The sequence below is a fragment of the Pseudomonas sp. 1912-s genome (genome assembly GCF_029269205.1).
GTDB lineage: Bacteria > Pseudomonadota > Gammaproteobacteria > Pseudomonadales > Pseudomonadaceae > Aquipseudomonas.
In genome coordinates, this window is the sequence record NZ_JARIXR010000005.1 from 1 (window position 1) to 55,113 (window position 55,113).

The window sequence follows — 55,113 nt, forward strand, 5'->3', positions numbered from 1 at the left end:
TCGTTTGTTTATTGCTGCCGGGCTGCCGGGCAAAGGCAACGAACTCTTTTTTCAGGCTCATGGCGTCTCTCGTATTCCAGGGCATGATGGTTTTCCGGCGAAGTTAGCTCGCCGAAAAGTGTCCACCATGTCCCCGCACACCCGTCAACCATGTGTCCGGTCCGTACAAAAAGCGGCAAAGTAACCAAAACGCTCTGCCCCGCCTGTCGGCACCTCGCCTAGGCTCGGTGTTCCCTCACTCCGGCATTGCTCCGCGGGCCGCCGCGACGGGGCGTCCCTGCCCCGTCGCGGCTAAACCGGCGTCCTGCCGGTTTACCCGCTCCTCAATCCCTGCGTTCGGCCTCGGGCTTATTGGGGCAGTCAGAGCCAGATCAAAATCAAAATCTACAGCACAGCGGCCTACAGGCCGGCTTGAGTGGTAGAAGCCAGAGCAAAAGCCAAAGCGAAAACAGAGCTGCTTTTCTGTGGGAGCTGGCTTGCCTGCGATGCAGACACCTCGGTTTTTCAGGTACACCCAGTTGATGCCATCGCAGGCAAGCCAGCTCCCACACTTGACCGTGCCCGCTGTAGATTTTGATCTTGATGTTGCCTTTGCTTCACACCACTCAAGCCGGCCTGTAGGCCGCTGTGTTCTTGATCTGCTTTTGATCTTGATCTTAGGCGCCCCGTTAAACCACGCTGGCCGAACGCAGGTAGTACGGAGCGGGTAAACCGGCAGGACGCCGGTTTAGCCGCGACGGGGCAGGGACGCCCCGTCGCGGCGGCCCGCGGAGTAATGCCGGAGTGAGGGCACACCGAGCCTAGGCGAGGTGCCGAGTGGTGGGGCAAGAGCCTTTTGGTTACTTTTGGGCTCCTTTCAAAAGTGACCCGCTGTAAGAGCGGAACCAATAGAGGCCATCACCGAAAAAATGGATATGCCCCCAATCACCGCACCCGCCCCAAAAACCCCTCAATCAACCCATTCACCTCCTCGGGATTCTCCAGCGCTGCGAGATGCGCAGTCCGCGCCATCACCACAAACTCCGCCCCGGGAATCACCTGTGCCATGGCACGGGTTTCCACCACGGCAAACGTGCGATCCTCTTCACCCGCCACCACCAGTACCGGCGCACGAATCGCCGCCAGCAAGGCCCTCTGATCCGGCCGCTTGGGCACCACACTGTCCACCGCCCAAGCGATCGAATCGACATCGCACACAGCCAATGCCTGATGAATCCGGGCGATCGCCTCAGGCCGTTCCCGCTCGGTAGTCGGCCCCACAAACGCACGGGTCGCCGTCCCCACCATGCCCAACCTGAACCCACCCAACAGCCGAATCACCAGCGCCAGCAGCGGAAACTCCAGCCGATGCCGCAACCCCGCCGGCGAGGCCGTACAGTTCATCAACACCGCCGCCTCGACCCGCGTCGGATGCATGGCCGCAAACGTCCCGCCAATCATCCCGCCCCAGGAATTCCCCACGAAGGTACAGCGCTCAATCCCCAACCCATCCAACACCTCACTCACACACTGCGCACACTCGGCAAAGGTAAACCCGCGGCTCAGCGCCTCACTGTCACCATGCCCCGGCGGGTTGATCAGCACCACCCGATAGCGCGGGCTGAAATGTCGCGCCTGGGCCATCCACATGCGCGCATCCATCAACAGGCTGGACCAGAACACCATCGCCGGGCCCTCGCCGACACTGCGCACGCGCAAGCGGCCGAGGCAGGTGGGAATGTCCTGCACCTGAAGATCGTGATATTCAAGCAGCGCCATGACGGCCTCGCGCACAAGGGAGATGAACGCCTTAGCCTATACCTGCCAGGCTGCAGGCGGCGTTATCAGCCCATATCAGCCGCGGTGATAAATCGACGGGCCAGAAACCCATACAGCAGATAACCAAACGCAAGCACCAGCGTCGCGCCAAACACGGCCTCTTCACCGCAGGCATAAATCGCATAAAGCGAGTACCCCACGGCGATCAGCAGCACCGTGGTGTTGCGCGCGTAAACCGCCGCTGTCACCCGCGCCTTGTGCATCATCACCAGCAACCCGGTGAGTGCCGTGACGTAGGGGATCAGATTGGTCACCACCGCCAGGTTCACCAGCTTGCTGAACTGGGCGCTGGCAGTGGGCGAGATGGTCGACAAGGCAATCAGGCTCTGCAACGCCGCACAGGCAACCATTCCCACTACCGGCGCATGGGCGCGGGTGACCCGGCTGAAGAAGCGCGGAAACAGGCGTTGGTCTGCCGACATCTTGGCCGTTTGCGCCAGGGTGAATTGCCAGCCCAGCAGCGAACCGATGCATGCCACCACCGCCAGGGCCATGATGATGTCGCCCACCAGCGGCGTGAAGATCTGCGCGTACACCAGGGCAAACGGCGCTGAAGACTCGGCCAGTTCGGCGTTGGGCACGATGCCCTGGATCACGCTGGTGGACAGCACATACACCAGCGCCGCACCGAGGGTGCCCAACAGGCAGGCGAGCGGCACGGTGCGCTTGGGGTCTTCCACGGCGTCATAGCCCTGGGCGGCGGACTCCATGCCAAGGAACGCCCAGAGCGTCAGCGGGATGCTCGCGCCAATGGCGTCCCACAGTTGCAGTTGGTTGGGGTTCCAGGCGTCGCTGAACACCTCGGCCTTGAAATAGAACCAGCCGATCACACTCAGCCCCGCCACGGGAATGATCACGCCCCACACCGTGATCACACCGATCCGGCCAGTCAGGCGCGGGCCGCCGAAGTTGGCCACGGTGGTCAGCCAGATCAGCCCCAGGGTGCCGATAAACAACGGGATCGGCCCGCTGCCCAGCCACGGGATAAAGGACGACAGGTAGCCCACCGCCGAAATTGCAATCGCCACATTGGCGATGATCAGCGACAGGAAGTACAGAAACGAACAGAGGAAGAACCCCGACTTGCCGTGGGCCTCTTCGGTGTAGGCCGACATGCCGCCCGTGCGTGTACAGAAGAGGCCGCATTGGGCGAAGCAATACGCGATCGCCATCGAGCCCACGGCGGTGATCACCCACGACAGCAACGAAATCGCGCCCAATTGCGCCATGCTGGAAGGCAGCATGATGATGCCCGAGCCCATCATATTGATCGCCACCAGGGTGGTCAGGCCCATCAGGCTCATCTTCTTGCTTGGCTCGGCCATCGGCAACTCCTTGTCTTGGGGCGTGCGATGGCAGGCTAGCACGTTGTGCTCACTTCGCCTTCGGGGTCCGGCTTTCTCCCAGGATCCGCGCCGCATCCCGTGCCGGTGGCAGGCCGAATACCCGGGCGTAATCGCGGCTGAACTGGGTCGGGCTTTCATAGCCGACTTCAAAGGCGGCGCTGGTGACGTTTTTGGCGCTGGCCACCATCAGGGTGCGGGCCTGCAGCAAGCGCACGCGCTTCTGGTACTGCAACGGGCTCAGGTTGGTGACGGCCTTGAAGTGCCGGTGAAAGGCCGACACGCTCATCGCGGCTTTCTGCGCCAGGGCTTCCACCCGGATCGGTTCGGCGAAGTCCCGGCGGATCCACTGGATGGCCTGGCTTACTCGGGCCATGGCCGTGTCGGGCGCTGCTATTTCCCGCAGCATCCAGCCGTGGGGCCCTTGCAGCACGCGATAGAGAATCTCGCGTTCGTACACCGGCGCGAGGGCCGTTATGGCCTCAGGGTTGCCCATCAGCCGCAGCAGGCGCAGCCAGGCATCCATCAGTTCAGGGGTCACGGCGGCCACTGAAAACCCCGCCTCCCGGTCGTAGCGTCCGGCAGGTTTGGGCAAGTCGCCGAGCAGCGTCGCAAGTACCGTCGGGTCCAGTGTCAGGCTGACCGCCAGGTACGGTTCACCGGAGGCCGCCGGGTGCACAGTGCCCACGGCGGGCAGCTCGATGGACATCACAAAATACGTCGCCGGGTCGTAGCGCAGTGTGCGATCACCCACGGTCATGGATTTGCTGCCCTGCAGGATCAGGTTGATCATCGGCTCATACACCGCGGCCAGCATGTGCTCGGGAATCGCCCCCTGAACCATGGCCACGCGCGGGATACCCGTTTCAGTGCGGCGGTTTTCGGCCTTGGCGGCCAGGGTGCGCAGTTCGATCAGTTGTGTGTTCATGCCGGGCATGCTGAGCGTCCGGGTGTGACTTGTGCAAGCGAAAAGCAGAAACAGGCAGGTTTCGAGTACGAACAGCTGCGTCGGCGCAGGCGCACACGCCTACTGTGGTCACTTCTTTGAACAAGCAATGGAGTCCCACATGGGCGTTATCCTCATCACCGGCGGCAGCCGTGGCATTGGTGCCAGCACTGCAGAGTTGTGTGCCCGTAAAGGCATGGGTGTGATCCTGACCTACAACAGTCATCCAGACGCCGCCCAGGCGGTGGTGCAGCGGATCGAGTCGGCGGGCGGCCAGGTGGTTGCGCTGCCACTGGATGTGGCTGACGTCCGCTCGTTTGAGGGGTTTGGCGAGACGGTAAAACGGACGTTATCGGCAACCTGGGGCGTGGGCGGTTTGAGTGGCCTGGTGAATAACGCAGGTTTCGGCCTATTCAATCCCCTGGCCTCGGTCACCGAGGCGCAGTTCGACGGGCTGTTGAATGTGCACCTCAAAGGCCCGTTCTTCCTGACGCAAGCCTTGCTGCCGTTGCTGCAAGCCCATGCCTGCATCGTCAACCTGACCAGCGCGACCACCCGCGTGGCCACCGCCGGCGTAGCGCCTTACGCGGCCTTCAAGGGCGCACTGGATGTGCTCACCCGCTACATGGCCAAGGAGTTCGGCGAGCTTCAGATCCGTGCGAACGCCGTGTCTCCGGGCGCTATTCGCACCGAGCTGGGCGGCGGGCTCAATGATGAGTTCGAAGCGCTGCTGGCTTCACAAACCGCCCTCGGCCGAGTGGGCGAACCTGAGGATGTGGCACGTGTGATCGCCCTGTTGCTCTCGGAAGAAGGCCGCTGGATCAATGCCCAGACGATCGAGGTCGCGGGCGGTTACATCATCTGAAAAGCGAGGCTGAACCATGCTGGATCATCTGTTTTTGTCGGTCAGCGACCTACAACGCTCGATTGATTTCTACCGCGCCGCACTGACACCGCTGGGCATCACCACGCGCCATGACTACGACGGCAAGGACGGCCCGCCGGGCCATCCGGACCTCAAGGGTTTTGGCGCCAACGGGCGGATATTCTTCTGGCTGCGCGAGGGCGTGGTTGAGGGCAGGGCGGTGCATGTGGGTTTCGTCGCCAGTAGCCGCGCCGAGGTTGATGCGGCCTACCAGGCGGCGATGAATGCCGGCGCCGTCGACAACGGCGCCCCGGGCGCGCGTTTGCACTACGACCCCAACTACTACGCCGCCAATGTGCTGGACCCGGACGGCTACAGCCTGGAATTCGTCTACAAGAACTGGCAGCACGCCCAGTCGTAGCAGCTGTCGGAGAGGGTGGCGATCAGCCCGCGGCCTGCGGCTGCATCCGCCACTCACCGTCCACATCCTTGACCAACCCACTGGCCACAAACAGCGGCGCCAGGCGTTTGTGCAACTGCGGCTCGACAAACTCTTTCACCGTGTCCAGGGCCAGCGCGCCGCTCAGCGGCAGCTCGGCCTTGGTGTAGGACAGCCAGGCCTTTTTCAGCATCAACAGCACGTCGCTGCCGGCGGTGGAGGCGAAGCGGCGGTGGACTTTCCTGCCGTCGAAATCGAAGGTGTGCTGGAACTCGTAACCCGCCTCGTTGCCTTCGCTGGCGACGCAGCGGATGCAGGTGCAGGGGCCATCGCCGAAAGCGCTGCGCAGGTAGGTGTTGAAGTCCACCACGGGCTTGAGTGACAGGCGCTTGTCCACCTCGAACAGGTCGCCGGTCATTTTTTCGTCAGTGTTCAAGGTCCATTTCCTCGCAGCGGTTTTTTCAAGGGCGGCACGATACCAGCCGAAGGGCATGGGCGGGTAGTTTTTGGTCGCTTCAGTGGGGACGTCCATTCGCCAATGCCCTTGTTAGAGTTTCCTTAAATCACCCTCGGAGGAAACCGGCATGAGCAGCACACCCACGATCTACAACCACGGCGTTTCATGGGAAGAGGGCAACAGCGTCAGCCAGGGCTACCGCGTCAACGGCACGATCTATATTGCCGGGCAGTTTTCTCACACCCTCGACGGCGAGTTCGTCGACGGTGATGCGGCCGTCCAGACACGCCAGGCCCTGGAGAATCTTGATCACGTGTTGGCAGGCTTTGGCGTCAGCCGGTCGAACATTGCGGCGGTGGATTTCTTCCTGGTGCACGCCAAGCGCGACTTTGAGGCGGTGGTCAAGGTGTGGAAGGAATACATCGGCGACCATCGCCCGGCGGCGACCCTGGTCGGCGTGAATTACCTGGCGTCGGACGCGCAGATCGTCGAGATCAAGGTGATTGCCCACGCCCACTGATCAGCCCGCCAGTTCATCCACCATCAGGTCGATAAAGCGCCGTACCCGGGGCTCCAGGAAGCGTTTGCTCGGGTACATCGCCAGAATCTCCACGTCTCCCGCGTCCAGGTTGGGCAACACGGTCACCAGGCGCCCGGCGGCCAGGTCCTCGGCCACCAAGAAATCCGGCAGCAAGGCGATGCCCAGCCCGGACACGGCGGCGTCACGCAGCGCTTCGCCGCTGTCCAGGCGCAGGCGGCTGCGCCCGTAAGCCTTGACCCAGGTACCGTCCGCCTCGCGAAAACGCCAGCTTTGTTTGCGCGTGCGGCTGCTGAAGTACAGGCAGTCGTGGTGGGCGAGGGCGTCCATGTCCCGGGGCATGCCGTGCTCGGCGAGGTAGCCCGGCGCGGCGCAGAGCAGCGCCTGATAACGGGCGACCACGCGGGAAACCAGCTGGCGGTCGGTGTTCGCGCTGCCGATGCGGATGGCCAGGTCGAAGCCGTCCTCGACGATATCAGCGGTGCGGTCGCTGAAGCTGACTTCCGCCTGCACCTCGGGCCACGCCTGCAGGTACTTTTTCAACAATGGCAGCAGCACCTTGCGCCCGAAGGCGTCCGGCACGGTGAGCCGCAGCAACCCGCGTGGCACGCCGGTGGGCTGGCCGATACGGCTTTGGGCGTTGTCCACCGCCGCGAGGATCTCCAGCCCCTGGTCATACAACGCGCGGCCCTCATCGGTGAGGCTCAAGGTGCGGGTGGTGCGGTTCAGCAGGCGCACGCCCAGGCTGTCTTCCAGGCGCGCCACGGCTTTGCCGGCGGCCGAGCGCGTCAGGCCCATCGCCTGGCCGCCGGCGACGAAGCTGGCGCCATCGACCACCGCCATGAAAATCAGCATCTCGTTGAGGTTGGTGCGCAGCATGCACAGAGCTCCGGACACAGGGAAAGGGGCAGGGCGGGCAATATAACAGTGCGGCTACTGGAAGGCGTGGCGCATCCGGCTACATCCCGGCAGGCGCGTCTTTGATCAGCTTTTTTCGAATATCAATAGATCCCGATATTCTTTTCCGGACTTAGAAATCACCGCTACGCTCGCTGCCATTCCCCCACATGGCAGCACCCTCCACAGGTCGACCCCTCATGACAGTGTTCTCTTTCGCTCACGCAGGCCGCAAGCCTGGTCATGGACGTTCCTTGCGCATGGCTTTGGCGCTCACCACTCTTCTGGCCCCGTTGCTGACGCACGCGGCGACCCTGGATGAGGTCAAGCAACGCGGTTACCTGTCGGTGGCCACTGAAGATGAATTCCGCCCTTTCGAGTTCGTCGACGACGGCAAGCCCAGCGGTTTCGATAACGAGCTGGTACAGAAGCTCAAGGCTGCCGGCCCGCTGGATGTGCGCCAGCAAATCATGCCGTTCACCGGGCTTCTGGCGGGTGTGGTCAGTGGCAAGTACGACGCGGCCATTACCGGTTTGCTGATCACCCGTGAGCGCCAGCAGTCGCTGGATTTCACCACGCCGATTGCCGAGGCCACGGTGTTTTACCTCAAGCGCCAGGGCGATGACCGGATCAAAAGCGTGGCCGATCTCAACGGCCTGACCCTGGGTATTCAGGCGGGCAGTGCGATGTATCAGCGCTTGCCGGAGCTTGAGAAGTTGCTGGCTGCCAGCGGCGGCAAACTCGGCAAGATCGTCCAGTACACCTCCTACCCCGAGGCCTATCAGGACCTGGCGCTTGGCCGCACCGATTACGTGGTCAATAACATCGTCGGGCTGAACGCCCTGCTCAAGGAAAAACCGGGTGTGTTTGAACTGGGCCAGGCAGTGTCGAGCAAGACGTATGTCGCCTGGGGCGTGGCCAAGGGTAACCAAAGCGTGCTGGATTACCTGAACAACTTCCTCGCCCAGGAACGCAAGAGCGGCGATATCGCGCAACTCCAGCAAAAATGGTTTGGCACGGTATTCCCCGAGCCACCGGCGCATTTCGTCTCCGAATATTGATTGAACCCACATGAACTTCACTCAATGGGGCCTCGAACCGGGCCCCTTGTTGCTGGGCGCGCTGGTGACGCTTGGGTTGACGGCAATCTCGATTGCCCTGGGCCAGGTGGTCGGCCTTGGGCTGGCATTGTTGCGGCGCCAGCAGTGGCCGTTGCTGGGCCCGCTGTTGGCGGCGTACATCAGCGTGATCCGCGCTACGCCATTGCTGACCCTGGCCCTGGCGGTGTTCTTTATCACGCCTGCGTTGGGGTATGACATCTCGGCGCCGGCGGCAGCCATCCTGGCCATGACTATCAACACCTCGGCGTTCAATTGCGAAATCTGGCGCGGTGGTTTTGCGCAATTTCCCCGGGATCAGCTCGATGCGGCGAAGGCGGGCGGCATGGGGGCGACGTTGCGGCTGCGGCGCATCGTGCTGCCTCAGGTCGGCCGCCAGGTGTTGCCGTTACTGGTGAATGAAATGACCATCCTGATCAAGAACAGCCCGGCCGTGGCGGTGATCGGCATTGTGGAGCTGACCCGCACCGCTGTGCGTATCGGCGCAAATACCTATCGGCCCTTGCCGCCGCTGATCGCGGCACTGGTGCTGTACATCCTGATTATCTGGCTGGTGGTGGCGGCGCAGCGTTATCTCGAACGTCACTACAAGGCGCGCCTCGCATGATCGCCCATGAACTGGCAGTGGCCTGGGAGCATATCGGTGACCTGCTTGATGGCGCCGCGCTGACGGTGGTGTTGTCGGTGGCGGCGGGCGTCTCGTCATTGCTGCTGGGCTGCGGCCTGACCCTGGTGCTGATGAGTCGCCAGCGCCGCCTGGCATCGGTGCTGCGCGGCTTTATCGAGCTGATGCGCTGCACGCCGTTCCTTTTACTGGCCTACCTGGTGTACTACGGCCTGCCGTCCTTCGGGCTGCGCCTGAGCAATATCCAGTCCGGGTTGCTGGCGTTGCTGCTGTACCACGGCGCGTATGTCGCGGAGATCCTGCGAGCCGGTTGGCTGGCGCGGCCCCGTGAGGAAATCGAGGCCGGCTTGGCGTTCGGGTTCCGCGGTGTGTTGCTGGCGCGGCGGCTGATCCTGCCGAACCTGTGGACCAGCTGCGCGCCGGCCCTGGGCAACCAGATGATCCAGGTGGTCAAGGACACCTCGTTCCTGACCATCATCGCGGTGCCCGAGCTGACCTCGGCGGCCAACAGTCTGCAATCGAACTATTACATTCCCTTCGCCGCGTTGTTCTCGGCGGTGTTTTTCTACTGGCTGATTTGCGTTGTCATCGAGCTTGGCGTGTCGATGCTGCGGCGCAAGGCGGAGCGTTTCCAATGACTTCCCTGAGTAGCCCGACCCCGGTTGCCCTGCAGGTGGCAGGGCTGAACAAAAGCTTCGCCGGGCGCCCGGTGTTGCATGGCGTTGACCTGCACGTGGCAGTGGGTGAGACCGTGTGTTTGCTCGGCCCTTCGGGTGCCGGTAAATCGACCCTGTTGCGCTGCCTGAACTGGCTGGAAGTGCCCGACAGCGGCAGCATCCACATCGCGGGGCAGCGCATCGGTTTGAATGCCGACGGCAGCAAAATGTCGGAGCGCAGCATCGCCACTATCCGCACGCAAACCGGCATGGTGTTCCAGAACTTCGCCTTGTGGCCGCACTTGACGGTGTTGCAAAACATCATGGAAGCCCCGCTGCATGTGCAGCGCCGGCCCAAACTCGAAGTGCAGGCCGAAGCCCTGGAATTGCTGGCGAAGGTCGGTTTGAGCGACAAGGCGGACGTGTACCCGGCGACCTTGTCCGGCGGGCAAAAACAACGGGTGGGCATTGCCCGGGCGCTGGCCAGCCGCCCTCAACTGCTGTTGTTCGACGAGCCCACCAGCGCCCTCGACCCGGAGCGCGTCAGCGAGGTGCTGTCGATCATGCAATCCCTCGCCCAGGCGGGCATGACCATGGTCGTGGTCACTCACGAGATGGAGTTCGCCCGGCGCAGCGCCGACCGCATTGTGTTCATGGACCATGGGCGGATCGTCGAGACGGCTAGCCCGGCGGCGTTTTTCAGCGCCCCGCAAACCCGTCGGGCCCAGGAATTTCTTTCCCATCGCCACCCGGAGGCGGTCGCCCAACATGTCTGAAGGTCATCCCAATACGCTGGCGGTGGAGCGCATTCTCGCCACCGAGCCGATGCTGGTCGGTGCGCAAACGGCGTCTTCGGCTCTCGGGCTTGAGGCCGGGCACTTGGGGCATGCCGGCCCTCCGTTCGCTCATGCCGGCGAGATCCCGGGCGTGGTGCTCAACGCCCTGGCGGGGGCGGCCTTGCACGAAGGCTGGGCGGGCGATCTTGACGGTGCCCGACGGCTGATTCTCGATGGCGAAATCACCCTGCACGCCAACCATGACCTCGGCACCGTTTCACCCATGGCAGGTGTGGTACGCCCCGGGCAGTTGCTGATGCGCATCGAGAACCGTGCGGGCAATGAAGTGGTGCACGCTACGCTCGCTGAATCCGGACGCCGGGCGCTGCGCTTCGGCTGTTACGACGGATCGATCGCCGAGCAGCTCGACTACCTGGACCGGGTGATCGGCCCGAGCATCGTCAAGGCACTGCCCGCCGCCGGTGTGCCGCTATTGCCGCTGATTGCCCAAGGCGTGGCGTTGGGGGATGACACCCACCAGCGCAATGTCGGCGGGATGTACGCGTTTACGCGGCAGTTGCCGGCCCTTGAAACCGAGGTACGCCAGTGGCTGCTGGGCAACCCGCAGCACTTTCTGAACTACGCCATGGCCGCCGCCAAGCTGGCTTTGGACCGCGCCAGTGGTGTGAAAGGCTCGTCGATCATCACCGCGATTGCGCGCAACGGCGTGCACTGCGGCGTGCGGATTGCCGGGGCAGGGCAGCGCTGGTTTACCCACGCGGCCACTGCGCCACAGGGCTACTTTTTCCCACCTCACCTGCCCAGCGATGGCCAGGCAGACCTGGGTGACAGCGCCATCGTTGAAGCCTACGGCCTGGGCGGCACGGTCGCGCATGCGGCGCCTGAGCTGGCGCAACTGATGGTTCAGGATTGGTCGCAGGCCAGGGCTGCCGGGCGGCGCATGCGTGAATTGTTTGTGGCGCAGCACCCGTTGATTGCCCCGGCCCTTGCGGGTGCCCGTGGGGTTGGCGCGGGGCTGGATGCTCGCGCGGTGGTGGCAGCTGGCGAGCCGGTCCGGATTCACACCGGCATTGCCCACCGCGATGGTGTGACCGGCTGGGTCGGCATCGGCGTAGCCCTGGCGCCGGTGGAATGTTTCCAGAAGGCGCTCGCAGCGCTCTAATTTTCTGTTCGAGGATTTTCCCGATGTCCCAAGACACCGTGCATCACTTTGTGCCGAATGCCAGCCCGCCGCCGCCTTCGGCCATGTATTCCCATGCGGTCCAGGCCGATGGCTGGCTGTACGTCACCGGGCAACTGCCCACCGACCCGGATGCGCCCACCGCCGAGCTGCGCGAGGGCATCGAGGCTCAGGCCCGACTGTGCTTCGAGAACCTGCGGCGCATCGTCGACCACGCCGGTTACAGCCTGGATGACACGCTGTTCGTGCGCATCTACCTGAGCGACTACGACAACGATTTCGCCGCGTTCAATAGCGTGTACGTGCAGCACTTCAACAACCCGAAAAAGCTTCCGTCACGCACCACCGTCGGCGTTACCCGCTTGGGTCGCCAGGCATTGGTGGAGATAGACCTGGTGTGTTTCAACCCCCGGCACAAGACGCTTTAACCCCATCCACAAGGAGGTATCTTCATGCGCATTCGTCCCTCGTTCACCGTGCTCGCCGCATCTCTGGCGGCCGCCACTGCACTGCTCAGCCCAGGCGCCCAGGCCGAAGGCAAGATCAGCATTGCCCAGCAATTCGGCATCGGCTACTTGATCCTCGACGTGGTTCGCGACCAGCACCTGATCGAGAAACACGGCAAGGAGCAGGGCCTGGACATCAAGGTGGAGTGGAACAGCATTTCCGGCGCCACCGCGATGAACGAGTCGTTGCTGGCCGGTGCGCTGGACGTGGTGTCGGCGGGTGTGCCGCCCATGCTCACGCTGTGGGACCGCACCAAGGGCAAGCAGAACGTCAAGGCCATCGCCTCGCTGGGGTCGATGCCCAACTATTTGCTGACCAATAACCCGGACGTGAAGACCCTCAAGGACTTCAGCGAAAAAGACCGCATCGCCGTACCGGCCGCAGGTGTGGGTTTCCAGTCGCGCACCTTGCAGATTGAAACCGCCAAGCAATTCGGAAACGACAACTACAAGAAGTTCGATGACATCTCCATCAGCCTGGCTCACCCGGACGCCACTGCGGCGCTGATTGCCGGCGGTTCGGAGATCAACGCGCACTTTTCCAGCCCGCCGTTCCAGTACCAGGAGCTGTTGAATCCCAAGGTGCACAAGGTGCTGAGTTCCTACGACATTCTCGGTGGCCCGGCCACGTTCAACGTGCTGTACACCACCGAGAAATTCCACGACGAAAACCCCAGGACCTACAAGGCGTTCTATGACGCGTTGGCCGAGGCCGAGAAAATCATCAAGGCCGACAAGCCGGCAGCGGCCCAGGCTTATATTCGTGTAGAGCAGTCGAAGCTACCGCTGGCGCTGGTGGAGAAGATCGTCCAGGACCCGGAAATCGACTTCACCATCGTGCCCCAGCGTACGTACATCTATGCCGAGAAACTGCAGGAGTTGGGCGTGCTGAAAAACAAGGCGGGGAGCTGGAAGGATTACTTCTTTGAAGAGGCGCATGGCGGTGACGGGAGCTGACACCGTTTCGAATTGAAATGAGTACAAAATGTGGGAGCAGGCAAGCCCGCTCCCACATTGGATCTGCGGTGTTTTCAAGTCCCCGCAAGACTGGTTTTGATCCAGTCATACAAGTGATTCCCCTCACTCGACAACTCGCTGTTGGCCCGCCGGCACAGGTAGTACTGGCGGCCATCGTCGACCTGTAGATCAAACAGTTTCACCAATTCCCCGTTCGCCACATGCGGCGCCACCAGTGGCTCGCGCAGCAGTGAGCAGCCCAGCCCGGTCAGCGTCGCCGTCAGCGCCAACTGACCATCCTCCAGCAGCAAACCATTCAGCGCCGTGCCGTGATGCACGTCGGCAGCCTGGAACCATTGGCTCCAGGTGCCGCGCTCTTCGTCGTGCAGCAACGGCAACTCGCTCAGGGCCTCGGGTGTGTCGATCGGGCCGTGTTGCTCCAGGAATGCCCGGCTGCAATAGGGCGTTACCGCCCCGGAGATCAACGGCTCGCTGTGATACCCCGGCCAGTGCCCGGTGCCAAAGCGGATCGACAGGTCGGCCGCGTCGCTGGGGTAGCTGCGGTGGTTGGCGTAGGTGACGTTGATGTCCAGCGCCGGATGGTCCTTGAGGAACTGCGCCAGGCGCGGGATGAACAGGTTGATGCCGAACAGCGGGATCAGGCTGATGGTGACCTGGCGCGTGGCGCTTTTTTCCCGCACGTGTTCGGTGGCGCTGCGCAGCACGGCGAAGGCCGAGCGAATCGCGCGGTAGTACTCGCGGCCTTCTTCGGTGAGCACCAGGTTGCGGCCCTGGCGCAAGGTCAGCGGTTGCTGCAGGAAGCTTTCCAGCAGGTGCAGTTGATGGCTGACGGCGGAGGGCGACACATCCAGCTCGCGGGCGGCGGAATTTACCCCGCCGTGGCGGGCAAACGCTTCGAAGGTGCGCACGGCACGCAGCGGCGGGTCATTGGCTAACTGTTCTAAATTATTCATGTGTTGAATTAAATACTAAGTGAGATGGCAAATAAAGAGCCATAAGTGCCGTATTTATGGCGGTTATAGCGCTTTATGCGTTTGGCATAACCATATGAATTTCTGATATTTGATAAAAATAGAATAGATGCTTAGTGTGCCGCCCTCGTAAGTAGTGAGGTCGATGGTGTTCATGGATGCGTTTATCCAGCAACTGCTCAATGGCTTGATGACGGGCAGTCTCTACGCGCTAGTGGCCTTGGGTTACACCATGGTCTACGGCATTTTGCGGATCATCAACTTCGCCCATGGCGACGTGTTGATGATTGGCGCCCTGGTGGGCCTCTCGGTGATTCGCCTGTTGCAGGCGACATGGCCGGCAATGCCGCCGGTGCTGGTGCTGCTGGTGGCCACCGTGATCGCCATGGCGTTCTGCGCGGCACTCGCGGTGCTGATTGAGCGGGTCGCTTATCGACGCCTGCGCAATGCGCCGCGCCTGGCACCCTTGATCAGCGGCATCGGGGTGTCGTTGTTGCTGCAAACCGTCGCGATGCTGGTGTGGACACGCAACCCGCAGATGTTCCCGCAACTGCTGCCACTGGAGCCGATTGAAGTGCTCGCCGGCGCTTCGGCCCATCCGGCGATCACCAACGCCACCGCCCTGACCACCATTGCCGTCGCGCTGTCGGTGATGGTCGCGCTGCTGGTGCTGGTGGAACGCACCCGCTTTGGCCGGGCCATGCGCGCCGTGGCCGAGAACCCGCAAGTGGCGAGCCTGATGGGCATCAACCCGAATCGCATCATCGTGCTGACCTTCGCCATCGGCGGCGCCCTGGCGGCACTGGCCGGGATCATGATGGCGAGCAACTACGGCAGTGCGCATTTCTACATGGGCTTCCTGCCGGGCATCAAAGCCTTTACCGCGGCGGTGCTGGGCGGCATCGGCAACCTCAAGGGCGCGATGCTGGGCGGCCTGCTGCTGGGGCTGATCGAAGCCCTGGGCACCGGTTACCTGGGCGCGGCCACTAACGGTGTGTTCGGCAGCAATTACCAGGATGTGTTTGCCTTTATCGTGTTGATCGCGGTGCTGGTGTTTCGTCCTTCGGGGCTGTTGGGCGAACGACTGGCGACCCGCGCATGACTTTCTTGAACGCTTCCAGCCAGCGCGCCAGTCTCGGCCTTGTGCTGTTTGCCGTGGCGCTGGTGTTGGCGCCGTGGATTGTCGGGCACGCCGGTGGCAATACCTGGGTGCGCACCCTCGACTTTGCCTTGCTGTACATCATGCTGGCCCTGGGCCTGAACATTGTCGTGGGCTACGCCGGCTTGCTGGACATGGGCTTTATCGCGTTCTACGCGGTGGGCGCCTACCTCGCGGCGTTGCTGTCTTCACCGCACCTGCTGCAGCAATTCCCGGCGCTGATGGCGCTGCTGCCGGCGGGCATGCACACCTCGATCTGGTTGATTTTGCCGTTGGCTGCGCTGCTGGCGGCAGGCTTTGGGGTGTTGCTGGGGGCGCCGACCTTGCGCCTGCGCGGCGACTACCTGGCCATCGTCACCCTGGGCTTCGGCGAAATCATCCGCATCCTGCTGCGCAATCTCGATCGCCCGGTGAACATCACCAACGGCCCCAAAGGCATTGCCCAGGTCGATCCGGTCAACCTGCTGGGGATCAACCTCGGGCGCACCCAGGAGCTGTTTGGCCTGCGCCTGCCTTCGGTCTATCTGTATTACTACCTGTTCGCCGCGCTGGTGGTGCTGATCCTGTTTGCCTGCATCCGCCTGGAGCGCTCGCGCATCGGCCGGGCCTGGGTGGCGATCCGCGAGGACGAAGAAGCGGCCCGGGCGATGGGCGTCAACACCTTGCGTCTGAAGCTGCTGGCGTTTGCCATCGGTGCCGGGTTTGGCGGGGTGAGCGGGGCGTTGTTCGCTTCGTTCCAGGGCTTTGTCTCGCCGGAGTCCTTCACCCTCAACGAGTCCATTGCCGTATTGGCGATGGTGGTGCTCGGCGGCATGGGCCATATCCCGGGGGTGATTCTCGGCTGCGTATTGCTGGCCGCGTTGCCGGAGGCACTGCGCGCAAGCATGGGCCCGTTGCAGCAGGCGCTGTTTGGCCAGGTGCTGGTGGACCCGGAAATCATTCGTCAGTTGTTTTACGGGCTCGCGCTGATCCTGGCGATGCTCTATCGCCCGGCAGGCCTGTGGCCAAAAGGAGTGGCGCGATGAACCAGCCGTTGTTGCAGATCGACCAGGTGAACAAGCACTTCGGCGGCGTGGCGGCGCTCACCGACGTGAGCCTGAGTATCCAACCCGGGGAAATCTATGGATTGATCGGCCCGAATGGCGCCGGTAAAACCACCTTCTTTAACGTGATGACCGGCCTCTACACCCCGGATTCCGGGCGCTTCCAGCTCGACGGCCAGGACTACAAACCGGCCAGCGTGCACCAGGTGGCCCAGGCCGGCATTGCCCGGACCTTCCAGAATATCCGCCTGTTCAACGCCATGAGTGCCCTGGAAAACGTCATGGTCGGCCGCCATGTGCGCACCCGCAATGGCTTATGGGCCGCCTTGAGTCGCCATCGCCGGGCGCAGGAAGAGGAAGCGCAAACCCGCGCCCATGCCCATCGCCTGCTGGCGTATGTGGGGCTGGCGGGGTTCGCCAATTACCGCGCCGACAGCCTGTCTTACGGCCATCAACGCCGCCTGGAAATCGCCCGCGCCCTGGCCACCGAACCACGCTTGCTCGCCCTCGACGAGCCCGCAGCCGGGATGAACGCCAGCGAGAAAGTGCAGTTGCGCGGCCTGCTGGAAAAGATCCGCGATGACGGCCACACGCTGTTGCTGATCGAGCACGACGTAAAGCTGGTGATGGGCGTTTGCGACCGCATCAGCGTGCTCGATTACGGGCAAGTGATCGCCGTGGGCGCGCCCGCTGAGGTGCGCCGCGACCCGGCCGTGATCCAGGCCTATCTGGGAGCCAGCGCCCATGTCTGAACCGCTATTGAAAGTCGACGGCTTGCAGGTGCGCTACGGCGCCATCGAAGCGGTCAAGTCCCTGGATTTGCACATCGGTGAAGGCGAGCGCGTGACCTTGATCGGCGCCAACGGTGCCGGCAAGACCTCCAGCCTCAAGGCCTTGACCGGATTGCTGCCGGCCGCGGCGGGGCAGATCCGCTTTGCCGGGCGCTCGATCCTCGGCCAGGCGCCGGACCAACTGCTGCGCCAGGGCATTGCGATGGTGCCGGAAGGGCGCGGCATTTTTGCGCGCATGAGCGTGCTGGAAAACCTCCAGGCCGGGGCCTTTTTGCGCCGCGACACCGAACAGGTCAACCGCGAGATCCGCCAGTTGTTCGAGCACTTCCCGCGCCTTGAAGAGCGCCTGCAACAGTCCGCCGGCCTGCTGTCCGGTGGCGAGCAACAAATGCTCGCCCTGACCCGGGCACTGCTGTCCAAACCGCGCTTGCTGGTGCTGGACGAACCGTCCATGGGCCTGGCGCCGATCATGGTGGAGAAGATCTTCCAGGTGATCGACGACGTGTGCCGCCAGGGCATGACCCTGCTGCTGGTGGAGCAGAACGCCCGGCTCGCGCTGCAGGTCACCGACCGCGCCTATGTGATGGACACCGGGCGCATCAGCCTCAGCGGCCCGTCCCATGAATTGCTCGACCACCCCGAGGTGCGCAGTGCCTACCTCGGTGAATGAATTAACCCTGACGCTACCGGACGCCCGGCGTGTTCCGACCCGCCCGTAAACAAGCAGGAACTACTGATGAAGACTTTCAAACACACCCTAGTGATCGGCCTGGCCCTGAGCAGCCTGGCGAGTGCCGTGGCCCAGGCCGACCAGACCGTACTGATCGGCCTGGCCGGCCCTCTGACCGGCCCGTCGGCGCGTATCGGCAAAGACCTGGAAAACGGCGCGCAACTGGCCATCGAGGCGGCCAACGCCAAGCACCCGAAAATCAACGGCGAGGCGGTGACGTTCAAGCTGCTGTCCGAGGATGACCAGTCCGACCCGCGCACCGCCGTGACCGTGGCCCAGCGCCTGGTGGACGAAGGCGTGGTGGGGGTGGTCGGCCACTGGAACACGGGCACCAGCATTCCTGCCGCCCGGGTTTACCACGACGCAGGTATCGCCCAGGTCGCACCGGTGGCCACCGGGCACGCCTACACCCAGCAGGGTTTCGACACCAGCTTCCGGATCATGGGCCATGACGACGATGGCGGCCAGGTGGCCGGCGACTATGCTTTGAACACCCTCAAGGCCCGGCGCATTGCGGTGATCGACGACCGTACCGCGTTCGGCCAGGGCCTGGCGGACCAGTTCGTCAAATCCATCGAGGCCGGTGGCGCCAAGGTGGTGTCTCGTGAATACGTCGACGACAAGACCATCGACTTCAGCGCGGTGCTGACCAACATCCGTAGTCAGAACCCGGACCTGATTTTCTTCGGCGGCGTTGATTCCCAGGCGGCACCGTTGGCGCGGCGCATCAAACAGTTGGGGATCAAGGCGCCGTTGATGGGCGCGGGCGGGTTTGTCAGCCAGACCTTCCTGCAACTGGCGCAGAACGAAGGCGAGGGCGTGATTGCCCTGGAGCCGGGCCTGGCGGTGGCGCAGATGCCCGGTGGCAAGGCGTTTGAACAGGCTTACAAGGATCGCTACAAGGCGCCGATCGAACTGCACGCGCCGTTCGCCTATGACGGTGTCGGGGTGTTGGTGGCGGCGATCGAGAAAGCCGACTCGGTGGACCCGCAAAAGTACCTGCCGGTGCTGCGCTCCATCAGCTATCAGGGTGTGACCGGGACTATCGCGTTTGATGCCGAGGGCAATCTGAAGAAGCCGTCGTTCACGGTGTATCAGGTCAAGGGCAATCAGTGGCAGCCAGTGAGTGTGGCGGGCGGCAAGTAAACGAATTATGTGGAGCTGACGGAGGCACACAATGAGCAAGCTGGAAGGTGAACTGGGCATCCTGGCCCGGCGGCGGATCGAGGCCGAAATCATCAAGCCGATCTACGAGATCCTGGTGCGCGAGCAGGGCAAGGAGTTTGCGGCGGCGGTGATCGGCGAGGCGGTGGGCAATGCGGCGATCCAGGCCGGCAAGCACTTTGCCGAACTGGAAGAGCAGGGTGCCGACCTCAAGAGTTTCGTCGAGCTGCAAGTGCTCTGGGAAAAGGACGATGCGCTCAAGGTCGAGATCATCGCCAGCGACGCCGAGCACTATGACTACGACGTGAAGCGCTGCCGCTACGCCGAGATGTACCAGGAGATGGGCCTGGGCGAGATCGGCCACTTGCTGTCCTGCAACCGCGACGAACTGTTTATCGTCGGCTACAACCCGGACATCAAGCTGACCCGCACCCAAACCATCATGGGCGGCGCCCATCACTGTGACTTCCGCTACCGGGCCAAGCCTCAGGAGCCCCGCTCATGAGTGACTTGGCACGGGTCAACGGCGAGCGCCTGTGGGGCTCGCTGATGGAAATGGCGCAGATCGGCGGCACGCAAAAGGGTGGGGTTTCACGCCTGGCCCTCACCGATGAGGACCGCCGCGGTCGTGACCTGTTTGTGCGCTGGTGCGAGGCGGCGGGTTGCAGCATCCGGGTGGATGCCATGGGCAATATCTTTGCCCGTCGCGCCGGGCGCCAGGATCACCTGGCACCGGTGCTGACCGGTTCCCACGGCGACTCCCAGCCGGCGGGCGGCAAGTACGATGGCATCTATGGGGTGCTGGCGGGGCTGGAAGTGGTGCGCACCTTGAATGACCTCGGGATCGAGACCGAGCGGCCTATAGAAGTGGTCAACTGGACCAACGAAGAAGGCTCGCGGTTTGCCCCGGCGATGATTTCTTCCGGGGTGTTTGCCGGGGTGTTTGACCTGGAGTACGGCCTGTCCCGGGAAGACAAGGCTGGCGTCACCATCGGCCAGGCGTTGCAGCAGATTGGTTATGCCGGTGCGCACCCGGTGGGTGGCCAGGCGGTGCATGCCGCGTTTGAGCTGCACATCGAACAGGGGCCGATTCTTGAAGCCCAGGACTTGACCATCGGCGTGGTGACTGGCGCCCAGGGTCAGCGCTGGTATGAAGTGGAACTGAGCGGGCGCAGCGCACATGCCGGTACCACGCCGATGGATCACCGCCTGGATGCGCTGCTCGGGTTTGCCCGGGTGGTGGAGGCGGTCAACCAGATTGGCCTGGAGCAGGGCGCCGAAGGGCGGGCGACGGTGGGCATGGCGAATATCTTCCCCAACTCACGCAACGTGGTGCCGGGGCGGGTGTTTTTCAGTGTCGAGTTCCGGCACCCGGATGAAGCGGTGCTGGCGCATCAGGACCAGCAGTTGCAGGCGGCGGTGGCGCGGATTGCCGAGGGGATTGGCCTGCAACACAGCGTGAAGCAGATCTTCCAGTACGCGCCGATTGCCTTCGACAGCGGGTGTGTGGACGTGGTGCGGGCTTCGGCGCAAGCGTTGGGGTACAGCCATCGCGACATGATTTCCGGGGCCGGGCATGACGCCTGCTACCTGAACCGGGTGGCGCCGACGGCGATGATTTTTGTGCCGTGTGTGGATGGGCTGAGCCATAACGAGGCGGAGGAGATTTATCCGCAATGGTCGACGGCGGGGGCGGATGTGTTGTTGCAGGCGGTGCTGGCCAAGGCGCAGGAGTGAGCGAGGTGTAACTGTTCAACTGGATTCCCACAGGGGGCCGAGTTCCCGCTCTGGAGCTTCGTTGTCTGGGGATCAGCGGAAGAATTCGCCGGGTGTGGCGTCGAATTGCTGGCGGAAGGCGTTGATGAAGGCCGAGGTGGATTCGTAGCCGCAGGCCAGCGCCACATCGGTCACCCGTTCGCCTTGCTCCAGCGCGGGCAGGGCGCTCAGCAGGCGCAAGCGCTGGCGCCAGGCGCGGAAGGTCAGGCCGGTGTCGCTCAGGAACAGCCGGCTGAGGGTTTTTTCGCTCACCGCCAGTTTCTGGCTCCACTGCCCCAGGGTGGTCTGCTGCTCGGGGTGCAGGTTCAGGCTGCGGTAAATCTGGCGCAAGCGGCTGTCGGCGGGTAGTGGCAGCATCAAATCGACCTGGGGCGCGGCGGCCAACTGGTCCAGCACCACCTGGGCCAGTCGCCCGTCCGGGCCGTCCTCGGCATATTCCACCGGCAATTCACTGAAGCTGCGGATCAACTCCCGCAACAGGCTGCTCACCGCGAGCACCTGGCAGCGGTCGGCCGCCCAGCCGGTGACGCTGCAATCCAGGTACAGGCTGCGCATCTCGGTATGGGGCGAACTGAACACTCGGTGCGGCATGCCGGCCGGAATCCACACCGCGCGCTGGGGTGGCGCGACGAAGCGTCCTGCGCTGGTCTGGATCTCCAGCACCCCGGAAATCGCATAGGACAACTGCACCCACGGGTGACTGTGGCGACGGGTCAGCGCGCGGTTGGGCAGGGATTCGGTACGGCCATACACCGGCCTCGGCAGGCTGGAAAGCCCGGGCACGCTGCGGCGCACGGTTTTGTCATGTCCTTTAGGCGGCATTTACTGGCTCATTGGCGTTAGTCGGTAACAAGCCGTTACGTTAGAGTCGCGAGGATGCTCTTGGCAACCCCTGGAAGATTGGCCTATGACCCGCCCACGTTTTTTACCTGACAACTTCACCCTGACCCTGGTCGCGACGGTGATCCTCGCGTCCCTGCTGCCCGCCAGCGGCCAGACCGCCGTGGCCTTCGGCTGGGTGACCAACCTGGCCATCGCGCTGCTGTTTTTCCTGCACGGCGCCAAACTGTCGCGCCAGGCCATCGTCGCCGGTGCCGGCCACTGGCGCCTGCACCTGCTGGTGTTCAGCCTGACCTTCGTGCTGTTTCCGTTGCTGGGCCTGGCGCTCAAGCCGGTGCTGTCGCCGCTGATCGGCAAAGACCTGTACATGGGCATGCTCTATCTGTGTGCATTGCCTGCCACGGTGCAGTCGGCGATTGCCTTTACGTCCCTGGCCCGGGGCAACATCCCGGCGGCGATCTGCAGTGCGGCGGCATCGAGCCTGTTCGGGATCTTCCTCACGCCGTTGCTGGTGACCTTGTTGCTTAACGTGCACGGCGACGGCGGTTCGACGGTCGACGCGATTCTGAAGATCAGCGTGCAACTGCTGCTGCCGTTCGTCGCCGGGCAAATCGCCCGCCGCTGGATCGGCGAGTGGGTAGGGCGCAACAAATCCTGGCTGAAGTTCGTCGACCAGGGCTCGATCCTGCTGGTGGTCTACGGCGCGTTCAGCGAAGCGGTCAACGAAGGCATCTGGCACCAGATTCCGCTGTGGGAGCTGGGTGGCCTCGTGGTGGCCTGCTGTGTGTTGCTGGGGCTGGTGCTGGTGGCGTCCACCGTGCTGGGCAAGGCGTTCGGGTTCAGCCAGGAAGATCGCATCACCATTTTGTTCTGCGGCTCCAAGAAGAGCCTGGCCACCGGTGTACCCATGGCCCAGGTGCTGTTCGCCGGGGCGACCATGGGCGTGCTGATCCTGCCGCTGATGCTGTTTCACCAGATCCAGTTGATGGTGTGTGCCGCCTTGGCCCAGCGTTATGCCAAGCGTCCGGAATCGATTCCGGAGCTGATGGGGCAGGTCGATCCCTGAACCGTCGTGTTACTATTTTTTGCGCGCGGCTCAAGGGCCGGCATCGGGCCGGCTTGATCTGCGCGCAAACGAGTACGACGACCTGTAAATGAGCATTTCCGCCGCAACACCTCAAGCCAACTGGCAACCGGTCTTCGCCCTCGCGTTGGCCGCCTTCGTTTTCAATACCACCGAATTTGTGCCGGTCGGCCTGCTGAGTGCCATCGGCGCGAGCTTCGACATGCCCATCGCCAGCGTCGGCCTGATGCTCACCATCTATGCGTGGATCGTGTCCCTGACCTCGCTGCCGGTGATGCTGCTGACCCGCAACGTCGAGCGGCGCAAGCTGCTGATCGTGCTGTTCGGCATGTTTATCGCCAGCCATATCCTGTCCAGTGTGGCCACCAGTTTTGGCATTTTGATGCTCAGCCGGGTGGGTATTGCGTTGTCCCATGCGCTGTTCTGGTCGATCACGGCGTCCCTCGCGGTGCGCCTGGCGCCGGAGGGCAAGCAGGTGCAGGCCCTTGGGCTGCTGGCTACTGGTACTTCGCTGGCGATGGTGCTGGGTATCCCGCTCGGCCGCTTGCTGGGCGAAGCCATGGGCTGGCGCACCACGTTTCTGGTGATCGGCGCGTTTGCGGCCGGGCTGGTGTTCTGGCTGGCGCGGACCTTGCCGCTGCTGCCGAGCCAGAACTCCGGTTCGTTGCGCAGCCTGCCGCTGCTGTTCAAGCGCCCGGCGCTGGTGGCGTTGTATGTGTTGACGGCGATGGTGGTGACGGCGCAGTTCACCGCCTACAGCTATGTCGAACCCTTCGTTGAAGGCGTTGCCGGTATGAGTGGCAACACCGTGACCCTGATCCTGCTGGTGTTTGGCGGCGCGGGGATCATTGGTTCGTTGTTGTTCAGCCTGGTGCACCGCTTTAACCCCCATCGTTTCCTGATCAGCGCCGTGACCATCCTCGCGCTGTGCCTGGCGTTGTTGCTGCCGTTGAGTGGCGAGGTGTCGTACCTGGTGACCCTGAGCGTGTTCTGGGGCATGGCCATCATGGGCTTTGGCCTGGCGCTGCAATCCAAAGTATTGGTGCTGGCGCCGGATGCGACGGATGTGGCGATGGCGATGTTTTCCGGGATCTACAACATCGGCATTGGCGGTGGGGCGCTGATGGGCAGTTGGGTGGGCAGCCACTTTGGGTTTGCCTGGATAGGTGCGGCGGGCGGGTTGTTGGCGGCAGTGGCGTTGATTGGGTATTGCCTGGCGATTTATCGATTTGGGCAGGGTGTGGCTCGCGGCCCTCTTTAGGCGCGACATTCTTGATGCAGTGATTTTTTCTAGGGATTTAGTATGAAAGCAGGGTTGCTGATCGTTGTTTTATTGATGCTGGGTGGTTGCGTCACCAACCAGTTGCACTTCGCTTCTTATACCTCTGACGCGGAGTTGGCCAGCATTAAGAACAGTGCTGTTCAGTCGGATATTGTCGGGGTTTCAGGCTACGAGCGTTGTGGGCCCTGTACTGAACGAAGCAAGATTGTATGGCATGCCGCGAACCACGAAATCGTCAGCCTCTACGAGGGGATGGCCAATGTCCCTGTTGATGATTGGGTTGACTTTACCAGGCGGGCTATAGGGTCTGATTCGGCATCGTCCATTAAAGCCCGGGTCGAGATTGATCGGGTTTTCGTAAAAACCTGGAGTGATCCCGAATACTATGCAACTGATGTAGAACTTTCGGTCTATATCGGCGGTGTCAAATATGCCGGGCATTCACGAATCAAGATAAAAGGCGCAGGCCAGACGCTTATTCAGCGGGATAAAGTGGCTTTCAATTCAGCTACCCTCGATGCCGTCAGTGTGGGGTTGAAGGCGGCTTATCTGGATGCGTTTGCAAAGTTTAAAACCTCAACTCACTGATGGCGCCGCTTACTGCTTGCTCCTACAGGAGGTATTTCCATGGTAGTTCGTTTGATTAAACCGGCGGTATTTGCAGTGCTCGCCGGGTTTTCCGTGTTGTGGCTCAGCCCTGCAAGCCTGGCGGCCAGTTTTGACTGTGACCGGGCGAAGGCGCCTGACGAGAAAACCATCTGTGCCACGCGCTCCCTCAATGATCAGGACGTGACCATGGCGCTGCTTTATGACCTCAACCGGCACTTCATGGCCATGGGCGGGCGCGGTTCGTTGATGGATGATCAGGCTGCGTGGCTCAAGCAACGGCATACGTGCGGCGCCCAAGTCAGTTGCCTGAGCAAAGCCTATACGCAGCGTATTGCGATGTTGCGTAGCTTTATTGATGAGCGGGTGATGACGAAGGGGCCGTTCTGAACGGCCGCTTACTGTAGGGGCGAGCTTGCTCGCGAAAAACCTGAGAGCGTCGTTGAGTGTCAGGCTTCCCGAGTTATCGTTGACGTCCATCGCGAGCAAGCTTGCTCCTACAGAAGCAGGGTGTGCTTTGTTCAGGCGTCGCTAGGTTGGATCCGGCGGCCTATTACATCCATCAGGTCACAGCCATCGCGTAGCGGAATGGCGAGCAGGCGTGCAAAGTCGTGAAGCACGACGGCGTCGCTGCTGATTTCTTCGCGGAAGGCGATATTTTCCAGCAGTTGGGTCACGGCGTTGATGCGGTAAGCGGCAGCCAAGGCAATCGTCGACACGCTATCTATTACAGATCTTGTAATAATTTTAGATTGTAGGAAATTACCGTTTCGCCTGTACGATTCAAGTACTTTTTCCATAACAGGACCTACATGAACACCCTCTCGGAGCCTCCCAGTCGTCTTTCCCCAAGACATTCACTGCCGCCGTTCCCGCTGATCGCCTGCCTCAACGCCAAGCACCCCTTATTCCGATTGCCTACCCTTACCCGGTCCCTCGACCGTGCGTTGCCGTGCCCGGCATTCTGAAAAACTTGAAGAGATACTGAAAAATGGAATGGTTAGCGGATCCAACGGCCTGGCTCGGCCTGTTGACTTTGATTGTGCTGGAGCTGGTGCTGGGCATCGACAACCTGGTGTTTATCGCGATCCTGGCGGACAAGCTGCCGCCGGAGCAGCGTGACCGTGCGCGTCTGATCGGTTTGTCCCTGGCATTGCTGATGCGCCTGGGCCTGTTGGCAAGTATTTCGTGGTTGGTGACCCTGACCCAACCGCTGTTCGAGGTGTTCGACAAGAGTTTCTCGGGCCGTGACCTGATCATGCTGTTTGGTGGTGTGTTCCTGTTGTTCAAGGCCACCATGGAATTGCATGAGCGGCTTGAGGGGCATGTCGCCCAACGTACCGGCAACGTGGCTTATGCGATGTTCTGGCCGATCGTTGCGCAGATTGTGGTGCTGGATGCGGTGTTCTCCCTGGATGCGGTGATTACCGCCGTGGGCATGGTGGATGAGCTGGCAGTGATGATGATCGCGGTGATCATTTCCATCGGCCTGATGATCATTGCCAGCAAGCCGCTGACCCGTTTCGTCAACGCCCACCCGACGGTGATCATGCTGTGCCTGGGCTTTTTGATGATGATCGGTTTTGCTCTGACGGCCGAAGGCCTGGGCTTCCACATCCCCAAAGGCTATCTGTACGCGGCCATCGGCTTCTCGATCCTGATCGAGCTGTTCAACCAGATCGCCCGGTCGCGCCGCAAGAAGTCGGCCCAGGGCACGCTGCCGAGGCGTGAGCGTACGGCCCATGCGGTGATGCGTTTGCTCGGCGGGCGTAATTTGGCAGTGGAGGAGGTAGACGAAGAGGTCGCCGACCTGCTGGACAACCCCGATGCCAGCGGCGGGCCGCTGTTTGACCGGCGTGAGCGGGTGATGATCAGCGGGGTGCTGCAACTGGCTGAACGCCCGATCCGTACGCTGATGACGCCCCGGGCCAAGGTGGACTCTATAGATCTGTCGGACGATCCCGACACTATCCGCCTGAAACTGATGCATTCGTCTTACTCGCGTCTGCCCTTGATCCGCAACGGTAATATCGACGAGCCATTGGGTTTTGTGCACAAGAAGGAGTTGCTCAAGGAATACCTGGCCGGTAACGAGCCGAACCTGGAGCACCTGGCACGCCGGGCGATCAACCTGCTGGAGAGTTTTTCGATCCTCAACGCCCTGGAGCAGATGCGCCAGGAGTCGACCCACATTGCCTTCGTGATCAACGAATTCGGCGATTTTATCGGGGTGTTGAGCATGACCGACATCCTGGAATCCATCGCCGGTGAGTTGCCGGATGCGAGTGAAGTCGAAGGGCCGGATATCGTCGAGGAGGAGGGTGGTTTCCGGGTCAACGGTGCCTTGAACCTCAACCTGATCCGCCAGCGTACCGGTTTCAAGGCCGTGGCCACGGAGGATTACCAGACCCTGGCCGGGCTGGTGATGAGCCTGCTGGATCGCCTGCCGGTGGTGGGCGATAGCCTGGAACACGAGGGCTGGCGCCTGACCGTGGCCGCAGTGGAGGAACGGCGAGTTACGCAGGTGCTGCTGGCACCGCTGTAGCGGGTGGATTTCATTCGACGCTGGGCTGGCCTTTGGATAGCATCGCCGCTCACTGAACCGTTAAGGAAGGGTTACCCGAATGACTTTGGACGTGCTTAAGATTTCTGCATTCTGTGATGGCAACCAGGGCGGTAACCCGGCCGGCGTATGGATCGGTGACAACTTGCCGGAAGCCGCAGAGATGCAGCGTATCGCTCACGAAGTCGGGTTTTCGGAAACCGTATTCGCCTGTCCGCAGGACGATGGCTGGCGCGTGCGGTACTTCGCGCCGCAGGCCGAAGTCGCCTTCTGCGGGCACGCCACCATCGCCCTTGGCGCGGCCTTGAGCCTGGCGCTGGGCGATGGCGAATTCCACCTGACGTTGAACAACGGCGATATTTCCGTCAGCGGCCGCAGCGAAGGCGACCTGATCGAAGCCGCGCTGCAATCCCCGCCAACCCGCAGTGCACCGGCAAACGATGCGCTGGTGGACGCGGGCCTGAGGTTGTTCGGCTACACCCGCAATGACCTGGACCCGAGCATCCCACCGGCAATCATCCATGGCGGTATCGACCACCTGGTGCTGGCCCTCGACAGCCGCGCGAAGCTCAGCCAGATGCACTATGAACTGGAGGCCGGTCGCCGCTACATGACAGAGGGCCGCCTGGGCACTGTGGTACTGGTGTTTGCCGAAAGCCCGACACTGTTCCACACCCGTAACCCGTTCGCGGTGGGCGGTGTGTACGAAGACCCGGCCACGGGCTCCGCTGCCGCCGCATTTGCCGGCTACCTGCGGGACCTGGGCTGGCCGCACAACGGCCGTATCGACATCATCCAGGGCGAGGACATGGGCAGTCGCTCACGCTTGCAAGCGCAGATCACCGATGAGAAGGGTGCTTCGATTCGTGTTTCCGGCACGGCGCGGTTGATGCTGGAGGACTGAACCTGGCGTAGCGGCTGAACGTCTCCATGACGGTGTGCTCCTGTTCCTCCCAGCGCCCAAACCCTTTCAGCTTCTCGACCATCTGGCCGTTTTGGAATATCAGCAGGGTAGGTGTGCCAGTCACCTCCGGATGCCTGGGGGTTTGAGCTGTGTCGAGTACCAGGCTTTTTACCCGGTTGGCGAATTTCCCGGCAATCCGCTCAAACAGTGGCCCGGCTTCCCCGCAGGCCGGGCAACGCTGCGAGACAAACAACATGAACACCGTCTCATGCGACGCGAGCACTTGCTGATATTCCTCGGCATTGGCAATCACCGCCGTTGCAATTCCCATGATGATCTCCTAGGCAAAAGGGCATGCCCCACGCTAAGCCCGGCGATCAAAACGGTCTACTGTCAAAACTAACAGGTACCCTGCAGCAAGCCGCTTTTGTGGTGAGGGGGCTTGTCCCCCGTTGGGCTGCGCAGCAGCCCCAAGGCTTTCAACGCTGCGCCCGTTCCCGAGCCTTCTTCGCCAACCCCACGCACTGCTTGTAGTCGCCCTGTTCCTTGGCGTCCTTCGCCCGGCGATAACCATGATGATTCTGGGTGGTGTAGTTCGTACTGAACGCCGCCTTGAGCTTGACCAGTTCGGCCTTGCATTCGCGCCGGTCATCCTTGGCAAACACCTGGCTGGCAAACACCAGCGACAACACCATAAGCACAAGACTGATCTTCATCTGAGCGCATTCCTTGGGGGCGGATCACCTGCAAAGGCTAGCCCAGCCACGGGATATTTCCATTCGGCCATCGCACCGCTTTCGTGCACGGTAACGCGCTGCTCCCGCACCCAAATGTGGCCTGTCACCCCGGTGTGTAGCCAACGGTAGCAATCTGATTGCAACGACGGGTCTGACGCCTCATCGCCGATACAAATTTATCTAGTTGATTTTAAAGGAAATTAATCCCGCAATATTTTTCTGTTACTGCGTGTGGCACACTTTCTGCTGTCTATTCCGTTGTTACATACTAAGTTCCGGTATAGCGGAATACACAACTCCTGGAGTGCTTGTCATGCATCACCGACCTTCCGTGTTTAAAGCGTGTGTTTTTCTCTTCGCCGCATCGGCTTCCCTCGCAAGCGTAGTGCAAGCGGCGGACAGCAAGCTCGATACGGTGCTCAAGCGTGGGCACCTGATCGTGGGTACAGGCAGTACCAATGCGCCGTGGCACTTCCAGGGAGCGGATGGCAAGTTGCAGGGTTTTGATATCGACATCGGCCACATCGTCGCCAAGGGGCTGTTCAACGACCCGAGCAAAGTCGAGTACGTGGTGCAGTCCTCCGACGCCCGGATTCCCAACCTGTTGACCGACAAGGTCGACATGAGCTGCCAGTTCATCACCGTCACCGCCAGCCGTGCGCAGCAAGTGGCCTTCACCCTGCCGTACTACCGCGAAGGCGTGGGCCTGTTGCTGCCGGCCAACAGCAAGTACAAGGAAATCGAAGACCTGCAAGCCGCAGGCAGCGACGTCACCGTGGCCGTGCTGCAGAACGTCTACGCCGAAGAGCTGGTGCACCAGGCATTGCCTAAAGCCAAGGTCGACCAGTACGACAGCGTCGACCTGATGTACCAGGCCGTGAACTCCGGCCGTGCCGACACCGCCGCCACCGACCAGTCCTCGGTCAAGTACCTGATGGTGCAAAACCCGGGTCGCTACCGCAGCCCGAGCTACGCCTGGAGCCCGCAGACCTACGCGTGCGCCGTCAAGCGTGGCGACCAGGACTGGCTGAACTTCGTCAACACCGCGCTGCATGAAGCCATGACCGGCGTGGAATTCCCGATGTACAAGGCCTCGTTCAAGCAATGGTTCGGTGTGGATCTGCCAGAGCCTGCGATCGGTTTCCCGGTTGAGTTCAAGTAATTCGTAAACACTGGGGCGTCGCTGACGGCGCCCCAATCAGGTACTGCCGACCATGAACTATCAGTTGAACTTTGCCGCTGTGTGGCGCGACTTCCCCAGCTTGCTGGCGGGGCTCGGCCTCGGCCTTGAACTGGCACTGCTGTCCATCGCCATCGGTTGCGTGATCGGCCTGTTGATGGCGTTTGCCATGTTGTCCAAACACCGTGCGTTGCGCATCGTGGCCTCGGTGTATGTGACGGTGATCCGCAACACCCCGATCCTGGTGCTGATCCTGTTGATCTACTTCGCCTTGCCGAGCCTCGGTATCCGGCTGGACAAGATCCCCTCGTTCATCATCACGCTGTCGCTGTACGCCGGTGCCTACCTCACCGAAGTATTCCGCGCAGGCCTCTTGAATATTCCCAAGGGGTTGCGTGAAGCGGGCCTGGCCATCGGCCTGGGCGAATGGCGCATCCGCGTGTACATCACCGTGCCGGTGATGCTGCGCAACGTGCTGCCGGCGCTGTCGAACAACTTCATCTCGCTGTTCAAGGACACCTCCCTGGCGGCTGCGATCGCGGTGCCGGAGCTGACCTATTACGCCCGCAAGATCAACGTCGAAAGCTACCGGGTGATTGAAACCTGGATGGTCACGACCGCGCTCTACGTGGCTGCCTGTTACCTCATTGCCATGCTGCTCCGTTACCTGGAACAGCGTTTGGCGATTCGCCGCTAAGGAGCGCCCATGTACGAATCCCCCAGCTGGCTGCATGAGTTGTGGATCGCCCGGGAAACCCTCTGGGCGGGGTTCCAGACCAGCGTCTATTGCTCGGCCCTGGCGATTATCTTCGGCACCCTGATCGGCATCGTTGCCGGGTTGATCCTGACCTACGGCAAATTCTGGATGCGTGCACCGTTTCGCCTGTACGTCGACCTGATCCGCGGTACGCCGGTGTTTGTGCTGGTGTTGGCATGCTTCTACATGCTGCCGGCGCTTGGCTGGCAGATCAGCGCGTTCCAGGCCGGTGCCGTGGGCCTGACGCTGTTCTGCGGCTCTCACGTTTCGGAAATCGTGCGCGGTGCGTTGCAAGCCATTCCCAAAGGGCAACTGGAAGCGGGCAAGGCCATCGGCCTGACGTTCTACCAGTCCCTGGGCTATGTGCTGCTGCCTCAGGCGTTGCGGCAGATCCTGCCGACCTGGGTCAACTCGTCCACGGAAATCGTCAAGGCGTCCACCTTGCTGTCGGTGATCGGCGTGGCCGAATTGCTGCTCAGCACCCAACAGGTCATCGCCCGGACGTTCATGACCCTGGAGTTCTACCTGTTCGCAGGCTTTATGTTTTTTGTCATCAACTACGCCATCGAATTGTTGGGGCGTTACATTGAAAAGCGGGTGGCATTGCCATGAACCAACTCTCAAAAGAAAGCCAGCCACTGCTGAACATTCGCGGCCTGCGTAAACAGTACGGCCCGGTGGAAGTGCTCAAGGGCGTCGATCTGACCCTGCAGCGCGGCAACGTCGTGACGTTGATCGGCTCCAGCGGTTCGGGCAAGACCACGCTGCTGCGCTGCGTCAACCTGCTGGAAGAATTCCAGGGCGGCCAGATCACCCTCGACGGCGAATCCATCGGCTACAGCGACGTCGGCGGCAAGCGCGTGCGCCATCCGGAACGGGTGATTTCCCAGCATCGCGCGATGACGGGCATGGCGTTCCAGCAGTTCAACCTGTTCCCGCATTTGACCGCGTTGCAGAACGTCACCCTGGGCCTGCTCAAGGTCAAGAAGATGGGCAAGGACGAGGCGGTTGCACTGGCGGAAAAATGGCTGGACCGTGTCGGCCTGCTGGAGCGGCGCAATCACTTCCCGGGCCAATTGTCGGGCGGCCAGCAACAGCGTGTGGCGATTGCCCGGGCGATTGCGATGAACCCGAGCCTGATGCTGTTCGACGAAGTCACCTCGGCCCTCGACCCGGAACTGGTGGGTGAAGTGCTCAGCGTGATCAAGGGGTTGGCAGAAGAGGGCATGACCATGTTGCTGGTCACCCACGAAATGCGCTTTGCCTATGAAGTCTCGGACAAGATCGTCTTCATGAACCAGGGCCGCATTGAAGAACAGGGGCCGCCGAAAGACATCTTCGAACGCCCGCAATCGCCGCGACTGGCGGAATTTCTCAAGAACATTCGTTTTTAATTCACTCGTTTCAGGAGATCCATTATGAGCATTACTCGTTACGGCACCGGCGCCACCGCAGGCGGTGGCCAGCCTCGTCCTTTCGCCCGCGCGGTGGAAGCGGACGGCTGGTTGTACGTGTCGGGCCAGGTGCCGGCGGTGGACGGTGAAATCATCACCGGCGGGATCGTCGAGCAGACGCACCAGACCATGAAGAACGTGGTGGCGATCCTCGAAGAGGCCGGCTATGCGCTCGAAGATGTGGTGCGTGTAGGTGTGTGGCTGGAAGACCCACGGGACTTCTGGAGCTTCAACAAAGTGTTCGGCGAATACTTCAACCCGGAACATGCCCCGGCGCGGGCGTGTGTGCAGGCGAACATGATGGTCGACTGCAAGGTGGAGATCGATTGCGTGGCCTACAAGAAAAAAGGCTAAATGCCCGACCGCAACTTGCAGTGATGAAACTCGTTGTGGCGAGGGAGCTTGCTCCCGCTGGAGTGCGAAGCGCTCCCGTTTTTTTGGGGCCGCTTCGCAGCCCAGCGGGAGCAAGCTCCCTCGCCACAGAGGACTCATCTGCTGCGATTTTAAGCCTTTGACGGGACCCGAAACTGCCATGACCGAAGACACCATCAAACGCCGCGCCAAGGGCCTCGACCGGGCGTTCGATATCCTCGATTTCCTCAAGGAAATCGGCCAGCCCCTGCGCCCGAATGATATCGCCAGCGGCATTGGCAGCCCCAAGTCCACGGTCTACGAACTGGTGGCCTCGCTGCTGGAGCGGCGCATCCTCGAAACCGTGGGCAAGGACGGTCACGTCTACCTCGGCCGTCAGCTGTACTTCCTCGGCCAGGCCCACCTGCGTCATTTCGACCTGACCCGCGAAGCCGACCACGCCCTGCAGGAAATCGTCAGCCAGACCCACGAAACCGCCCAGATGTGCCTGCTCAACGGGCGCAAATACACCGTGGCGCTGATGCGCGAAGGCGAGCGGCATTTCCGCATTTCCTCCGACATCGGCGAGAACGCCCCAATCCCCTGGACCGCCTCCGGCCGCCTGCTGTTGGGCCACCTGAGCGACCAGCAAATCATCGACCTGATCGACTACGACGATTTCATCCTCCCGGACGGTCAGCGTCTGCCTCTGGAAACCTTCCTCGGGCAAATTCGTCAGGCCACCCTCGACGGATTTTTCTCCTTCGACAGCGTTGCCGACACCTTTACCCATTGCTTTGCCGCCCCGGTGCGGGACGCCCAAGGCATCAGTATTGCGACCCTGTGCATCGTGGCCCCACGGGCCGATGCCATCAAAAACTACAACGACTATCGCCGGGTGCTGATCGACAGCGCGAACAACCTGGCCCGTCGCATCAACGAATAGGAAACCCTTATGTCTGCCTTCAATGCCGTTGAAAAAGGCGCCGCCGAAGTCGGTGCGCATCTGGTGCGTGACGTCAGCCTGCCGGCCCTGGTGCTGCACCGTGATGCCCTGGAACACAACATCCGCTGGATGCAGGCATTCGTCAGCAACAGCGGCGCGCAACTGGCGCCCCATGGCAAGACCAGCATGATGCCGGCACTGTTCCAGCGTCAGATCGAACAGGGCGCCTGGGGCATCACCCTGGCCAATGCCGTGCAGACCCGCGCCGCGTATGCCGGTGGTGTTCGCCGGGTATTGATGGCCAACCAGCTGGTGGGCGCGCCGAACATGGCGCTGATTGCCGACCTGCTGGCCGACCCGGAATTCGACTTTCACTGCATGGTCGATCACCCGGACAACGTCGCCGACCTGGGCGCATTCTTCGCCGCCCGTGGCCTGCGCCTGAACGTGATGATCGAATACGGTGTGGTCGGCGGGCGTTGCGGTTGCCGGAGCGAACAGGAGGTGCTCGACCTGGCCAGGGCGATCAAGGCCCAGCCTGCGCTGGCCCTCACCGGCATTGAAGGTTACGAAGGGGTGATCCACGGCGATCACGCCATCAGTGGCATCCGCGAATTCGCCGCTTCCCTGGTGCGCCTGGCCGTCGACCTGCAAAACAGCGGCGCCTTCGACCTCGGCAAGCCGATCATCACCGCTTCGGGCTCGGCCTGGTACGACCTGATCGCCGAGTCCTTCGAAGCCCAGAACGCCGCCGGCCGCTTCCTCAGCGTATTGCGCCCGGGCAGCTACGTGGCCCACGACCACGGTATCTACAAAGAAGCGCAATGCTGCGTACTCGACCGTCGCAGCGACCTCAACGAAGGCCTGCGCCCCGCGCTGGAAGTCTGGGCCCATGTGCAATCCTTACCGGAGCCAGGCTTCGCGGTGATCGCCCTGGGCAAGCGCGACGTCGCCTACGACGCCGGCCTGCCGGTGCCGCTCAAGCGCTACAAGGCTGGCGTGCTGCCAGCCGAGGGTGATGACGTGACCGCGTGCAAGGTCACCGCCGTGATGGACCAGCATGCGTTCATGGTCGTCGCACCGGGGGTTGAGCTGCGCATTGGCGACATCATCTCCTTCGGCACATCCCACCCGTGCCTGACGTTCGACAAGTGGCAAGTGGGTAATTTGGTGGATGAGCAACTGCAAGTGATCGAAAGCCTGCATACCTGCTTCTAGACCGAGTCGCGCCCATCGCGAGCAAACCCGCTCCCACATCGACCGTGTTCCTTCAGGTACAACACGGTCAACTGTGGGAGCCGGGCTTGCCCGCGATGAGGCCCTCAAGTACATCGAGAGACCCCAGGCATGAACACAAAACCCCGCATCGCCCTCATCGGCGAATGCATGATCGAACTGCAACACCGCGCCGACGGCAGCCTGCAACAAAGCTTCGGCGGCGACACCCTGAACGCCGCCGTCTACCTGCGCCGCGAACTGGGTGAGCCGAGCACCGTCGACTACGTCACCGCCCTGGGCGATGACAGCTTCAGCGACGCCATGTGCAAGCACTGGGCTGAGGAAGGCCTGGGCCTGGGTATGGTCCAGCGCTTGCCCGGGCGCTTGCCGGGTTTGTACTGCATCCAGACCGACGCCAAGGGCGAGCGCAAATTCCTCTACTGGCGCAACGAAGCGGCGGTACGCGACTGCTTCACCACACCGGCGGCCGAGCCGATTCTGGCGGCGTTGCCGGGGTATGACGTGGTGTATTTCAGCGGCATCACCCTGGCGGTGTTGGGAGAAGTGGGCCGTGAGCGGTTGCTGAAAACCCTGATCGAAACCCGTAGGCGCGGCGGCAAAGTGGTGTTCGACAACAACTACCGACCGCGCTTGTGGGCCAGTGTAGAAGCGGCGCGTGCGGCGTATCACACGGTGTTGGCCGAGGTGGATATCGCCCTGTTGACCGAAGATGACGAGCGGGCGTTGTTTGGCTACGAGGACAGCGAACAGGTATTTGCGGCGTACCCGACGATTGCCGAGGTGGTGCTCAAGCGGGGCGCGGATGTTTGCCTGATTCGTTGTGAAGATGAGCGATTCGAGGTGCCGGCGCTGGTGGTGGAGAAGGTGGTCGACACCACGGCGGCGGGGGATTCATTCAGTGCGGCGTACCTGGCCAGCCGGCTCAAGGGCGGCTCGCCGCAGGATGCAGCCTTGGCCGGGCATCGCCTGGCGAGCCGGGTCATTCAAGTACCGGGTGCACTGATCCCCCGAGACTAACGCCACAACCAGCCCCTCAATCCCGGTAAAACACCTGCACCAGGTGATACCCGAACTTGCTCTTGATCGGCCCGTGAACCACCTTCACGGGCTTTTTGAAGATCACCGCATCAATCACCCCCACCATCTGCCCCGGCCGCACTTCACCCAGATCACCGCCGCGCTTGGCGGAAGGGCAGGTGGAATACTTCTTGGCCAACACATCAAACGCTTCGCCCTTGGCAATACGCTGCTTGAGCTGTTCGGCTTCCTCGCTGGTTTTCACCAGAATGTGACGGGCTTGGGCTTTCATTGATCGGTCCTGATGTGAAACGGCGCGCGATTATGCCTGAAGTCAGGCCTCTGAGCTGATCATGCTGCGGATTTTGTTAGCCAGCAGGTCAATCGAAAACGGCTTGGCCACCATGTCCATGCCTTCCTCCAGGAACCCTTGGCGCTCGGCGGCTTTCTCGGCGTAACCGGTCATGAACAGCACTTTGAGTTCGGGCCGGTGCTGCCGTGCAATCTCCGCCAGTTGCCGGCCATTCATCCCGGGCAGGCCCACGTCGGTCACCAGCAAGTCCACGCGCAGATCGGATTCCAGTAACGGCAATGCCGCCCGTGCATCCGCCGCCTGATGGGCGGTGTAGCCCAGTTCATCCAGTACATTCACCACCAGCATCCGCACTGCCGGGTCGTCCTCGACCACCACCACCGCTTCACCCGCCAGCGCCACCGGGGCTTCGGCCTGGCTGGCGGGCGCGGTTCTTTCCAGCGCGGTGCCATGCAGGCGCGGCAGGTACAGGCGCACGCAGGTGCCCTGGCCAGGCTGGCTTTCAATCGTGACGTGCCCGCCGGACTGCTGGGCAAAGCCATAGATCATCGACAACCCAAGGCCGGTGCCCTGGCCGATGGGCTTGGTGGTGAAGAACGGGTCGAAGGCCTTGGCGAGGATCTTGGCGGTCATGCCGGCGCCGTTGTCGCTCACGCCGAGCATCACATAGTCGCCGGCCTTGACCGGCTCCAGGGTGGTGATGTCGGTGCCGTCGAGGTAGCTGTTGGCGGTCTCGATGCACAATTGCCCGCCGTCGGGCATCGCATCGCGGGCGTTGATCACCAGGTTGAGCAGGGCGTTTTCCAGCTGGCTGGCGTCGGTGTTCACCGGCCACACGTCGGCGCCCAGGTTCACCTTGAGTTCGATGTGCGCGCCCTTGGTGCGGCGGAACAGGTCTTCCAGGGACGCCACCAATTGGTTCGGGTCCACCGGCTTGCGGTCCAGCGACTGGCGGCGCGAGAAGGCCAGCAGGCGGTGGGTCAGCGCGGCGGCGCGATGGGCCGAGGACACGGCGGCGTCGGTGAAGCGGCCGATCTCGTCGCTGCGCCCGGCGGCGATGTAGCGTTGCATCAGGTCCAGGCTGCCGATGATCCCGGTGAGCATGTTGTTGAAGTCATGGGCGATGCCGCCGGTGAGCTGGCCGACCGCTTCCATCTTCTGGGCATGGCGCAGGGCGTCTTCGGCACGCTCGCGCTCGAACATCTCGTTTTGCAGGCGCTGGTTGGCTTCGGCCAGGGCCTGGGTGCGCTGGCTGACGCGCTCTTCGAGGTTTTCGTTCAGCTGACGCAGGGCTTCTTCGGTGAGCTTGCGCTCGGTCTCGTCGATCACAAAAATGTAGAAACCGTTGACCGAACCGTCGGCGCTGAAACGCGGCAGGTATTTCATCAGCGCGTGGCGCGGCCGCCCGTCATGGTGCGGCGTGACGGTGACAAAACTGCAGGCCTTGCCCTTCAGCGCCGCTTCGATTTTGTCGACGCGCCCGGCATAGACTTCATCCCCCAGCACCTCGCGGATGGACTTGCCGTACAGCTCCTGCGGGGTCATGCCGTACCAGTCCAGGTAGGCGCTGTTGTTCAGGCGAAAGCGTTGCTCATGGTCGACATAGCCGATCAGCACCGGCATGGCGTTGATGATCAACTGCAGCTCGGTCTGGCTTTGGCGCAGGGCCTGTTCGGTGTGCTTGCGTTCGGTCAGGTCGAGGGCGGCGCCGAGAAAGCGCGCCGGGCGGCCATGGTGGTCCTTGTAGCAGCGACCCCGGGCAAACACCCAGCGCACTTCGCCACCGGCTTGCAGCAGGCGGTATTCCTCGGCGTATTCGGTGCCGTGGGTGATGCAATGCTTGATGCTGCGGGCCACCATGCCACGGTCTTCGGGGTGCACGCCTTGCAGGTAATCGCTGATGGGCAGCAGGCCGGCATCGCAAGGATCAACGCCGTGCAACTGGGCGAAATGCGCGTCGGCGATAAACCGGTCTTCGCCGATGTCCCAGTCCCAGGTGCCCACGGCGTCGGTGGCGGCCAGGGCCAGTTGCAGGCGCTGCTCGGTGTTGCGCTGGGCCTTGAGGCTGTTTTCGGTACGCTGCTGGAGTTCCAGGGCGATGCGCCGGCGCTCGTTGGTTTCGATCGCGGTGATCAGGATCCCGGCGACCTGGCCGCGTTCGTCACGAATCGGGCTGTAGGTCAGGTCGAGCCAGATCTCGGTGTCACGGTGGTTGCGTTGCAGCACGAAACGCTGTTCGGTGAAGGTGCGCACCTGGCCCGTGAGGACGGCGCTGTAGATCGGGTCGGTGAACGGCTTGAGTTCCGGCCAGATCAGGTCGGCGGGCTGGCCGAAGGCAGCCGGGTGCTTGTTGCCGGCCAGCAGGGCGAAGCCGTCGTTGTAAATCTGGGTGAGTTCGGCGCCCCACAGCAACAGCATCGGCATCGGCGAATGAATCACGATGTCGACGGCTGTACGGAGGCTTTGCGGCCAATCAATGGCGTCACCGAGGGGGCTTCGTGCCCAGTCCAGCCGCGCAATCAGTGCCGCGGCCTCGCTGCCGGTGGGTGATACGTTCATGTAAATGCCCTGCGCGTAACGCTTGAAGAATGACAAAAGCCGATTATCCCGCGAGCGGGGATCGGCTTTCCACCCTCGAAAAATAGCATGCTTGAGGGCTTTGTCTTCAAATGAGTGCTTAAGGGCTAAAACGTTTCATCTTTCTGCCAGCTCCCGACGGTCACGGAATTGCTCCAGCGCTTCGGGGTTGGCCAGTGCGTCGGTGTTCTTGACCGCCTCGCCGTGCACCACATTGCGCACCGCCAATTCAACGATCTTGCCGCTGATGGTGCGCGGGATATCCGTCACCGCCAGAATCTTCGCCGGCACATGGCGTGGCGTTGTGTTGGCGCGGATCACCTGGCGGATCTGTTGCTCGAGGGCGTCGTCCAGTTCGATGCCGTCGTTGAGACGCACAAACAACACCACTCGCACGTCGTCCTGCCAGCGTTGGCCGATGGCCAGGCTTTCCAGGACCTGGGGTACCTTTTCCACCTGGCGATAAATCTCCGCAGTGCCGATGCGCACACCGCCGGGGTTGAGCACGGCGTCTGAACGACCATGGATCAGCAGGCTGCCATTGGGCCGTTGTTCGGCGTAGTCGCCCTGGGCCCACACGCCGGGGAACTGGCTGAAATACGAGGCCCGCAGTTTTTTCTGATCAGGGTCATTCCACAGGCCGATGGGCATCGCCGGGAAGTGTCGGGTGCACACCAACTCGCCTTTTTCGCCCACCAGCGGGTGGCCCTGGTCGTCCCACACTTCGATGGCCATTGCCAGGCTCTTGCACTGCATCTCGCCACGGCGCACCGGCAGCACCGGGTTGCCGATCACAAAGCAGGAGACGATGTCGGTACCGCCCGACATCGACGACAGGCACAGTTCGGGCTTGATCTCGCGGTACACGTAATCGTAGCTCTGGGGCGACAGCGGCGAACCCGTGGAGATCAAGCCCTTGAGGCTGCCCAGGTCATGGCTCAGGCGCGGTTGCAGCCCGGCTTTTTCCAGGGTCGCGAGGAATTTCGGGCTGGTGCCGAATACGCTGATTTTCTCCTGATCGATCAGGTCCATCAGGCGTTCCGGCCCGGGGTGAAACGGTGAACCGTCATAGAGCACCGCCGTGGCACCGATGGCCAACACCGACACCAGCCAGTTCCACATCATCCAGCCGCAGGTGGTGTAGTAGAACAGGCAGTCGTCCCGGGACAGGTCGGCGTGCAGGCCGTGTTCCTTGAGGTGGGTGAGCAGCACGCCGCCGGTGCCGTGGATGATGCACTTGGGCACGCCGGTGGTGCCGCTGGAATACAGGATGTACAGCGGGTGGTCGAAAGGCACGGCGACGAAGTCGGGCTCGCCGCCAGGGGTGTAGAAGTCGCTCCAGAGTGCAACGCTGGCTTGGGTTTGATAGTCCTCGGGGCGCGCTTGCGGGCGGGCATACGGCACGATAATCAGCTGTTGCAGGGACGGCAGGCGTTCGAGGATTTCATTGAGCTTGCTGCTTTGGTCGATGACCTTGCCGGCGTAGCGGTAGCCGGCGCAGGTGATCAGCACCTTGGGTTCGATCTGGCCGAAGCGGTCGATCACGCCCTGGGTGCCGAAATCCGGCGACGAGCACGACCAGATGGCCCCGAGGCTGGTGGTGGCGAGCATGCCCACCAGGGTTTGCCAGGTGTTGGGCATGCACGCGGCCACCCGGTCACCCACGCCCACACCGGCGGCCCGCAGGCTGCGTTGCAGGCCGGCGACGTGGCGGGCCAGTTCGGCGTAGGTCAGTTGCTCGCGCTGGCCGTCTTCGCCGAGGGCGACCACGGCGGTGTGATCATCGCGGCGGCGCAGCAAGTGTTCGGCAAAGTTCAGGGTGGCGCCGGGAAACCACTGGGCGCTGGGCATCTCGGCGTCTTCGATCAGCACCGCGCTGGGCGGTGTACGGAACTGCACATCGAAGAACTCGACAATCGCCCGCCAGAAGTCCGGACGCTGCTCGATGCTCCACTGGTGCAGGGCCGGGTAATCGCTGATCTGCAAGGCATGGCGATCATTGATGAAACGCCGGAACTGGTCCATCCGGGTGGCGTGGATGCGTTCGGGGGAGGGTTGCCAGAGTATTTCGGACATAAGGAAATCTCTTGTTCTTGTGTCAAATCTGCCAAACAACACAGGTCAAAATGTGGGAGCAGGCAAGCCAGCTCCCACATTTGATCTCCGGTGTCTTGGGGATCGTCGTTTATTGGGCCAGCCAGCCGCCGTCGATATTCCACGCCGCGCCGCGCACCTGGCTGCCGGCTTCGCTGCACAGGAACAGTACCAGTTCCCCCAGTTGCGGCGGTGTCACGAATTCCAGCGACGGCTGCTTCTCCGCCAGCAAATCATGCTGCGCCTGTTGCGGGTCCACCCCGGTCGCGATGCGATCATCAATCTGCTTCTGCACCAGCGGCGTCAACACCCAGCCCGGGCAAATGGCGTTGCAGGTGACATTACTCTGGGCCGTTTCCAGGCCCACCACTTTGGTCAGGCCGATCACCCCGTGCTTGGCCGCCACATAAGCCGCCTTACCCACCGAACCCACCAGACCATGCACCGAAGCGATATTCACGATCCGTCCCCAGCCCCTGGCCTTCATGCCCGGCAGGCTCAGGCGCGTGCTGTGGAACACCGACGACAGGTTGATCGCAATGATCGAGTCCCAGCGCTCCACCGGAAACTCATCCACTGGCGCCACGTGCTGGATCCCGGCGTTGTTCACCAGGATGTCGATGCCGCCAAACTCGCGCTCGGCGTAGGCGATCATCTCGGCGATCTGCGCCGGGTCGCTGACGTCGGCAGGGTGATGCCCGACCTTGCCGCCGAAGGCCTGCACCTGGGCGATCACCGCGCTGGCGTCGCCGAAACCGTTGAGGATCAGGTTGGCGCCGGCCTTGGCCAGGCTCAGGGCAATGCCCAGGCCGATGCCGCTGGTGGAGCCGGTGACCAGGGCGGTCTTGCCGTTCAATGTCGTCATATCAACCTCACACAATGCCGGTGGCGTAGAAAGTACCAATCACCACGAACACCGCGAGGGTCTTGATGATCGTGATGCCGAAAATATCTTTATAGGCTTCGCGGTGGGTCAGCCCGGTCACCGCCAGCAGCGTGATCACCGCGCCGTTGTGGGGCAGGGTGTCCATGCCGCCGCTGGCCATGGCCGCGACCCGGTGCAGTACTTCAAGGGGGATATTGGCCGCATGGGCCGCTGAAATAAAGCTCTCCGACATGGCCGCCAGCGCGATGCTCATACCGCCCGAGGCTGAACCGGTGATACCGGCCAGCAGGGTCACGGTAATCGCTTCGTTGACCAGCGGGTTGGGGATGCCCTTGAGCCAGTCCGCCAGCACCAGGAAGCCCGGCAAGGAAGCGATCACTGCACCAAACCCATATTCCGACGCGGTGTTCATCGCCGCCAGCAGGGCACCGCTGACCGCGCTCTTGCTGCCCTCGGCAAGCTTGCTGCGAATCGCCGAGAAACCGAACACCAGCACTACGATGATCCCCACCAGCAAGGCCGCCTGCACCGCCCAGATCGCCGTCAGCTTGGCGACTTCGGTTTGTACCGGCGCGCTCATGCCCGGCAGGCTGAGGGTGTGGGTCTTGCCGTACCACAGCGGAATCCAGTGGGTGAACAGCAGGTTCATGATACCCACCAGCAACAGCGGCGACAGGGCGATCCACGGGTTGGGCAGCTTGATGTCTTCGGCGGTTTCCGGCTCGTTGCGCAGGTTGGTGCCATAGCCTTCACCGGCGCGCTGGGCCTTGTTGCGCTGGCGGGCCAGGTACAGCATGCCGACGCAGAACACGAAGATCGTGCCGATCAATCCCAGCCACGGCGCGGCCCAGGCGGTGGTGTTGAAGAAGGTGCTGGGGATGATGTTCTGGATCTGCGGCGTGCCGGGCAGGGCGTCCATGGTGAACGAGAACGCACCGAGGGCGATGGTCGCCGGCAACAGGCGCTTGGGGATATTGCTCTGGCGGAACATCTCGGCGGCAAACGGGTACACCGCGAATACCACCACGAACAGCGACACGCCGCCGTAGGTCAGCAGGGCGCACACCAGCACGATCACCAGCATCGCCTGGCGGGTGCCGAGCAACTGGATCGCCGCGGCGACGATGGAGCGCGAGAAGCCGGAAATCTCGATCAGCTTGCCGAACACCGCGCCGAGCAGGAACACCGGGAAATACAGTTTGAGGAAGCCGACCATTTTCTCCATGAACACCCCGGTAAAAGCGGGAGCGACGGCGGAAGGGTCGGTGAGCAGCACGGCGCCGAGGGCGGCGATGGGGGCAAACAGGATGACGCTGTAGCCACGGTAAGCGGCCAGCATCAGCAACGCCAGGGCTGCGAGGGCAATGATCACACTCATGGTGTGTCTCCATCTGATTGTTATTTTTGTGGGGGTGAGGCTGTGGGGAGGGGCCATAGCGAGATGTGTGCCAAGTGGTTAACTTGTTGAAATGTAAGGGTAATATTGTCTTTGGATGCTTGGATTCCGGAATTTGTCTCTGAATTGAGACTGGCGGTGATCAAATGTGGGAGCTGGCTTGCTGTGGTGAGGGGGCTTGTCCCCCGTCGGGTTCACCACAGATTGATGGGGCTGCTTCGCAGCCCAGCGCGGGGCAAGCCCGCTCGCCACAGCAAGCCCGCTCCCACATTGGATTTTCTCTGTATTTGGAATTGTGTCTCTGTTTGGAGACTAGGCGATGCCCAAGGCAACCATCTTCTTGTACAAGGTCGACCGGCCCAGCCCCAGTCGCTTCGCCGCCTCCACCACATTCCCCTCACAGGCCTTCAACGCCGCCCCAATCACCTGCCGATCAAACCGCTCCCGGGCCGCGCTGAAACGCTCGCCCTCAACCGTCTCTACCGAACTGTGCTCCACCGGGCTGAACGTCCCGATGGCTGCGCGAATTTCGCTGGCATTCAACACCAGGTCATCACTCAACAACGCCGCCCGTTCCAGCACATTGCGCAGTTCGCGGATATTCCCCGGCCATGCATGCTGTGCCAATAACGCCAGGGCCTCGCGATCCAGCTCATGCTGGCTGCGCAACTCCTCCAGAATCGCCTCGCTCAGCGCCGGCAAATCATCCAGCCGCGCGCGCAATGGCGGCACCTGGATCGGCAGCACATTCAGCCGGTAATACAGGTCCGCCCGAAATTCGCCGCGCTTGATCGCCGCTTCCAGGTCCATCGACGTGGCGGCAATCACCCGCACATCGCTGTGGATCATCTCGTTGGAGCCCACCGGCTCGAACTCTTTCTCCTGCAACACCCGCAGCAATTTGCTTTGGAGCGGTAGGGGCATGTCGCCGATCTCATCAAGGAACAGCGTGCCGCCCTGGGCAATTTGCAACTTGCCGGGACGGCCCTTGCGGTCGGCGCCGGTAAACGCGCCCGGTGCGGTGCCGAAGAACTCAGCTTCCAGCAAATCATGAGGAATGGCCGCGCTGTTGATACTGACAAACGCCTTGTGTGCCCGGGGCGAGGCGCCGTGAATCGCCTGGGCCAACAGTTCTTTGCCAGTGCCGGTTTCCCCCAGCAGCAACACCGGCGACTCCGCGCTCGCACTGCGCCGCGCCCGGCGTTTGACTTCCAGGCTGGCCGCGCTGGTGCCGATAAAGTGCGCGAAGTTGTACTTGCTCTGCCGCGACCTCAGCAGCGAACGGGTAGACGCCAGTTCCTGCTGCATGCTCAGGTAGCGCTCGATCAGCGGCGACAGGTTGCGCAGCTCATCAAACAGTGCAAACCCGATCGCTCCGATCACCTTGCCCGCATCGTCATGGATCGGCAGGCGCATCACCACCAGCGGGCCTTTGGGGGTGTCCTGGATGTCCAGCAAAATCGGCTGGTCATTGCGCACCACCTGGCGCAGCAGGCTGTTGGAAATCACCTGCTCACACGGCTGGCCGATGGCGTCGTCGGCGTTTTTCAGGCCGAAGCGCTTGGCGTAGCGCTCGTTCATCCAGACGATATTCGCGTCGCCGTCGACAATCACGGTGCCTTCGCTGGACTGCTCGATGATCTCGAACAATGACTGGATCGCCAGGCCGCGAACGTATTGGTAATCCTTGAGGCTGCCGGTGGTGCTCATGGGTGCGCCGCCGCGAGGAGTTCCCGGGTGTAGGGGTGTTGAGGCGCGGCAAACACTTCATCGCTCGGCCCGCGTTCCACCACCTTGCCGTCCTTGATCACGATCATGTCGTGGGCCAGGGCCCGCACTACGGCGAGGTCATGGCTGATAAACAGGTAGGTCAGGCCGTACTTTTCCTGTAGCTCAAGCAGCAATGCCACCACCTGTTTCTGCACGGTACGGTCCAGCGCCGAGGTGGGTTCGTCCAGCAGGATCAACGCCGGCTTGAGCACCAGGGCGCGGGCAATGGCGATGCGCTGGCGCTGGCCTCCGGAGAATTCATGGGGGTAGCGATGCCGGCTGGCGGGGTCCAGGCCCACATCTTCCAGCACGCGGATCACCTGGGCTTCGCGGTCCTTGAGACTGCACGGGGCATGCACTTCCAGGCCTTCGCTGATGATCTGCGCCACCGACATCCGTGGGCTGAGGCTGCCGAACGGGTCCTGGAACACCACCTGCATCTGCTTGCGCCACGGCTGCATCTGCTTTTGCGTCAGGCCTTCGAGGGCCTCGCCCTGGAAGCGAATCGCGCCGCTGGAATCCAGCAGCCGCAAAATCGCCTGGCCCAGGGTGGATTTGCCCGAGCCGGACTCGCCGACAATCCCCAGCGTCTTGCCGCGCTGCACCGTCAGGCTGATGCCATCCACGGCTTGCAGGTACTGCTTGCGCCGGAACAGGCCACCGCCCAGCGGGAACTGCACGCTCAAGTCATCCACCTGCAACACCGTGTCGCGCACCTCGTGATTCAAGACGATGCCTGCCGGTTCTGCATCCAGCAGCAGGCGGCTGTAAGGGTGCTTGGGCGCGCAGAACAGGGTTTCGCAATCCGCCTGCTCGACAATCTCCCCGGCCTTCATCACGCACACCCGCTGGGCAATGCTGCGCACCAGGTTGAGGTCGTGGCTGATCAGCAGCAGCGACATGCCCAGGCGCTGTTGCAGGGACTTGAGCAGCAGCAGGATCTTGCGCTGCACCGTCACGTCCAGTGCGGTGGTCGGCTCGTCGGCGATCAACAGTTCCGGCTCGCAGGCCAGGGCCATGGCGATCATCACCCGCTGGCGCTGGCCGCCGGAGAGTTGATGGGGGTAGGCCTTGAGGCGCTCCCGGGGTTTCTGGATGCCCACCAGTTCGAGCAGTTCAAGGATGCGCGCCTGGGCTTGCTTGCCGCCCAGGCCCTTGTGCAGCAGCAGGGTTTCGCCGATCTGTTTCTCGATGCTGTGCAGCGGGTTCAGGGAGGTCATCGGCTCCTGGAAGATCATCGCAATCCGGTTGCCCCGCAGTTTTTGCAGGGTGGCGGGCGAAGCGCCGAGCAGTTCCTGGCCGCGATAACGTATCGAGCCGGTGGTCTCGGTGCCGGCTTCGGGCAGCAGTTGCAGGATCGAATGGGCAGTCACCGACTTGCCCGAACCCGACTCGCCCACCAGCGCCAGGCACTCGCCGGGGCGTACATCCAGGCACAGCTTGCGCACCACGGTCTGGCCGTTGAAGGCGACGCTCAGGTCGCGAATCTCGATCAGGTTTTCAGTCATCTCAACGGCCTTCATGAGCGTGGGTCGAAGGCGTCACGCAACGCCTCGCCGATAAACACCAGCAACGACAGGATCAGCGCCAGGGTGAAAAACGCAGTCAGCCCCAGCCACGGCGCTTGCAGGTTCTGCTTGCCCTGGGCGATCAGTTCACCCAGGGAGGCGCTGCCGGCGGGCATGCCGAAGCCGAGGAAATCCAGGGCGCTCAAGGTGGAAATCGCCCCGGTCAAAATGAACGGCAAGTAGCTCAGGGTGGCGGTCATCGCGTTCGGCAGGATATGCCGGCGGATGATCTTGCCGTCCCCCAGGCCCAGCGCCCGCGCGGCCTTGACGTACTCCAGGTTGCGCCCCCGCAGGAACTCGGCGCGCACCACGTCCACCAGGGCCAGCCACGAAAACAGCGCCATGATGCCCAGCAACCACCAGAAATTCGGCTCGACAAACCCCGACAGAATGATCAGCAAGTACAGCACCGGCAGCCCGGACCACACTTCCAGGATGCGTTGCCCGAGCAGGTCGACCCAGCCACCGTAGTAACCCTGCAAGGCCCCGGCGGCGATGCCGATGGCGGCGCTGATGGCGGTGAGGGCCAGGGCAAACAGGATCGACACCCGTGCGCCGAAGATCACCCGCGCCAGCACGTCGCGGGACTGGTCGTCGGTGCCCAGCCAGTTCACGCTCGAGGGCGGGCTGGGGGCAGGGCGGGTCAGTTCATAGTTGGGGGTGTCGTCGCTGAACGGGATCGGCGGGAACAGCATCCAGCCGCCGTCCTTCTTGATCAGGTTCTGCACGTATTCACTGCGGTAATCCGCCTGGAATGGCAGCTGCCCGCCGAACTCCTGCTCGGTGTAGCGTTTGAACACCGGGAAATACAGCTCGTTCTGGTAGCTGAGCACCAGGGGTTTGTCGTTGGCGATCAGTTCGCCGCCGAGGGTCAGGATAAACAGGCCGATAAACAGCCACAGCGACCACCAGCCGCGACGGTTCTTCTTGAAGCGTTCAAAGCGCCGACGGGCCACGGGAGAGAGCTTGAGCATCAGGCGTTCCTCGCGGCGAAGTCGATACGCGGGTCCACCAGGGTGTAGCAGAGGTCACCGATGAGTTTTATCAGGAGGCCAAACAACGTGAAGATAAACAACGAACCGAATACCACCGGATAGTCCCGTGAAACCGCCGCTTCGTAGCTCATGCGGCCCAGGCCATCAAGGGAGAAAATCACCTCGATCAGCAGCGAGCCGGCAAAGAACACGGCGATAAACGCCTGGGGAATCCCCGAGATCACCAGCAGCATGGCGTTGCGAAACACATGCCCGTACAGCACCCGGCGTTCGCTCAAGCCTTTGGCCCGGGCGGTGACCACGTACTGGCGGGTGATTTCATTGAGGAACGAGTTTTTGGTGAGGATGGTCAAGGTGGCGAAACCGCCGATCACCAGGGCGCTGACCGGTAATACCAGGTGCCAGAAGTAATCGGCGATCTTGCCCACGGTGCTCAACTGGTCGAAGTTTTCCGAGACCAGCCCGCGCACCGGGAACCAGTTCAGCGAGGTGCCGCCGGCGAATACCACAATCAGGAACATCGCAAACAGGAACGCCGGCATCGCATAGCCAATCACGATGGCGGTGCTGCTCCACACATCAAAACTGCTGCCATGGCGCACCGCCTTGCGAATCCCCAGCGGGATCGACACCAGGTAGGTGATCAAGGTGGCCCACAGCCCAAGGGAAATGGTCACCGGCATCTTTTCGAGGATCAGGTCGGTCACGCTTTTGCCGCGAAAGAAACTGTTGCCGAAGTCCAGCTGGGCGTAGCTCTTGAGCATCAGCCACAGGCGTTCCGGCGCGGGTTTGTCGAAGCCGTATTGTTTTTCGATGTCCTTGATCAGTTTTGGGTCCAGGCCTCGGCTGGCCCGTGAACCACTGCTGAGGCTTTCGGCAGACGAGCCGCCGACACCTGCGCCACCGATGCCTTGCAGGTGGGCGATGGCCTGTTCCACCGGCCCGCCGGGCGCGGCCTGCACGATAACGAAGTTCACCAGCAGGATTATCACCAGGGTCGGAATGATCAGCAGCAAGCGCCGCACGATATAGGCAAACATCAGCGGGCTCCCGGGCGTTTGGTCAGTTCGGCTTTCATCTGTTCATTGGTCAGCGGCGTGGGGCTGATTTCCCACCAGGTTTCCAGGGCTTCGTCCGTCTTGGCTTCCACCGCCGGGCGGCCGAAGCGGTTCCACCACGCGGCGGAGGTGCCCGGCGGGTAGTAGTTGGGAATCCACAGGTAATTCCATTGCAGTACGCGGTCCAGGGCGTGGGCGTAACTGAGCATCTGCGACTGGGTGTTGGCCTTGACCAGGCCGTTGATCAGGCTGTCGACAGCCGGGTCTTTCAGCACCATGTAGTTGTTGGCGCCGGTATCAAACGCAGCGGCGGAACCGAAGTAGTTGTACAGCTCCATCCCCGGCGAAGTGGTGACAGGGAAGCCGGTGACGATCATGTCGTAGTCCCGGGCCATCAGGCGGTTGACGTATTGCGAGGAGTCGATACGGCGGATGTTCAGGGTGATGCCGATCTGCGCCAGGTTGCGTTTGTACGGCAACAACAGGCGTTCCATGCCGTTCTGGGCATTGAGGAAGGTGAACTCCAGTGGCTCGCCGGCGGCGTTTACCAGTTTGTCGCCGTCGGGCTTCCAGCCGGCCTGTTCCAGCAGCGCCAGGGCTTGCAGTTGCTTGTCGCGAATCATCCCCGTGCCATCGGTGGTGGGGGCCTTGAACACCTGGGTAAACACTTCGTCGGGAATCTGGCCGCGCAGGGGTTCCAGAATCGCCAACTCCTGGGCGTCCGGCAGTTGGGTCGCTGCCAGCGGGCTGTTGGAGAAGAAGCTCTGCTGGCGGATGTACATATTGCGCATCATCTGCCGGTTGGCCCATTCGAAGTCCCATAGCATGGCCAGGGCCTGGCGCACGCGGCGGTCCTTGAACATCGGTTTTTGCACGTTGAACACGTAGCCCTGGGCCGGTTGCGGTGCTTCCTTGGCCAGGTGCGCGCGTTGCAGGCGGCCATCGTCAAGGGCCGGGCCGTTGTAGCCGATGGAGTAGCCGGTGGCGGAGAATTCGCGGTTGAAGTCGTAGGCACCGCCCCGCAGGACCTGGCGCGCCACTTCGGTGTCGCCGAAGTATTCGAGGCTCAGGTGATCGAAGTTGTACAGGCCACGGCTGATGGGCAGGTCTTTGCCCCACCAGTTCGGGTCGCGCTTGAAGGTGATGGTGTTGCCGGCATCCACCTTGCTGATGGTGTAGGGGCCGCTGCCGAGGGGGATCTCGTAGCCGCCGCCGTTGGCGAAGTCGCGGGTCTTCCACCAGTGCTCGGGAAATACCGGCAGGGTGGCGACGTCCAGGGGCAGGGTGCGGTTTTCATTGCTTGCGAAATCGAATCGCACCTGGCGCGGGCCTTCGACTTCCACGTGTTTGACGTCGGCGAACAGCGTGCGGTAGCGCAGGCTGCCCTGGGTCATCAGCAGGTCGAAGCTGTAGCGCACGTCTTCGGCGGTGATCGGCTGGCCATCGGCGAAGCGCGCCTTGGGGTTCAGGTAAAAACGCAGGGACAGACCGTCGTCTGACCGCTCCATCTTTTCCGCCACCAGGCCGTAGACCGTATAGGGCTCGTCCAGCGAGCGCAGGGCCAGGGGCGAATACAGCCAGCCGTCGACCTGGCTCACGCCGATGCCTTTGTCGCCGTAGGGCAGCACATGGTCGTAGCGGCCAATCTCGATCGCCGAGCGCCGCAGGCTGCCGCCCTTGGGGGCATTCGGGTTGACATAGTCGAAGTGGGTGAAACCGGGTTGGTATTTGGCCGGTTCGCCGTACACGGTCAGCGCCGATTGCGGCGCGGCGATCACGGCGGTGCTGGCCAGCAGCAGGGCCAGGGTGGAGCAAAACAGGGTAGAAAAAGCGACTCGCATTATCAGCCTTGGGCGCCGGGTGAAGAGGTAAAGGGATTTGTACGCTAAGCGCGTACGCATCGCCAGTCATCACACTGTCACAGATGCACAACGGCCCACCAAAGGGCGGGCCGTTGTTTCAAGCATTAGCGCGGACCGGATCAGTCCTGGCGGCTGGTCACTTCCAGCAGGTGATAACCGAACTGGGTTTTCACCGGGCCTTGCACAGTGTTGACCGGGGCGCTGAATACGACGGTGTCGAATTCTTTAACCATTTGGCCCGGGCCGAACGAACCCAGGTCGCCGCCTTGACGGCTGGACGGGCAGGACGAGTTGGCTTTGGCAACTTCGGCGAAATCGGCGCCGCCTTCGATTTGTGCTTTCAGTTCGTTGCACTTGTCTTCGGTGGCAACGAGGATGTGACGGGCGGTGGCTTTGGCCATGAGGGGTATCTCCTTGGGTAAAAATGCTGAGCGTACCGGATTCAGGTGGTTATTTCCTGGCAAAGTTCCCCCGGGTTGCCCGGACGGCTCAGGATCGGGCCATCACACCGCTGTGGGTCAGCCAATCGATAAACAGCGCAAACAGCTCCGCCTGGGAGTTGATCTCAAGCTTGGTATACAAATGCTTGCGGTGCATGCGTACGGTTTCCGGGGAGATGCCCAGCACCTGCGCGGTGGATTTCACCGAGTGTCCGCGCAGGATCAGGTGGGCAATTTCCCGCTCGCGCACGGTCAATACGCCGCTGCCAAAATGCATGAACGCGGCTTCAATCTGCTGATGCACCTGGGTCTGGGTGAAGGCTTCGTCGCTGATCACCTTGCACAACCCGCCCGTGGTGCCGAAGCGGCGCAGCAGTTCACGCACGATGGGTTGGGCGGTTCGCAGCAGCGCCAGTTGTTCGTCACTGAACTGCCCGGCACTCAGGCCCTGGAACATGCACAGGGAGATTTTGCTGTTGGGGCACAGGTCGACGATGTAGTAGCTCTCCTGGGCGCCGCCGCTGCGCAGGTAGTAGGTCTTGTAGTACTCGCTGCTGAAGAAGTCGTCCGGGGCGATTTGTGCCAGGTGGTAGAAACCTTCGGCCAGGCCCTTGTCCACTGCGAGGCAGAACGGGTCCAGCAGGTAGCCCCGGGAAAAGTAGCGGTTGATGATTTCTTCGTAGTGCGGCCGGGGGATGCCTTGCTGGTAGAGCAAGTGCGGCGCCTGGCCCTGGCGCTCCAGGCTGATCATCATCGATTCGATGGGGGTCAGGGCGCTGAGGGCGCAGGCCAGGTGTTCAAGGAATGACGCCTCGTCAACGCTGACGAAGGCGTGGGCCAACGCGCCATTCCAGGCTTCAAGCACCTGGAAGGACGGGGCAGGGCAGTGATCGGCATTTTGGCTCATGCCGGCCAGTCTACCCGCCGGCCACGGCCCCGGCAAAAGCACCGAGGCGGCGGGGTTCATCGGCCTTGATACTCGCCGCTTTGGCGCAGCTCTTCGGCGGTGTCCAGAATGCACTGGCGCAGGATCTCCACCACTTGATCCACCTGGGCATGGGTGATGATCAACGGCGGCGACATCACATTCAGATGGCCGATGGGCCGCACCAGCAAGCCTTTGGCCTGGGCCCGCAGGTGGATTTTCTCGCCGATGTTCACCGCGTCCGGCAGCAGCGCCTTGGAGTGTTTGTCGGCGACAAACTCGATGCAGGCCATCAACCGCTGGCAACGCACGTCACCCACCAGCGGCAGACTGGCCAGGGTTTGCAGGCGCTGTTCCAGGTACACGCCGACGTCTTCGACATGGGCCAGCAGGTTTTCCCGCTCGATGATCTCGATGTTCTTCAGCGCCGCCACGCAACTCACCGGATGGCCGCTGTAGGTGAAACCGTGGGTAAAGCAGCGGCCCTTGCCCGGCTCGCCGATCACTTGCCAGATGCGGTCCGAGAAAATACACGCGCCCAGGGGCAGGTAGCCGGAGGTCAGGCCCTTGGCGGTGGTGATGATGTCTGGCTGCATGTCGAACACCTCCTGGGAGGCGAAGAATTTTCCCAGCCGGCCGAAGGACGTCACTACTTCATCCGCCACGTACAGCAGGTCATAACGTTGGCAGATTTCCCACATGCGCCGGTGGTAACCCTTCGGCGGAATGATCACACCGCCCGAGCCCATGATCGGTTCGGCAAAGAACGCCGCCACCTTGTCGGCGCCAATCGTGAGGATTTTGTCTTCGAACTCATCCACCAGGAAATCGAGAAATTGCGCCTCGCTCATGCCCGCAGGCGCCCGGTAATAGTTGGGGCATGAAATGTGGTGGAACAGGTCGCTCATGAAATCGAATTCCGGCGCGCGGTCGGCGGCCTTGTTGCCGATGGACATCGTCAGGAACGTGGAGCCGTGGTACGCGCTGAATCGCGAGATGATGTGCTTCTTCTCGTGCTTGCCGCGACTGTTCTGATAGAACTGCACCAGGCGGTAGGCGGTATCGACCGCCGTGGACCCGCCGGTGGTCAGGAATACATGGTCAAGGTCGCCGGGGGCCAGGCTGGCAAGCTTGGCGCACAGTTCGATGGCGGTGACGTTGGCCATGTCGCAAAACGGGTTGGAGTACGCCAACTGGCGAACCTGGTTGGCGATGGCGTCGGCCATTTCCTCGCGACCCAGGCCGATATTCGTGCACCACATGCCGCCGACCGCATCCAGGTAGCGGTTGCCGGCGGTGTCGTAGATGTAGGCGCCGTCGCCGGCCGCGATGTTCAGCGAGCCTTGTTCGCGGTGCTCGTCGAACATGTGGAAGCCGTGCATGTAATGGGCCTTGTCGGCGGCGTCCAGTTGGTCATGGTCGAACTGGGCGAAAAAAGCAGGATTTGGCAGAGTCATGGCATTTACCTTCAATGGCTGGGTTTCACTTGCCGGTCTTCACGGCATTCCAGGTACGGGTGATCAGGCGCACGGCGGCTTGGGACTGGCTTTTCTGGGTGAACAAGCGCTGCATCGTTGCCGCGTCCGGGTAGATGGCCGGGTTGTTGCGAATGTCTGCGTTGACCAGGGGCTTGGAGGCAAGGTTGCTGTTGGCGTAGTGAATGGTGTTGCTGACGCCGGCGATTACCTCGGGCTGCAGGAGGAACTCGATGAATTTGTGGGCATTCGCCACATGGGGTGCATCAGCCGGGATGTAGAAGTTATCGAACCAGATCAGAGAGCCTTCCTTGGGGATGAAGTAACCCAGGTTGACCTTGGCCCCGGCTTCCGCCGCCCGGGCCTGGGACGTGGCGTAATCGCCGGACCAGGTGGTGGCCATGCACAGCTCACCGTTGGCCAGGCCGTTGATAAAGCCGCTGGAGTCGAATTTACGGATGTAGGGCCGTACGGCCATCAACACATCCTGGGCAGCCTTGAGGTCTTTGGGCGCCACGCTGTTGGGGTCCAGGCCGAGGTAGGTTAGGGCCAGCGGGATCATGTCGGTGGGAGAGTCGATAAAGGTGATGCCGCAGTCGGCGAAACGCGAAATGATCTTGGGGTCGAAGATCATCGCCAGGGAGCCGATGGGGGCGTCCGGCATGCGTTCCTTGATCTTGTCGACGTTGTAGGTCACGCCATTGCTGCCCCAGGTGTAGGGCGCGGAATAGGTCACGCCCGGGTCATGGGTTTCCAGGCTTTTCAGCACTTGAGGGTCGAGGTTATTCCAGTCGGGCAGCAGCGCTTTGTTGAGGGGCTGGAACGCCTTGGCCTTGATCAGCAGCGGTACCAGTGACGCGTTGAGCACCACCAGGTCATAACCCGAGCGCCCGGAGAGCAATTTGCCCTGTACGGTTTCGTAGGAATCATAGGTGTCGTAGATCACCTTGATGCCGGTGGCTTTTTCGAAGTCGGCGAGGGTGTGTTCCCCGATGTAATCGGCCCAGTTGTAGATGCGCAAGGTGTTGCCCGGGTCGTCAGCGGCCTGGCTGAGGGACGTTGATGCAAGCAAGACAGCGCTGAACAGGGCGATAACGGCTTTATGCATGGCGGACCCACCTTGAAGTTGTGCTTGTTGTCAGGCCGAGGGGCTGATTGCACTTTCAGGCAGGTAGCGGGTGGGCGCCATACCCCGTTCGGGTAGGAGGCCGTCAGGGCAAGACGATGTAGTCGTTTTGCGTGATGATCGGGCGGTGTGCGCCGGGTTCCAGATGGATATAACGCCCGTCTACCAGGTCGATGGGCAGGCAATCGTCGATATCCAGCACGCCGTCGGTATGGGACTGCGTCCAGTGGCTGAGCATCTGTTGTTTGCCCTGGGCTGCTGCTTCCTTGGCCGTGCGGGCAACCACCAGCAGGTAGTGGTGGGCTTCGCCAAAGCTATTGGCTTCATAACCGCCCAGGTTGATGAAGTACAGACGCGGTGCCCCGGCGTTAGGCGCCAGGTGGCTGAGCTGGACTTTCCAGCCGTCAATCCCGTCGACCGTCATCCAGGAATCGATATGCACACCTTTCTGGCTGCCGAACCAGCCATCGCGCAGTTGCGGATAGGCGGCTTCCAGGGTGTCGGCAACGGCAAACACTACGTCGTGCACTTCGATTTTCGCCCGGGGATGCTTGCCCCCGAGCATGACCACAAACAGCATTGCACGTCCTTTCTAAGGCTAGGATGGAAAGTGCCACCATCCTTCGATTGAACCCTTTTGTCCAGTCAGTGCCACACTGTTAATTCGCGAATTCATCAGGAGGTTGTCATGCGTACCATTGATCTGGCCGGCGTTCCCGTCCCTGTCATCGGCCAGGGGACCTGGCGCATGGGCGAAAATCCCGACCAACGCAGCGCTGAGGTATCCGCTTTGCAACTGGGCATTGATGAGGGCATGACCCTGATCGATACCGCTGAAATGTACGGCGAAGGCGGCGCCGAAGAAGTCGTC

General features: G+C 62.2%; 57 protein-coding genes and 2 pseudogenes (1 of these 59 only partly in view). 33 read left to right on the top strand and 26 right to left on the bottom strand.

Translation table 11 applies throughout. The features are described from left to right. Positions 1-184 (top strand): hypothetical protein (locus P3C29_RS08030; RefSeq protein WP_275964261.1); only part of this gene is annotated, 184 nt, incomplete at its 5' end. A gap of 740 nt (positions 185-924) precedes the next feature. Here the strand turns inward: P3C29_RS08030 and P3C29_RS08035 are convergent. The 3 genes from P3C29_RS08035 to P3C29_RS08045 all read right to left on the bottom strand — a co-directional run bounded on the left by P3C29_RS08035 (position 925) and on the right by P3C29_RS08045 (position 4,089). Beyond that, positions 925-1,758, bottom strand: coding sequence for an alpha/beta fold hydrolase (locus P3C29_RS08035; protein ID WP_207201857.1), 834 nt, complete (start codon positions 1,756-1,758; stop codon positions 925-927). Positions 1,759-1,823: 65 nt separating this feature from the next. Next, positions 1,824-3,143, bottom strand: coding sequence for a putrescine-ornithine antiporter (potE, locus tag P3C29_RS08040; RefSeq protein WP_201123288.1), 1,320 nt, complete (start codon positions 3,141-3,143; stop codon positions 1,824-1,826). Positions 3,144-3,192: 49 nt separating this feature from the next. Beyond that, the gene (locus P3C29_RS08045) at positions 3,193-4,089 is read right to left on the bottom strand and encodes an AraC family transcriptional regulator (RefSeq protein ID WP_201123290.1); all 897 of its coding nucleotides are present in this window, start codon (positions 4,087-4,089) and stop codon (positions 3,193-3,195) included. A gap of 139 nt (positions 4,090-4,228) precedes the next feature. Between P3C29_RS08045 and P3C29_RS08050 the strand changes: the two genes are divergently transcribed. After that, positions 4,229-4,972, top strand: coding sequence for an SDR family oxidoreductase (locus P3C29_RS08050; protein WP_275964262.1), 744 nt, complete (start codon positions 4,229-4,231; stop codon positions 4,970-4,972). 16 nt (positions 4,973-4,988) lie between these two features. Further along, positions 4,989-5,393: a VOC family protein gene (locus P3C29_RS08055; RefSeq protein WP_201123294.1), complete on the top strand. Its 405-nt coding sequence runs from the start codon at positions 4,989-4,991 to the stop codon at positions 5,391-5,393. A gap of 22 nt (positions 5,394-5,415) precedes the next feature. On the opposite strand, the gene P3C29_RS08060 is transcribed toward P3C29_RS08055, so the two are convergent. Continuing rightward, positions 5,416-5,847 (bottom strand): hypothetical protein, encoded by a 432-nt coding sequence (locus P3C29_RS08060; RefSeq protein ID WP_201123296.1) that lies wholly within the window; start codon positions 5,845-5,847, stop codon positions 5,416-5,418. 148 nt (positions 5,848-5,995) lie between these two features. Between P3C29_RS08060 and P3C29_RS08065 the strand changes: the two genes are divergently transcribed. Continuing rightward, a complete protein-coding gene (locus P3C29_RS08065) occupies positions 5,996-6,388 on the top strand; it encodes a RidA family protein (RefSeq protein WP_201123298.1) in 393 nt (130 codons plus the stop codon). On the opposite strand, the gene P3C29_RS08070 is transcribed toward P3C29_RS08065, so the two are convergent. Further along, the gene (locus P3C29_RS08070; RefSeq protein ID WP_201123300.1) at positions 6,389-7,285 is read right to left on the bottom strand and encodes a LysR family transcriptional regulator; all 897 of its coding nucleotides are present in this window, start codon (positions 7,283-7,285) and stop codon (positions 6,389-6,391) included. 218 nt (positions 7,286-7,503) lie between these two features. Here P3C29_RS08070 and P3C29_RS08075 point away from each other — a divergent pair, with 218 nt between their 5' ends. From P3C29_RS08075 to P3C29_RS08105, 7 genes are read left to right on the top strand one after another with little or no spacing between them, the layout of a single operon-like run. Next, entirely contained in the window at positions 7,504-8,364 is an 861-nt protein-coding gene (locus P3C29_RS08075) for a transporter substrate-binding domain-containing protein (protein ID WP_201123302.1), read from the top strand. A 10-nt stretch (positions 8,365-8,374) separates the two neighbouring features. Then, entirely contained in the window at positions 8,375-9,028 is a 654-nt protein-coding gene (locus P3C29_RS08080) for an amino acid ABC transporter permease (protein WP_201123304.1), read from the top strand. Continuing rightward, positions 9,025-9,684, top strand: coding sequence for an amino acid ABC transporter permease (locus P3C29_RS08085; protein WP_201123306.1), 660 nt, complete (start codon positions 9,025-9,027; stop codon positions 9,682-9,684). Before P3C29_RS08080 ends, P3C29_RS08085 begins: the two co-directional genes overlap by 4 nt. Then, positions 9,681-10,478 (top strand): amino acid ABC transporter ATP-binding protein, encoded by a 798-nt coding sequence (locus P3C29_RS08090; RefSeq protein ID WP_201123308.1) that lies wholly within the window; start codon positions 9,681-9,683, stop codon positions 10,476-10,478. The genes P3C29_RS08085 and P3C29_RS08090 overlap by 4 nt, the downstream gene beginning before the upstream one ends. Further along, positions 10,471-11,661 carry a DUF1116 domain-containing protein gene (locus P3C29_RS08095; RefSeq protein WP_201123310.1) on the top strand — a complete coding sequence of 397 codons (1,191 nt, stop codon included), beginning with the start codon at positions 10,471-10,473 and terminating at the stop codon, positions 11,659-11,661. The genes P3C29_RS08090 and P3C29_RS08095 overlap by 8 nt, the downstream gene beginning before the upstream one ends. A 23-nt stretch (positions 11,662-11,684) precedes the next feature. Next, a complete protein-coding gene (locus P3C29_RS08100; protein WP_201123312.1) occupies positions 11,685-12,107 on the top strand; it encodes a RidA family protein in 423 nt (140 codons plus the stop codon). Positions 12,108-12,131: 24 nt separating this feature from the next. Then, positions 12,132-13,142, top strand: a complete 1,011-nt coding sequence (locus P3C29_RS08105) for an ABC transporter substrate-binding protein (RefSeq protein ID WP_201123314.1) — start codon at positions 12,132-12,134, stop codon at positions 13,140-13,142. A gap of 74 nt (positions 13,143-13,216) precedes the next feature. Here P3C29_RS08105 and P3C29_RS08110 read toward each other — a convergent pair whose 3' ends face one another. Then, on the bottom strand, positions 13,217-14,116 hold the full coding sequence (locus P3C29_RS08110; RefSeq protein ID WP_169388026.1) for a LysR substrate-binding domain-containing protein: 900 nt from the start codon (positions 14,114-14,116) through the stop codon (positions 13,217-13,219). A gap of 172 nt (positions 14,117-14,288) precedes the next feature. Between P3C29_RS08110 and P3C29_RS08115 the strand changes: the two genes are divergently transcribed. The 7 genes from P3C29_RS08115 to P3C29_RS08145 all read left to right on the top strand — a co-directional run bounded on the left by P3C29_RS08115 (position 14,289) and on the right by P3C29_RS08145 (position 20,758). Further along, on the top strand, positions 14,289-15,236 hold the full coding sequence (locus P3C29_RS08115; protein WP_201123317.1) for a branched-chain amino acid ABC transporter permease: 948 nt from the start codon (positions 14,289-14,291) through the stop codon (positions 15,234-15,236). Next, positions 15,233-16,318, top strand: coding sequence for an ABC transporter ATP-binding protein (locus tag P3C29_RS08120; protein WP_201123319.1), 1,086 nt, complete (start codon positions 15,233-15,235; stop codon positions 16,316-16,318). The genes P3C29_RS08115 and P3C29_RS08120 overlap by 4 nt, the downstream gene beginning before the upstream one ends. Continuing rightward, a complete protein-coding gene (locus P3C29_RS08125; RefSeq protein WP_201123321.1) occupies positions 16,315-17,088 on the top strand; it encodes an ABC transporter ATP-binding protein in 774 nt (257 codons plus the stop codon). The genes P3C29_RS08120 and P3C29_RS08125 overlap by 4 nt, the downstream gene beginning before the upstream one ends. Continuing rightward, positions 17,081-17,797, top strand: coding sequence for an ABC transporter ATP-binding protein (locus P3C29_RS08130; protein ID WP_275964263.1), 717 nt, complete (start codon positions 17,081-17,083; stop codon positions 17,795-17,797). Before P3C29_RS08125 ends, P3C29_RS08130 begins: the two co-directional genes overlap by 8 nt. 66 nt (positions 17,798-17,863) lie before the next feature. Then, positions 17,864-19,003: a branched-chain amino acid ABC transporter substrate-binding protein gene (locus tag P3C29_RS08135; protein WP_201123324.1), complete on the top strand. Its 1,140-nt coding sequence runs from the start codon at positions 17,864-17,866 to the stop codon at positions 19,001-19,003. 31 nt (positions 19,004-19,034) lie between these two features. After that, a complete protein-coding gene (locus P3C29_RS08140) occupies positions 19,035-19,526 on the top strand; it encodes an L-2-amino-thiazoline-4-carboxylic acid hydrolase (RefSeq protein ID WP_201123326.1) in 492 nt (163 codons plus the stop codon). Further along, a complete protein-coding gene (locus tag P3C29_RS08145) occupies positions 19,523-20,758 on the top strand; it encodes a Zn-dependent hydrolase (RefSeq protein WP_201123328.1) in 1,236 nt (411 codons plus the stop codon). Before P3C29_RS08140 ends, P3C29_RS08145 begins: the two co-directional genes overlap by 4 nt. A gap of 72 nt (positions 20,759-20,830) precedes the next feature. On the opposite strand, the gene P3C29_RS08150 is transcribed toward P3C29_RS08145, so the two are convergent. Further along, on the bottom strand, positions 20,831-21,619 hold the full coding sequence (locus P3C29_RS08150) for a helix-turn-helix transcriptional regulator (protein WP_201123330.1): 789 nt from the start codon (positions 21,617-21,619) through the stop codon (positions 20,831-20,833). An 85-nt stretch (positions 21,620-21,704) separates the two neighbouring features. Between P3C29_RS08150 and P3C29_RS08155 the strand changes: the two genes are divergently transcribed. From P3C29_RS08155 to P3C29_RS08170, 4 genes are all read left to right on the top strand, one after another. Further along, positions 21,705-22,703, top strand: coding sequence for a bile acid:sodium symporter family protein (locus P3C29_RS08155; RefSeq protein WP_169388033.1), 999 nt, complete (start codon positions 21,705-21,707; stop codon positions 22,701-22,703). A gap of 88 nt (positions 22,704-22,791) precedes the next feature. After that, positions 22,792-23,982: a sugar transporter gene (locus P3C29_RS08160; protein WP_063029199.1), complete on the top strand. Its 1,191-nt coding sequence runs from the start codon at positions 22,792-22,794 to the stop codon at positions 23,980-23,982. 42 nt (positions 23,983-24,024) lie between these two features. After that, positions 24,025-24,591, top strand: coding sequence for a hypothetical protein (locus P3C29_RS08165; protein WP_201123332.1), 567 nt, complete (start codon positions 24,025-24,027; stop codon positions 24,589-24,591). A 39-nt stretch (positions 24,592-24,630) separates the two neighbouring features. Beyond that, positions 24,631-24,999 (top strand): hypothetical protein, encoded by a 369-nt coding sequence (locus P3C29_RS08170; protein WP_201123334.1) that lies wholly within the window; start codon positions 24,631-24,633, stop codon positions 24,997-24,999. Between the two features lie 9 nt (positions 25,000-25,008). Here P3C29_RS08170 and P3C29_RS08175 read toward each other — a convergent pair. Together P3C29_RS08175 and P3C29_RS08180 are read right to left on the bottom strand one after the other, a co-directional pair. Then, positions 25,009-25,089, bottom strand: a pseudogene (locus P3C29_RS08175) (outer membrane lipoprotein carrier protein LolA); the annotation flags it as partial. 41 nt (positions 25,090-25,130) lie between these two features. Beyond that, positions 25,131-25,409, bottom strand: coding sequence for a hypothetical protein (locus tag P3C29_RS08180; protein WP_201126271.1), 279 nt, complete (start codon positions 25,407-25,409; stop codon positions 25,131-25,133). Between the two features lie 191 nt (positions 25,410-25,600). Here P3C29_RS08180 and P3C29_RS08185 point away from each other — a divergent pair, with 191 nt between their 5' ends. Together P3C29_RS08185 and P3C29_RS08190 are read left to right on the top strand one after the other, a co-directional pair. Continuing rightward, positions 25,601-27,154, top strand: a complete 1,554-nt coding sequence (locus P3C29_RS08185; RefSeq protein WP_201123336.1) for a TerC family protein — start codon at positions 25,601-25,603, stop codon at positions 27,152-27,154. A 79-nt stretch (positions 27,155-27,233) separates the two neighbouring features. Beyond that, a complete protein-coding gene (locus tag P3C29_RS08190; RefSeq protein WP_201123338.1) occupies positions 27,234-28,076 on the top strand; it encodes a PhzF family phenazine biosynthesis protein in 843 nt (280 codons plus the stop codon). Here the strand turns inward: P3C29_RS08190 and P3C29_RS08195 are convergent. Then, entirely contained in the window at positions 28,012-28,407 is a 396-nt protein-coding gene (locus P3C29_RS08195; RefSeq protein WP_201123340.1) for a thioredoxin family protein, read from the bottom strand. The genes P3C29_RS08190 and P3C29_RS08195 overlap by 65 nt on opposite strands. Positions 28,408-28,555: 148 nt before the next feature. After that, the gene (locus P3C29_RS08200; protein ID WP_169388035.1) at positions 28,556-28,792 is read right to left on the bottom strand and encodes a hypothetical protein; all 237 of its coding nucleotides are present in this window, start codon (positions 28,790-28,792) and stop codon (positions 28,556-28,558) included. Between the two features lie 334 nt (positions 28,793-29,126). Here P3C29_RS08200 and P3C29_RS08205 point away from each other — a divergent pair, with 334 nt between their 5' ends. The 8 genes from P3C29_RS08205 to P3C29_RS08240 all read left to right on the top strand — a co-directional run bounded on the left by P3C29_RS08205 (position 29,127) and on the right by P3C29_RS08240 (position 35,757). Further along, entirely contained in the window at positions 29,127-29,975 is an 849-nt protein-coding gene (locus P3C29_RS08205; protein WP_010173359.1) for a transporter substrate-binding domain-containing protein, read from the top strand. 52 nt (positions 29,976-30,027) lie between these two features. Beyond that, positions 30,028-30,690: an amino acid ABC transporter permease gene (locus P3C29_RS08210; protein ID WP_275964264.1), complete on the top strand. Its 663-nt coding sequence runs from the start codon at positions 30,028-30,030 to the stop codon at positions 30,688-30,690. A gap of 9 nt (positions 30,691-30,699) precedes the next feature. Beyond that, positions 30,700-31,362 carry an amino acid ABC transporter permease gene (locus tag P3C29_RS08215; RefSeq protein WP_177088475.1) on the top strand — a complete coding sequence of 221 codons (663 nt, stop codon included), beginning with the start codon at positions 30,700-30,702 and terminating at the stop codon, positions 31,360-31,362. After that, positions 31,359-32,144, top strand: coding sequence for an amino acid ABC transporter ATP-binding protein (locus tag P3C29_RS08220; protein WP_201123342.1), 786 nt, complete (start codon positions 31,359-31,361; stop codon positions 32,142-32,144). The genes P3C29_RS08215 and P3C29_RS08220 overlap by 4 nt, the downstream gene beginning before the upstream one ends. Before the next feature lie 24 nt (positions 32,145-32,168). Then, complete coding sequence (locus P3C29_RS08225; RefSeq protein WP_010173353.1) at positions 32,169-32,558, top strand: RidA family protein; 390 nt, start codon at positions 32,169-32,171, stop codon at positions 32,556-32,558. 178 nt (positions 32,559-32,736) lie between these two features. Continuing rightward, complete coding sequence (locus P3C29_RS08230) at positions 32,737-33,501, top strand: IclR family transcriptional regulator (protein ID WP_003208002.1); 765 nt, start codon at positions 32,737-32,739, stop codon at positions 33,499-33,501. Positions 33,502-33,510: 9 nt separating this feature from the next. Beyond that, positions 33,511-34,719: an amino acid deaminase gene (locus P3C29_RS08235; RefSeq protein WP_201123344.1), complete on the top strand. Its 1,209-nt coding sequence runs from the start codon at positions 33,511-33,513 to the stop codon at positions 34,717-34,719. Positions 34,720-34,848: 129 nt separating this feature from the next. Continuing rightward, entirely contained in the window at positions 34,849-35,757 is a 909-nt protein-coding gene (locus P3C29_RS08240; RefSeq protein ID WP_275964265.1) for a sugar kinase, read from the top strand. A 16-nt stretch (positions 35,758-35,773) separates the two neighbouring features. Here P3C29_RS08240 and P3C29_RS08245 read toward each other — a convergent pair. The 15 genes and pseudogenes from P3C29_RS08245 to P3C29_RS08315 form a co-directional block, all read right to left on the bottom strand. After that, positions 35,774-36,064, bottom strand: a pseudogene (locus P3C29_RS08245) (peptidylprolyl isomerase); the annotation flags it as partial. A gap of 27 nt (positions 36,065-36,091) precedes the next feature. Beyond that, a complete protein-coding gene (locus P3C29_RS08250; protein ID WP_275964266.1) occupies positions 36,092-38,629 on the bottom strand; it encodes a PAS domain-containing protein in 2,538 nt (845 codons plus the stop codon). 135 nt (positions 38,630-38,764) lie between these two features. Next, a complete protein-coding gene (locus P3C29_RS08255; RefSeq protein ID WP_275964267.1) occupies positions 38,765-40,723 on the bottom strand; it encodes an acetoacetate--CoA ligase in 1,959 nt (652 codons plus the stop codon). A gap of 109 nt (positions 40,724-40,832) precedes the next feature. Next, positions 40,833-41,606 (bottom strand): 3-hydroxybutyrate dehydrogenase, encoded by a 774-nt coding sequence (locus P3C29_RS08260; RefSeq protein WP_169388038.1) that lies wholly within the window; start codon positions 41,604-41,606, stop codon positions 40,833-40,835. Positions 41,607-41,613: 7 nt separating this feature from the next. Next, positions 41,614-43,005, bottom strand: coding sequence for a GntP family permease (locus P3C29_RS08265; RefSeq protein ID WP_010173338.1), 1,392 nt, complete (start codon positions 43,003-43,005; stop codon positions 41,614-41,616). A gap of 330 nt (positions 43,006-43,335) precedes the next feature. Continuing rightward, positions 43,336-44,733 carry a sigma 54-interacting transcriptional regulator gene (locus tag P3C29_RS08270; protein WP_169388039.1) on the bottom strand — a complete coding sequence of 466 codons (1,398 nt, stop codon included), beginning with the start codon at positions 44,731-44,733 and terminating at the stop codon, positions 43,336-43,338. Continuing rightward, a complete protein-coding gene (locus P3C29_RS08275; protein WP_010173334.1) occupies positions 44,730-46,301 on the bottom strand; it encodes an ABC transporter ATP-binding protein in 1,572 nt (523 codons plus the stop codon). The genes P3C29_RS08270 and P3C29_RS08275 overlap by 4 nt, the downstream gene beginning before the upstream one ends. A gap of 11 nt (positions 46,302-46,312) precedes the next feature. After that, complete coding sequence (locus tag P3C29_RS08280) at positions 46,313-47,335, bottom strand: ABC transporter permease (RefSeq protein ID WP_003208019.1); 1,023 nt, start codon at positions 47,333-47,335, stop codon at positions 46,313-46,315. Further along, positions 47,335-48,396 (bottom strand): microcin C ABC transporter permease YejB, encoded by a 1,062-nt coding sequence (locus P3C29_RS08285; protein ID WP_275964268.1) that lies wholly within the window; start codon positions 48,394-48,396, stop codon positions 47,335-47,337. Before P3C29_RS08285 ends, P3C29_RS08280 begins: the two co-directional genes overlap by 1 nt. Next, positions 48,396-50,255, bottom strand: coding sequence for an extracellular solute-binding protein (locus P3C29_RS08290; protein ID WP_010173329.1), 1,860 nt, complete (start codon positions 50,253-50,255; stop codon positions 48,396-48,398). Before P3C29_RS08290 ends, P3C29_RS08285 begins: the two co-directional genes overlap by 1 nt. 140 nt (positions 50,256-50,395) lie before the next feature. Further along, positions 50,396-50,677, bottom strand: coding sequence for a peptidylprolyl isomerase (locus P3C29_RS08295; RefSeq protein ID WP_003208024.1), 282 nt, complete (start codon positions 50,675-50,677; stop codon positions 50,396-50,398). Between the two features lie 88 nt (positions 50,678-50,765). Continuing rightward, positions 50,766-51,623, bottom strand: a complete 858-nt coding sequence (locus P3C29_RS08300) for a LuxR C-terminal-related transcriptional regulator (RefSeq protein ID WP_242487047.1) — start codon at positions 51,621-51,623, stop codon at positions 50,766-50,768. Between the two features lie 56 nt (positions 51,624-51,679). After that, positions 51,680-53,098, bottom strand: coding sequence for an aminotransferase (locus P3C29_RS08305; protein ID WP_275964269.1), 1,419 nt, complete (start codon positions 53,096-53,098; stop codon positions 51,680-51,682). A 25-nt stretch (positions 53,099-53,123) separates the two neighbouring features. Continuing rightward, positions 53,124-54,224 carry a polyamine ABC transporter substrate-binding protein gene (locus P3C29_RS08310; protein ID WP_275964270.1) on the bottom strand — a complete coding sequence of 367 codons (1,101 nt, stop codon included), beginning with the start codon at positions 54,222-54,224 and terminating at the stop codon, positions 53,124-53,126. Positions 54,225-54,327: 103 nt separating this feature from the next. After that, complete coding sequence (locus P3C29_RS08315) at positions 54,328-54,822, bottom strand: DUF1543 domain-containing protein (protein ID WP_275964271.1); 495 nt, start codon at positions 54,820-54,822, stop codon at positions 54,328-54,330. 108 nt (positions 54,823-54,930) lie between these two features. On the opposite strand from P3C29_RS08315, the gene P3C29_RS08320 reads away from it, so the two are divergent. After that, positions 54,931-55,113, top strand: partial view of an aldo/keto reductase gene (locus P3C29_RS08320; protein ID WP_275964272.1) — the 5' end (the start) only. It continues 639 nt past the right edge of the window; the window shows 183 of its 822 coding nt (coding positions 1-183); its start codon is at positions 54,931-54,933; its stop codon lies beyond the right edge, outside the window.

Coding starts and splice junctions, on each gene's coding strand:
- P3C29_RS08035 (WP_207201857.1), bottom strand. CDS start 1,758: ATGGCGCTGCTTGAATATCACGATCTTCAGGTGCAGGACATTCCCACC.
- potE (WP_201123288.1), bottom strand. CDS start 3,143: ATGGCCGAGCCAAGCAAGAAGATGAGCCTGATGGGCCTGACCACCCTG.
- P3C29_RS08045 (WP_201123290.1), bottom strand. CDS start 4,089: ATGAACACACAACTGATCGAACTGCGCACCCTGGCCGCCAAGGCCGAA.
- P3C29_RS08050 (WP_275964262.1), top strand. CDS start 4,229: ATGGGCGTTATCCTCATCACCGGCGGCAGCCGTGGCATTGGTGCCAGC.
- P3C29_RS08055 (WP_201123294.1), top strand. CDS start 4,989: ATGCTGGATCATCTGTTTTTGTCGGTCAGCGACCTACAACGCTCGATT.
- P3C29_RS08065 (WP_201123298.1), top strand. CDS start 5,996: ATGAGCAGCACACCCACGATCTACAACCACGGCGTTTCATGGGAAGAG.
- P3C29_RS08070 (WP_201123300.1), bottom strand. CDS start 7,285: ATGCTGCGCACCAACCTCAACGAGATGCTGATTTTCATGGCGGTGGTC.
- P3C29_RS08075 (WP_201123302.1), top strand. CDS start 7,504: ATGACAGTGTTCTCTTTCGCTCACGCAGGCCGCAAGCCTGGTCATGGA.
- P3C29_RS08080 (WP_201123304.1), top strand. CDS start 8,375: ATGAACTTCACTCAATGGGGCCTCGAACCGGGCCCCTTGTTGCTGGGC.
- P3C29_RS08085 (WP_201123306.1), top strand. CDS start 9,025: ATGATCGCCCATGAACTGGCAGTGGCCTGGGAGCATATCGGTGACCTG.
- P3C29_RS08090 (WP_201123308.1), top strand. CDS start 9,681: ATGACTTCCCTGAGTAGCCCGACCCCGGTTGCCCTGCAGGTGGCAGGG.
- P3C29_RS08095 (WP_201123310.1), top strand. CDS start 10,471: ATGTCTGAAGGTCATCCCAATACGCTGGCGGTGGAGCGCATTCTCGCC.
- P3C29_RS08100 (WP_201123312.1), top strand. CDS start 11,685: ATGTCCCAAGACACCGTGCATCACTTTGTGCCGAATGCCAGCCCGCCG.
- P3C29_RS08105 (WP_201123314.1), top strand. CDS start 12,132: ATGCGCATTCGTCCCTCGTTCACCGTGCTCGCCGCATCTCTGGCGGCC.
- P3C29_RS08110 (WP_169388026.1), bottom strand. CDS start 14,116: ATGAATAATTTAGAACAGTTAGCCAATGACCCGCCGCTGCGTGCCGTG.
- P3C29_RS08115 (WP_201123317.1), top strand. CDS start 14,289: ATGGATGCGTTTATCCAGCAACTGCTCAATGGCTTGATGACGGGCAGT.
- P3C29_RS08120 (WP_201123319.1), top strand. CDS start 15,233: ATGACTTTCTTGAACGCTTCCAGCCAGCGCGCCAGTCTCGGCCTTGTG.
- P3C29_RS08125 (WP_201123321.1), top strand. CDS start 16,315: ATGAACCAGCCGTTGTTGCAGATCGACCAGGTGAACAAGCACTTCGGC.
- P3C29_RS08130 (WP_275964263.1), top strand. CDS start 17,081: ATGTCTGAACCGCTATTGAAAGTCGACGGCTTGCAGGTGCGCTACGGC.
- P3C29_RS08135 (WP_201123324.1), top strand. CDS start 17,864: ATGAAGACTTTCAAACACACCCTAGTGATCGGCCTGGCCCTGAGCAGC.
- P3C29_RS08140 (WP_201123326.1), top strand. CDS start 19,035: ATGAGCAAGCTGGAAGGTGAACTGGGCATCCTGGCCCGGCGGCGGATC.
- P3C29_RS08145 (WP_201123328.1), top strand. CDS start 19,523: ATGAGTGACTTGGCACGGGTCAACGGCGAGCGCCTGTGGGGCTCGCTG.
- P3C29_RS08150 (WP_201123330.1), bottom strand. CDS start 21,619: ATGCCGCCTAAAGGACATGACAAAACCGTGCGCCGCAGCGTGCCCGGG.
- P3C29_RS08155 (WP_169388033.1), top strand. CDS start 21,705: ATGACCCGCCCACGTTTTTTACCTGACAACTTCACCCTGACCCTGGTC.
- P3C29_RS08160 (WP_063029199.1), top strand. CDS start 22,792: ATGAGCATTTCCGCCGCAACACCTCAAGCCAACTGGCAACCGGTCTTC.
- P3C29_RS08165 (WP_201123332.1), top strand. CDS start 24,025: ATGAAAGCAGGGTTGCTGATCGTTGTTTTATTGATGCTGGGTGGTTGC.
- P3C29_RS08170 (WP_201123334.1), top strand. CDS start 24,631: ATGGTAGTTCGTTTGATTAAACCGGCGGTATTTGCAGTGCTCGCCGGG.
- P3C29_RS08180 (WP_201126271.1), bottom strand. CDS start 25,409: ATGGAAAAAGTACTTGAATCGTACAGGCGAAACGGTAATTTCCTACAA.
- P3C29_RS08185 (WP_201123336.1), top strand. CDS start 25,601: ATGGAATGGTTAGCGGATCCAACGGCCTGGCTCGGCCTGTTGACTTTG.
- P3C29_RS08190 (WP_201123338.1), top strand. CDS start 27,234: ATGACTTTGGACGTGCTTAAGATTTCTGCATTCTGTGATGGCAACCAG.
- P3C29_RS08195 (WP_201123340.1), bottom strand. CDS start 28,407: ATGGGAATTGCAACGGCGGTGATTGCCAATGCCGAGGAATATCAGCAA.
- P3C29_RS08200 (WP_169388035.1), bottom strand. CDS start 28,792: ATGAAGATCAGTCTTGTGCTTATGGTGTTGTCGCTGGTGTTTGCCAGC.
- P3C29_RS08205 (WP_010173359.1), top strand. CDS start 29,127: ATGCATCACCGACCTTCCGTGTTTAAAGCGTGTGTTTTTCTCTTCGCC.
- P3C29_RS08210 (WP_275964264.1), top strand. CDS start 30,028: ATGAACTATCAGTTGAACTTTGCCGCTGTGTGGCGCGACTTCCCCAGC.
- P3C29_RS08215 (WP_177088475.1), top strand. CDS start 30,700: ATGTACGAATCCCCCAGCTGGCTGCATGAGTTGTGGATCGCCCGGGAA.
- P3C29_RS08220 (WP_201123342.1), top strand. CDS start 31,359: ATGAACCAACTCTCAAAAGAAAGCCAGCCACTGCTGAACATTCGCGGC.
- P3C29_RS08225 (WP_010173353.1), top strand. CDS start 32,169: ATGAGCATTACTCGTTACGGCACCGGCGCCACCGCAGGCGGTGGCCAG.
- P3C29_RS08230 (WP_003208002.1), top strand. CDS start 32,737: ATGACCGAAGACACCATCAAACGCCGCGCCAAGGGCCTCGACCGGGCG.
- P3C29_RS08235 (WP_201123344.1), top strand. CDS start 33,511: ATGTCTGCCTTCAATGCCGTTGAAAAAGGCGCCGCCGAAGTCGGTGCG.
- P3C29_RS08240 (WP_275964265.1), top strand. CDS start 34,849: ATGAACACAAAACCCCGCATCGCCCTCATCGGCGAATGCATGATCGAA.
- P3C29_RS08250 (WP_275964266.1), bottom strand. CDS start 38,629: ATGAACGTATCACCCACCGGCAGCGAGGCCGCGGCACTGATTGCGCGG.
- P3C29_RS08255 (WP_275964267.1), bottom strand. CDS start 40,723: ATGTCCGAAATACTCTGGCAACCCTCCCCCGAACGCATCCACGCCACC.
- P3C29_RS08260 (WP_169388038.1), bottom strand. CDS start 41,606: ATGACGACATTGAACGGCAAGACCGCCCTGGTCACCGGCTCCACCAGC.
- P3C29_RS08265 (WP_010173338.1), bottom strand. CDS start 43,005: ATGAGTGTGATCATTGCCCTCGCAGCCCTGGCGTTGCTGATGCTGGCC.
- P3C29_RS08270 (WP_169388039.1), bottom strand. CDS start 44,733: ATGAGCACCACCGGCAGCCTCAAGGATTACCAATACGTTCGCGGCCTG.
- P3C29_RS08275 (WP_010173334.1), bottom strand. CDS start 46,301: ATGACTGAAAACCTGATCGAGATTCGCGACCTGAGCGTCGCCTTCAAC.
- P3C29_RS08280 (WP_003208019.1), bottom strand. CDS start 47,335: ATGCTCAAGCTCTCTCCCGTGGCCCGTCGGCGCTTTGAACGCTTCAAG.
- P3C29_RS08285 (WP_275964268.1), bottom strand. CDS start 48,396: ATGTTTGCCTATATCGTGCGGCGCTTGCTGCTGATCATTCCGACCCTG.
- P3C29_RS08290 (WP_010173329.1), bottom strand. CDS start 50,255: ATGCGAGTCGCTTTTTCTACCCTGTTTTGCTCCACCCTGGCCCTGCTG.
- P3C29_RS08295 (WP_003208024.1), bottom strand. CDS start 50,677: ATGGCCAAAGCCACCGCCCGTCACATCCTCGTTGCCACCGAAGACAAG.
- P3C29_RS08300 (WP_242487047.1), bottom strand. CDS start 51,623: ATGAGCCAAAATGCCGATCACTGCCCTGCCCCGTCCTTCCAGGTGCTT.
- P3C29_RS08305 (WP_275964269.1), bottom strand. CDS start 53,098: ATGACTCTGCCAAATCCTGCTTTTTTCGCCCAGTTCGACCATGACCAA.
- P3C29_RS08310 (WP_275964270.1), bottom strand. CDS start 54,224: ATGCATAAAGCCGTTATCGCCCTGTTCAGCGCTGTCTTGCTTGCATCA.
- P3C29_RS08315 (WP_275964271.1), bottom strand. CDS start 54,822: ATGCTGTTTGTGGTCATGCTCGGGGGCAAGCATCCCCGGGCGAAAATC.